Consider the following 54606-nt stretch of genomic DNA (forward strand, 5'->3'; position numbering starts at 1 on the left):
TTGGCGCTGACGTGTTCTGACAGCATCCAACCTGCGATTTTGTCGACGGCGTTGTGGCGTCCGACGTCTTCCATATAGACGAGCGGTTGGTCGTCTTGGCACAGCACCGTGCCATGGATCGCACCGGCCTCTAGGTAGAGAGACGGGGTGCGGTTTATCTTAGCGGCAAGTGCGTAGAGGTCTGAGGTTTTGACAGTTGTATCAGGAAGCGCCACGTCGCTCAGCCCCTCCATCATGTCACCGAAAACAGTGCCGACGGCGCAACCACTGGTGCGGGTCTTTTTCTTTAGCTTGTCTTCGTAGGTCGTTTGCCCGTCCGTCCGAACAACAACTACTGACAACTCTTCGTCGTAATCGACGCCTTTAAGTGTTTCATCGTCGCGCAGCATACCCTGATTTTTCAAAAACCCGAGCGCCAAGTATTCAGGATAGTCCCCGATGGTCATGGCGGTCACGATTTCTTGGGAATTGAGGTAGATCGTCAGCGGTCGTTCTTCGACCACGTTAAGGTCAATCTGGTCGCCGTTTTGATCTGCGCCAGTCACACCACGTGTGAGGCCCGAGGCCGCTGGACGCGGCGCAATGATGTAGTCTGTCGTGTTATCAAGTCGCGCCAATTGTCATTCCCAGTTTGCAGGTCTAAGCCTGTCGTAACACATCAAAGCTAGGGGAAAGAGATGACGAGTTCCACCGTCAAAAAACCAGCGAAATCCGCCTATTGGGTTGGTGTCCGCGACGGGCTGCCATTTATCCTCATGGCGGCCCCATTTGCCCTATTGTTTGGGGTGGTTGCGATGGATGCGGGGCTAAGCATGGGGCAGGCGATGGGTTTTTCAGTCTTGGTCATTGCAGGCGCATCACAGTTCGCAGCGGTTCAAATGATTACAGAAAATGCGGGTATTGCCTTTGTTTTATTGGCGGCGTTGGCGGTAAATCTGCGGATGGCGATGTATTCCGCGTCGCTTGTACCCTACTTGGGGAACGCGCCGCTGTGGCAGCGGGCCTTGGTGTCGTATCTGAATTTTGACCAGACTTATATTACTGCGGTCGCCCGATACGAAACCCGTCCAGAGATGTCGGTTGCAGATCGGGTTGCTTATTTCTTTGGGGTCGCGACACCAATTACGCCACTTTGGATCGGAATGACGCTCGTTGGTATTTTGGCTGGTACAGCAATTCCTGATGCATGGGCCTTGGATTTTATTATGCCAATTATGTTTTTAGCGTTGGTTGCGCCGATGATGAAATCCGTTGCCCATGTCGCAGCCGCTGCCGCGTCGGTGATCGTCGCGCTTGCATTGGTTGATCTGCCTTCGGGAACCGGTCTGTTGATCGCTGCGGCAGTCGCCATGCTGACCGGGGCATTTGTTGAAACATGGAAAGAGAAGCGCGCCCAATGACTTATAGTTCCGCAGAAATATGGTTCATTATTGCTGTTTTGGGGATCGGGACCTTCTTGATCCGGTTTTCGTTTTTAGGATTGATAGGGAATCGGCCTATGCCGCCGTTCGTATTGCGGTTGCTTCGGTTTACGCCCGTTGCAGTGCTGCCGGGTATGGTGGCGCCTCTGGTGTTGTGGCCTGCCGCAACAGGTGGTCAGCCTGACTTAATCCGAATTCTTGCTGCATTGATGACTGTGGGTGTCGGGCTATGGACGCGCAACGTTCTTTGGGCGGTTTTTGCAGGGGTCGCGACGCTATACGGAGGAATGGGGCTTACTGGCCTTCTTGCAGGGCTGCATTGATTTGAGCGGCTGCAATCGATTTATCGTCGGCGTCTGTTTCGCGATATTCGCGGGTTGTGACGCCGGCAAGTTTCGCAAAATCTTCTGACACTCGGTTGGGGTCCCAGGTTTGGCGAAAATCCGAAAAGCCTGGTAGCTGACGTAATAGCCGTGACGTTGATCGTGCACAGTGTGCTTGTGGTTCTGGTCCGTTGGCCAATGCAAGCTGCATGGCCCGTTCCGCGACTTCTGCTGAAACTTGGACAGTCTGCGCCAGCACATAGTAGGTAATTCGGGCATGAAAGCTGACGTAATATGCTTCAAGCTCTGGGGAGACGCCGAATAATACGTCGTTGCGTTCAGGCATGCGCGTCTGTTTGAACGATCCAGCCGGATCAAAAATGATCCGCTGGCTGCCATTGATCAATAACGCGGTGTGGGCTCCTTTATCAGAGCCCGTGTTGCGCATTGTAAACAGCGTTAGATACGTGCCGCTGGTATCGCGATAGATTGCGCGCGATACAACATCGTCTGGTGCCCACACTTCTGCAGCAGAGCACGCAGAAAGAGCAAGCGGAAGCCCGACAAGAAACTGACGACGTTTCATCTATTGATTAGCCGTTAACCAGCGCAATAAAGATCAACAAGAAAATGCAGAAGATAGAGCCTTTTGTCACCATGCTGATAAAGCCGTTGAATGCTTTTTCTTGCGCTGTGATGTCCATTTCGCCGGGTTTGTAGTCAGACATGCTTAGATTCCTTAGTGGTCGATTTAGTATCGCATAGACGATAATTCCGAGGCTGTCACCCGGTCAGGTGGTCACATCTACATCGCGTTCAAGCGCCGCCGCCAGTTGAAAGCCGATCCGCTTTGGTTCTGGCTGATCAATGTTCTTTGGGCTGGCGATCAGTGTGACATTCATTTGGCTCACATGCTGAATAAGCTGCGTTTTCGCACCTGCCTCATTCGTCCCATAATAGGTTACGATATCGGGGTCGTAATACCCTAAACCTTCGATGCGGATCACCCCTGTCAGGCCGCCTGCCAAGCCAACGCCGACTTCGTGGTCGTTGTCCAACTGCTTTTCAAAGTTCTGGATATACATAATGATCCGCTCATAGGCCCATTGCGCGGGGCTTTTCTTTGTAATCGATTCGCCAAGCGCCTTGGGCAGCTTTGTCGACGACGGGCAGGGCACGTTTGGATCGGTGTGCACCTCTTGCGTTTTGGGCAGGATGTCGTTTTCCAACAGCTCGGCAGAGGTATCGATATTCATGTGGAGTGGCGTATCAGAGGTCATAAGGGCACCGCAGTTGTGTCTTTGATTTCCTCCATAACGAAACTTGCCGAAATGTCCGAGACAGAAATGCGTGAAGTCAGCCGTTTGTAGAAATTATCATAGGCAGGAACGTCTGCGACGCGCACGCGCAAGACGTAATCTAGATCCCCGGTCATGCGGTAAGCGCCGACAACTTCGGGTAAAGAGCGTAGCGTTGTTTGAAATTCTGCCATCCATTTGGCGTCATGCGCATTTGTGCGGATCAATACCATCGCGGTAAGCGGGGCGCCTACCTTGGCGGGGTCAACCAATGCGACGCGGCCTGTGATGACGCCTGATTGCTCCATCGCTTTTATACGTCGCCAACAGGCGTTCCGCGAAAGATGCACTTTTGCGCTAATATCATCAACGGATTGGGCTGCATCAATTTGTAAGGATCTTAGAATAGCGCGATCTGTTTCGTCTAATATATGTGTCATATTTGATATTTTGTCTCAAAAAGTGACGTATATCTAGTGAAAATTGGGATCGCTGCAAGGCGATGTTCCGCTAGGCTGTTTGAAACTACTTAGCAAAGGCTCGCCAATGTCTCATACCTCTCAAAACACGCCACGCCGCAATTCTATCGCGGCTGTATTTCTTGATCATCCGGCAACAGTGAATGAAACCTATTTGGGACATATGCGGTTTGCGCTTGGGTTTTGCTTTTGGATGGCAATCGCTGCTGGGGCGGCGTTGATCCATGCGTTTATACCCGCGTTGTGCGAAACAACGGCAAGCCGTATTTTGAAACGCTTGTATGGGCGGATCGAAAATCGTCACACGGCGTAGGGTGGATTTTAATCCACCTTACTTGGCTTGAAACACCCATGCGCCGTCGCTGCGCATTGTTCGTGTGACCTGTCCATTTTGATGCAGGTGATTCACATGGGCGACTGCCTCGACCAAGGCGAGCCCATACTCAGTAGGGCCGATACTGCGCTTGAATAACGGGGGAAAGCACTCCGCTGCCGACCGAGGTTCAGCAAGATGTTTGCGCAACCGCGATAGCGCGCTGTGGTGGTTGCCAATCATCTGATCTAATCGCAGCGGTAGCCCAGTAAATGGCAGCTTATGACCGCCCAAGACAAGCTGATCGTCCTTTGCAAATGGCGCAAGCTTTTCGCAAGATGCCAGCCAATCGCCAACAGGATCGGCTTCTGGTTCTGTTGGGTAAACACCTAAATTCGCGCTAATTGATGGAAGCAGTTGGTCGCCGCCAATGACTAGGTTGTCGTCGCGGCTCCAAAATGTTGCGTGTTCGGGCGCGTGTCCGTCACCCATGCGAATGTCCCATGTACGGCCACCCATTTGGATCGTTTCGCCATCTATCAAACGATGATAGCCAAGCGGGAGCGGCGTGACGCAGTCAAAAAAGTTGAATGGACGCTCCGTCGCACGTCGTTCAAACTCGGCCGGTTCCATGCCGGCACGCTTATAGAAGGCGAGCGTTTCGTCTGGTGTGACCTCTTGTACATCAAGCGTTAGCATGCGCGCCATCAACCATCCCGTGCGCGGCATGCTTAGGCTTGCTCCGTTGGCTATGAACCAACCGGCGAGCCCGACATGATCAGGGTGGTGGTGTGTTACGACAACCCGCCCAACGGGTTTGCCAGCTAGCGGGCCATCGAGCAAGTTTTGCCAAATTTTCCGACTGCTGTGACTGGCAAATCCTGTGTCAATCACCGTCCAGCTGTCGCCATCGTCAAGCGCGTAGACATTTACATGGTCCAGCGCCATCGGCAGCGGCAAGCGCATCCAAAGAACGCCAGGTGCCACAGTAATTGCTTCGCCTTGCTCAGGCGGGACGTCGAACGGATAACGGATGCCGCTGACGCCGTCCGCCATTACGCGACCAGATCTTCGGCTGTGATTGCCAGCAGATCATCCGCGCCTTCACGCACATGGGCAAGCAGACCAGCGTGTTCTGGCAGCAATCGTTTGATATAGAAGGTTGCCAATTTCACGCGTGACGCATCTCCGGCCATTGCAGAAGCAAGATGAACATGCCCACCTAATACACGTGCAAAGGCCCGAAGGTAAGGTACCGCACCTGCAAATCGCTGATTTAGGTCACTTTGCTCGACCAGCCATTCGGTTGCTTCGCGCAAGGATTCCGCAGATTGCCAAACGGCCTCTGCCAATTCGGGGTGCGTGGTTTTGGCAGCTTCTGCGCCTTGTTCAATTTCCTCAAGCAGGCGGAATGCAGCTTCGCCACCGTCCATGAGCTTGCGCGCAACAAGGTCCATCGCCTGAATGCCGTTGGTGCCTTCGTAGATCGCAGTCACGCGCACATCACGCGAAAACTGTGCCGCACCGGTTTCTTCGATAAAGCCCATGCCACCGTGGACCTGCACACCTGTGCTAGACACTTCCATGCCGACATCAGTGCCAAAGGCCTTGGTGATTGGGGTCAGGAATGCTGCGCGCGCTTTCCAGCCTGCGTCACCGGTTGCCGTTGTCATGTCAATCGCAACGGCGTTCATCAAAGAAATCGCACGGGCTGCATAAGTGTCGGCCTTCATGCTGGCCAGCATGCGGCGCACGTCAGCGTGTTCAATGATCGCGCCTGATCCGCCAGCTTTGCCTTGGGTGCGATCTTGGGCATAGGCCAATGCGTGTTGGTATGCCGCTTCGGCGATGCCAATACCCTGTACGCCCACGCCAAGGCGGGCGTTATTCATCATTGTGAACATTGCGGCCATGCCGCCATGCTCTGGGCCAACTAGCCAACCGGTCGCGCCGTCGTATTCCATGACGGCGGTTGGTGATCCGTGCAGGCCAAGCTTGTGCTCTAGGCTGACGACACGCAGGTTGTTGCGCTTGCCAGGGTTGCCGTCGGCGTCGGGAATAAACTTGGGGACCATGAACAGGCTGATTCCTTTGGTGCCGGGCACCCCATCAGGAAGACGTGCAAGAACCAGGTGGCAGACGTTTTCCGTAAAGTCGTTGTCGCCCCAAGTGATATAAATTTTCTGCCCTGAAATCGCGAACGATCCGTCGCCGTTTGGTTCAGCCTTTGAGCGCAACGCACCAACATCTGACCCCGCCTGCGGTTCAGTCAGGTTCATCGTGCCGCACCACTCACCCGAGATCATTTTCGGAACGTACAGGTTTTTGATCACGTCAGACGCGTGATGTTCCAGCGCTTCGATTTGACCTTGGGACATCAGTGGGTTGAGCTGCAAAGATAGGCAGGAACTGGACATCATGTCATTCACTGCGGTAGTCAACGTCATCGGAAGGCCCATGCCGCCAACGTCGGTTGACGCGGACATACCAATCCAACCGCCATCCGCGATCGCGCGGTACCCTTCGGCGAAGCCAGGGGATGTACGGACAACGCCGTTTTCCAGCTTTGCAGGGTGTAAATCACCAGCGCGGTTCAGTGGTGCGATGATTTCTTCACACATTTTGGCAGCTTCAGTAAGAATAGCATCAACCATATCCGGTGTGCTTTCCGCAAAACGGTCGGTGTTCGTCACGTCGCCAAAGCTGACAACATGATCCATCAGGAAACGAAAATCGCCGACAGGTGCGCGATAAGCCATTGGTATTCTCCACTCTATGCATCCGCTTGGCAAACAGAGGTGCCACGGCTATGCATCAATCATTCTTGTCTAACCTACCTGTGCTTGCAGACCCATCAACCGAAACGCCACGTCATGATTCACGCGCCTTTGCTAAAACTTGCACCAAATGCCCAAGGTTTCACCAAAGCCGCTGATATCTTGCGTGCCGGTGGGCTTGTCGCGTTCGGCACCGAGACAGTCTATGGGCTGGGCGCTGATGCCTGTAATGACACGGCTGTTGCTGGGATTTATGCGGCCAAAGGACGCCCCAGTTTTAATCCGCTGATCGTTCATCTTGATGGTGTGGAGGCAGCTGAAAAATATTGTGTGTTTAACGATGATGCGCGTGCGCTAGCAGCTGCATTTTGGCCGGGCGCGTTGACGTTGGTTCTGCCGCTGAAACCTGATGCCGGCGTGTCCAAACTGGTCACTGCCGGGCTAGATACGCTTGCTGTACGCGTGCCGGATCACGCGGTGGCCCAAGAATTTCTACAGACTTTCGGTGGCCCAGTTGCGGCCCCGTCTGCCAACCCATCGGGCCGAATCAGCCCCACAACGGCAGATCATGTTATTGCCGGGCTTGACGGAAAAATTGATGCCGTCATTGATGGTGGTCCTTGCAGCGTCGGCGTGGAGTCAACGATCGTAAGTTGCGTGGGTGAACCCGCACTTTTGCGGGCCGGCGGCATTCCATCCGAAGCGATAGCGGCATGTCTTGGACGACCTATCCTTATGCCCGACGATCCTGAAACTCCGATGTCACCGGGTCAGCTTGCGTCACATTATGCACCGCAAGGGCGGGTCCGGTTAAATGCGGATGCAGCCGACGATGGTGAGGTTGTATTGGGGTTTGGTGCTGTAGATGCCGATTTGAACCTGTCACCTGCGGGTGACCTAACCGAAGCGGCAGCACGATTGTTTGGCTGTCTTCACCAACTTGATGCAATGGGCGCGACACGGATTGCTGTATCGCCAATTCCCGATCATGGATTGGGGCGGGCGATCAACGATCGGCTAAACCGTGCCGCCGCGCCGCGCGATTAAGATCAGTTATTTTGGCGTTCCACATATGCGCGCAGTTCTTCTGCTTCGTGGCGCGCTTCGCGTAAACCGTCCATTGCAGCACGCAGTTCAGCCTCTGTCTGGGATAGCTGATTAGTCATCTCAGCCTCGCGCTGTTGCAGATAGGTGATCGCCTGATCACGCGTTTCTTCTGCTTCGTGCAAGGACTGCGCCATCTTATCTAATTCGCCGATTTCGGCCTTGGTGACGCGGGTGAAACGATTGACCAACCAGCTTGCAAACCAACCAAGGGCGAAAGCTACAAACAGGATGATCGCAGTGGCGATAATGAATTCGGTTCTGTTCAACGTCTTTGCCTTCTGGTTATTCTGTGGCCGCGTCTTCTGCGGGTTCTTCGGTCGGGGCTTCTTCTTCGTCTGTCGCGTCTTCGTCAGGCGTTGCGGTAGGCAGAGGGCTTTCCTCTGCAATCGCCTCTAATGTCGTTTCTTCCTCGGGGATTGGTTCCGGGACGATCAAACTAAACTCGATCCGGCGGTTTGCTTCACGTCCGTCTTCGGTGTCGTTATCCGCGATGGGGTTTTCTTCACCAAAACCAATCGATTCGAACGTTGAAACAGGGACGCGGCGGGCCCGCAGAGCAGTCAAAACAGCATCCGCGCGGCGTTGCGACAGTTGCTGGTTCATTTCTTCGCGGCCCTGACTGTCGGTGAAGCCCGCGACTTGAATGCGCAAGTCACCGCACTTTTTCAAAATATCCGCGATGTCATCAATCAACGGTACCGCCCCAGCGGAAATGTCAGCTGAACTTGGGTCGAACGTAATTTTACGATCAGCCGTAACCGAGGAAATTTGAGCAATGCATTCTTCCGGGGTTGGTAGGCTCGCGATAGGATCTAGCTGTTTGACGTAAGTCACGTCGATATCGAAATCGGCAGTCTGCCCCAGCTTTTCGATCAGTAAACGCGAAATATCTGCACTGGCCACTTCGTTTCCGGTGTTTCCGCGAATTTCTAGCGTATCAGGTTCCACAACGATTGAACCGTTTGAAAGTTCGGAAAGCGCTTCGATACCCGCAAGGACCCGCACAGACCAGCCAGATGGCAGACCATCGACAACACGTGTGCCCATGGTGATGTTACCTTGGCCAAATTTTGCGATGGCAAAGTTTTCTGCGACAGTGTTTGTCAGCTCGTCTGGAATACGACCCCGCAATTGCACTTCGCCTTCTGGGCTAAGCGTGGCGGTAAAGCGTGGTGGGCCACCGGGTATGGCTTCGGGCATAACGGGTAGCTCTGCGATGACCGCAAATGCGTCAGGCAGCGCATTTTCAAGCGCCCCAATGACATCGTCGAATTTTCGAGGGTCCGTGCCCATTGGGGCAAGATAGGTTATGTCTGTGTCTGCAATTGTGACTGTTCCGCCCTCAAGGTCGCCAACAGCTTTGATTGCAAGCGCGACGGCCTCGCCCCAGCGGCGCGATGGCGCGCCAAGCGCCAATGTGCAGTTCACCTGATCCGTATAGCCGGCATCAGATGCAGCGGCGATAATTGCGGCAACAGCTTCGCTTGTGTCCGCAGCACATGCGTCAAACATTGGACCGTCTTCGTCTATCCCGAACCGAACAGTGAACGGCGAAATAACGGGTCGCGGCGCGCTGATGTCGATTGATAGGGCAACGTCATCAGGTGTGTTGCGCGCCAGTGCCGTTTCAAGGCGGTGCTTTTCTTCGGGGCTGTCAGAAATTGCATTGACGATCACGCGGTCAGCATTCACCGAAATTTTTGAACGCGGTAGCATTTCAAGCGCGCGAAAACCGTAGTTCAATGCGCGGCGCCAATTGTCTGGCGTTGGGTAATCGGCGACTTCAAGAAGGTCGGTAACGGGCTGGCCGTCAGCAATATCGCGAATTTGGTCGGCCAAATCCTCACGATCTGTTGAAGCCGGAATAAGCCCGATCAGTGACACGCCGCTATCGTTGCGCAGAATTTCGATGGCGAATTCGGGTGCCGCGATCTTTTCCGAATCAGCAACAGACATGTTGTCGATCACGCGGCTTGCATCCACGATCCCCCCCGCAGCAGAGATCGCACGGAACCGAACGGCTTCTGTTGGGGCTTGCCCTTCGATGATGACCTGCAGACCGTCACCCAATACGTTGGCCCATAAATAACCCTGATTGATAAGGGTTTCTTGCACGCCTTGCACCGAGCGCTCTTCAACGACAGATACTGTGGTGCGTGCCGCGCCGACGGAAACTAAGCCCGCGACGGAAAAGGCGACGAGACGAATGAAAACTGCTGAAAGGCGCATGCGTATCCGCTTTGTTGATTGGCGTCCTGAATAGGACTAGCTGCGTCGTTGTTCAATCACACGAACATGGCAACAGCGAAAAATGGCAGAACAATTAGTCCAGCGTTTCGGTTTGACCTGAAAAGGCGCAGCAGAATGTCATTGTTGTCAGGATCGAAACGCCCAAGCTGCCATGTCAGATGCCATCCAAGCGCCCAAGGGCCACCAAGTGCGATCACCAATGATAATATGCTGCGATCAATGCAGGCCAAAACCACGGCAGCGCCAAACAGCAAAATGGTGACTGTTAAAAACAGCCGTAGCCATTGCCTAGATTTATCTCCGAATAGGCGGGCGGTGGATTTTACGCCGATAAGCGCATCATCTTCTGTGTCTTGGTGGGCGTAGATTGTATCGTAGAACAACGTCCATGCGATGCCCGCCAAGTATAATATGACGGGCACTGGCCCAATGCTGCCCGTGTGCGCAGCCCAAGCAAGCAATGCACCCCAGTTAAACGCAAGCCCCAAGAATACCTGTGGCCACCATGTAAACCGTTTTGCAAACGGATAAATTGCAACAGGCAAAAGCGCGAGCACCCCAAGAATAATCGCCACCCAATAGAAGGTTAACAAAATTACGAAAGCAATAAGCGCTTGCGCAATCATCCAGATGACAGCGCCACGCACGGTGACTTGGCCCGATGGAATGGGTCGTGACCGGGTGCGTGCGACTTTGTCATCGATGTGCCGATCCGTGATGTCATTCCAAGTACAGCCAGCACCGCGCATCAGGAATGCGCCGATACCACACGCAACGGCAATCCAAAGATCATGCATGCTTGCGCTTTTCGTCGCCAGCATCGCCAGCCCCAACGCCCACAGGCAGGGCATATACAACAGCCATGTTCCAATAGGACGGTCCGCGCGCGATAGCCGCAGATAGGGGCGGGTAAAGGCTGGGGCGATGGTATCGACCCAATTCCCCGTTACGGCATCAGAAACTGTGCCTGTCGGCTCTGGTGTTGGCGCGTTCTCGGTCATATGGTCCGCCTATGGCTTCCAAGGTTCGACTTTATGTAGATCACCCGCTGGGTGAAGGGCAATCAGTTCCGCTTGATCGTGATCAGGCGCATTACCTGTTTGGGGTGATGCGAATTGCCGAGGGCACGGTGCTATCTTTGATCAACAGCCGCGACGGCGAATGGGACGCAGAGGTTGTGAAAGCAGGCAAAAAAGGCGGTATCCTGCTGTGTCAGACACTGACGCGTCCGCTACAAATGCCGCCTGACCTGTGGCTGATATTCGCCCCGATCCGCAAAGAACGCACCGCGTTCATCGTTGAAAAAGCTGTCGAAATGGGGGCCGCACGGATTATCCCTGCGCAAACAGAATATACCCAAAGCGCGAATCGCATTCGCCAAGACAAGCTACAGGCCCACGCGGTCGAGGCCGCCGAGCAATGCGGTGGTACCTTTGTGCCCCAAGTGGAAGAATTGAAAAAGCTGGACCGCCTGCTGGCCGACTGGCCCGCAGACCGTCAGTTGATGTTCTGCGATGAAGCAAAAATCGGGGACCCTATCGGCCTGCCAGACGCACCCGGCCCATGGGCGATCCTAATCGGCCCCGAAGGCGGGTTTTCCCCGGCCGAGCGCGAAAAGCTCCACGCACTCCCCTTCAGCCACCCCGTAAGCCTAGGCCCACGCATCTTGCGTGCAGACACCGCAGCAGTCGCCGCACTAACAGTTTGGCAACAGGCTCTGGGGGACTGGGGGTGATCCGCGCGACCGAGGCTGACCGCCTCGCGATTGAGGCATTCCTGACCAACCACATCGCCACGTCGATGTTTCCGCTTTCGAACTTACGCAGCTACGGCATGTCGGGTGGTCACCCGCGTGCTGTGACGTTTTGGGCGCGTTGGCTGGATGGGCAAATCACCGATGTGCTGACTGTGACGGACGAGGGCTTCTTGTTCCCGCAATGCCCGACTGGCCCGTGGGGTGATATCAGGGCTGTCTTAGCAGGGCAGGCGTATCGTGGGATTTTGGGCGATGCGCGGCAAGTGGCGGCTCTGCGGCAGGCGTTGAGCTGGCAAGTTGAGCCCGGAATCGATGACGTTGAACCGCTTTACCATTTATCGCTGTCGGATCTGCAGTTGCCTGATTGCGAAGGGTTTGAACTGTATCCACTGGCGGATGCGCCCAAAGAAACTGTGCTGGGCTGGCGGACTGCTTATCTGACCGAAGTCATGCCCGTGCCGGGAGAAGAGCCCGATGTAACAGCGGCCAAAGATATTGCCGCATATCTTGATGCGAATAGCCACCGGGCGCTTTATCGCGATGGAACGCCTGTTGCGATGACAGGGTTTAATGCGCAGTTGCCGCAGGTCGTTCAGATTGGTGGTGTTTACACACAGCCTGAATTCCGGGGGCAAGGGGTTGCGCGACGGGCTGTTGGGCTCCACCTAAAAGAGGCACACAATAACGGTGTGAAAGACGCAATCCTATTTGCGGCAAGTGACAACGCTGCGCGTGCATATGAGGCGATTGGTTTCAACAAGATCGGCGCGTTTTCTATTCTGCTTTATGAGGAACCACAGGTGGTCCATGTCTGATTTTCTTCGCCCCGAGGTTCGCGCGTTTCTATGGCGCTGGCGCGATACGTTGATTGGTATCGGGCTGATCGTTCTGGGGCTGTGGTGGGGGTTGCGGGCCTTTGGTGCGGTGCAATGGCTGGGATACCTCGTGGTATTGATCGGGGTTGTGCTTGCGGCTGCTGGTGTGCAGCGCGCGCGATTTCGTCAAGATGGGGTGGGGGCCGGTGTTGTGCAAATCAACGAACGTAGATTGTCCTATTATGGGCCACTAGACGGGGGCGTCATTGATGTTGCAGACTTGACCAAGCTTGAGCTTGACCCAAGCGCGCACCCAAACCCCAACTGGGTGCTGACCGGTGTTGGCGGGCAAAACTTATCAATTCCAATCAATGCGACCGGGGCCGAAGCATTGTTCGACGTTTTCGCCGGATTGCCGGGGATTAAGACGGGCGATATGCTTGACGTGCTTTCACGCACACCAGATGCGCGCGTCACCGTTTGGGCAAGGGTTCGTCCGGTCTTGCATTGACATGCGCCTTGCGGCACGTCACCGATAGAAATTCTGAAACGCAGCAAGCACGGAGCGCGCGCCATGTCTATTCCTCAGTCCGGTGGTGGCCCAATCGAACATCACGATCAACTGGCCGAGATGCTCTCTAAGGGGTGCAAACCCAAGGACCAATGGCGCATCGGCACCGAGCACGAGAAGTTCGGCTATTGCGAGGACTCCTTGCGTCCGCTTCCCTACGAGGGCGAGCGTTCGATCAAAGCCGTGCTTGAGGGGCTGGAAGGCCGTTTTGGCTGGTCGCGTGTTGAGGAAGAAGGCAAGATCATCGGCCTGACCAAAGACGGCGCGAATGTCAGCTTGGAACCCGGTGGTGCGCTTGAATTGTCCGGTGCCCCGCTCGAGACGATCCACCAGACTTGCGACGAAGTGAATACGCACTTAGCCGAGGTAAAATCAGTCTCGGACGAGATCGGAGTGAAATTCATCGGTGTTGGCGCAGCCCCCAAATGGACCCACGAAGAAATGCCACTGATGCCCAAAGGCCGTTACAAATTGATGGACGCCTACATGAAAAAGGTGGGTACAATGGGCACGGCGATGATGCGTCGGACGTGCACCGTGCAAGTGAACCTTGATTTCGGGTCAGAGGCCGACATGGTCCAAAAGATGCGTGTCGCCGTGGCGCTACAGCCGGTTGCCGCCGCCTTGTTCGCAAGTTCGCCGTTCTTTGAAGGCAAAGTAAACGGTCACAAATCGTGGCGTTCACGTATTTGGCGTGACCTTGACGCGTCGCGTACAGGCATGATCCCATTCGTGTTCGACGAAGGTTTCGGGTTCGAAGCCTGGGTTCAGTGGGTTCTTGATGTGCCGATGTACTTTGTTTACCGCGATGGCAAATACATCGATGCGCTGGGCATGTCGTTCCGCGACTTCCTTAAGGGTGAATTGCCTGCATTGCCGGGTGAAAAACCGCTTTTGTCAGATTGGGCCGACCACCTGACAACCGTATTCCCCGAAGCGCGTATGAAGCAGTTTATTGAAATGCGCGGCGCAGATGGTGGGCCTTGGCGTCGTCTATGCGCTTTGCCTGCGTTCTGGACTGGGCTGACCTATGACCAAACAGCGCTCGATGCTGCTTGGGATATTTGTAAAGACTGGACAGCAGAACAGCGCGAAGCCCTGCGTGTGGCTGCCTCTGTTGATGGGCTTCAGGCACAGGTCGGTGGGATCAATATGCATGAACTCGCCCGCGAGGTCGTTGCTATTTCTGAAGCTGGCCTAAAGAACCGCGCACGCCCCGGTGCTGGTGGCCTGATCCCGGACGAAACCCATTTCCTAAACGCGCTGAAAGAAAGCATTGAGTCAGGCAAGACCTTGGCCGATGAATTGCTGGATCATTACAATGGCGATTGGAATGGTGATCTGAAACGGATCTACAGCGAATACAGCTATTAATCCGTTTCAGAGGCTTTCGTTATTCAGTGGCGGCGCTTACCCGTGCCGCTGCTTGTGCAACGATGTCACGCAGCGTTGCAACAGCTTGCGTAAACCCAAGCCCAAGGCAAAGCACGGCAAGGCCAAGCGCAGTCAAAACGCCAGCTGGTGCCATGTGTGGCAAAACTGCTAGCACACCTGCCGCGATCAAAATGACACCGCCTGCACCGATGGCGACAAACCCAGCGACAATCGTCATTGATCCGGCTTTCGCGGCACGCCCAGTGTCTGGGCAATCGGCAAGTGCGCTCCCGATCTTAAAGATCATGAATGACAGCCCCGCCAACGCGCCGGCGGCTAGTCCGAAGTAAAGCATCAAATAACTAAGCATAGTGTTTTGTCCTTCTAGATTTGTAGGATGCGTCTGTTTGGATAGAGATTTGCGTAAATGACGCCAAAAGCGCCTGCGTAAAGAGCACCGAAAAGTAGGCCGTATGCGAATATGAAAACTAGCTGCTCGCTCTGGCTGCTTAGGCTGAGAGCATGCGCCGCGAGGCTGGCAAGCAAGCAAACCAAATTCACAGCAAAGCCAAGTGTGGCGTAGCTCCAGAGTTCGGGTTCGATCCGTGTCACTGCCCATAGCAACACTGGAGTGCCCAGCAGCAAGTACGGAATTGCCCCAAACGGGAGAGCAAAAAGGCCGATGATGGTCCAACACGTCAGTAAAGTTACGCTGATGGGTGCGAGAATTAGCGCAGCAACGAATGCCGTTGGGTTAACGGAGTAGCGGATGGTCCGCTTCGGATTATTTGGGGCAAGTAGAGTTGCGGCAGACATTTGAACCTCACCGATTCTGATTAACTTAATTTCTGTATTAACAGAAATAGCAGTACGTACAGGTAAGTCAAGGATTTACCGTGGGCGTGGTGAGCCAACAGAAAAAGGCGCAGCTGAATGAACAACTACGCCTCGTATCCGTGTCGCTAATGCGATGATTGTTTGGTTAACCCTTAGCCCCGATCTTGGTCTCGGTGTTGGCTTTCAGGCGTTTAATATTGTCCCAATGCCGAAAATAAATCAGCAGACAAAGAAGCGCGGCCAAAAAGAAACTATGCCCATATCCGGTGAACGCCATTACGATGGGCGTCCAACCTGCAGCGACCAGCGCAGCAAGCGATGAATACCGCGTGACTGCCGCCATCACGAGCCAGATCAAACAGGCAACCAATCCCATCGGCCATGCCAGTGCCAGCAAGATGCCGATGTAAGTCGCAACACCCTTACCACCCTTGAAATTCAACCATACTGGAAAGCAGTGCCCAACAAAGGCAGCAAGCGCACCAATTTGCGCGGCGTCTTCGCCCGCAAAGGCGCGGGCAAGCAATACGACGATCGCCCCTTTGGCGGCGTCAAACAGCAGGGTAAGCGCAGCCGCCTTTTTGTTGCCTGTCCGTAGCACATTGGTCGCGCCGATATTGCCTGAACCGATTTCGCGCAGGTTCCCAAGGTTCATCACACGCGCCATGAGCATACCGCCGGACAACGACCCGAAAAGATAACCAATCACAGCCCATAAGGCTAAAACTGCAAAGCCACTTTCAATTGCAGGCATTATGCTTTCTCCCAAACGCGTTCGCCATCGACCCAAGTTCCCAGCACCTTGCCCTGCATACGCGCACCGTCAAAGGGGGTATTTTTCGATTTCGACAAAAGCTTAGTCCGATCCAATTGGAACGGGGCATCAGGGTCGAACAAGATGAGGTCAGCTGGCGCACCCGCAAGTAACCGACCGGCGTCAAGCCGTAGCAACCGTGCCGGGTTTAACGACAACGCCCGGAACAGTCGCGGCAGGTCGATCATTTCCGCGTGGTACAGGCGTAAGGCGGCGGGCAGCAGCGTTTCAAGTGCTACGGCACCGCTGGCTGCTTCCTCATAGGGCAGACGTTTGCTTTCTTCGTCTTGCGGCGTGTGCATCGAACAGATGATGTCGATCAGCCCGTCAGCGACAGCTTGGACAACGGCGACACGGTCTTCTTCGCTGCGCAGGGGTGGCTTGACCTTAAAGAATGTACGGTAGTCAGCGACATCCATTTCATTCAGCGTCAGGTGATGAACGCTTACGCCTGCGGTAATATCAAGCCCGTTGCGCTTGGCACGTTCTAGCGCGGGCAGGGCGCGGGCTGTCGTGATTTGGCTCGCGTGATAACGCGCACCAGTCATTTCTAGCAGCGCGATATCGCGGTCCAGCGCCATGCGTTCAGCCATGGGCGAGACGCCGGGCAGACCGCGCAGGGACGCGAACTTGCCAGAGGTTACAGCCGCACCTTTAGAAAGACCTGGATCTTGGGTGTGACCGATCACCAATGCATCGAGACTGCGGGCATAGGTCAGCGCGCGGCTGAATACTTTGGTATCAGTAACCACCCGGTCAGCGTCAGAAAACGCAACTGCGCCCGCGTCCTGCAGAAACCCGATCTCGGTCATTTCGCGACCCTCGCGGCCTTTGGTTAGGGCGGCCATGGGCAACACGTGAACAGGCGCATCCGCTTGAGCACGGCGTTCGACAAACTCTAGAATTTCGGGCGTGTCGATAGATGGGATCGTATCGGGACGGGTGACAATCGTGGTCACACCACCCGCGGCTGCCGCACGGCCAGCAGAGCGAAAGGATTCCTTGTGCCGTTCACCCGGTTCCGACACCTTAACGCCGATGTCGATAATACCGGGGGCAAGACATTTACCGCCGCAGTCGATCACCGTCGCGCCATTCGCGTCGGGGGCGGTTTCAAAGACATCTACGATCTTGCCGTCACGCACCAACAACGCGCCAAGGCTATCTGTCAGGGCCACCGGATCAATCAGGCGCGCGTTAGTAAAAAGCATATCGGTCATGCGATGGGTCCTGTCTCAAATTCTAGCGGGCAGCGTGGCGTCATCCGGCGATCCAAATCATCATAGCAACGATCAAAAACATTACGACAAGGGCAACAGTCGCGACCATCCCACCCATACGTGCATCCGATTTTGGGGCTTTGGTAGGCTTGGGGGTAACGACGCCTTCGGCACCTTCAGAGGGCAGTTCAGTTGGCGGTGTCATGCGAATGGTTGGGCTGTATGTCGTGACATGTCGCAGACCGGGTGCAAGGTTCAAAGTAACCTCTTGTCCGGTAGTCGCGCGTGAAAGCAGCAAAATCGCGTAACCCGTGATCGCATCGACCGCCGCCTTGTCGACGGCGTCGGGCTGCATGTCATAACCCGATGCGATATAATCGCTCAGGCTCATATCGCCCAAATCATCAATGCAAACGACATCAACGTAGGTTACATCAACGTTAATTCCGAACAGCCCCGTAATAGCGTCGGGTGACTTGCCCGTCACTTCTGGCGGCAGTGGCAGATCGGTCGCAAAAACCCGAATTTGTCCGTGATCGTTGGCGGGGATATTAAGCTGCATCAATTGTCACACCATTTGCCCTTGCGGCGTACGGCTCGCGCGAAGGTTTTGTGCCAACAGGTCCATGGCAGCCATCCGCACGGCGACGCCCATTTCGACCTGTTCTTGAATCACAGAGCGGTTGATGTCGTCGGCGATATTACCGTCGATCTCGACACCGCGGTTCATTGGGCCGGGGTGCATGACGATGGCGTCAGGTTTGGCGTGGGCCAGTTTGTCTGCGTCCAGCCCGTAACGGTGGAAATATTCACGCTCTGACGGGATGAACCCGCCATCCATACGTTCCTTTTGTAGCCGAAGCATCATGACAACATCGACGTCTTTTAGCCCCTCTTCCATGTTCTCGAACACTTCGCAGCCAAACTCATTCATCCCCGAAGGCATCAAGGTTGGCGGAGCGATCAGGCGAATACGGTTTTCCATCTTGCCCAGCAGCATGATGTTTGACCGTGCCACGCGGCTATGCGCGACATCGCCGCAAATCGCGATGGACAGACGGTGAAGCCGACCTTTGGCCCGGCGAATAGTCAGCGCATCCAGCAATGCTTGCGTTGGGTGTTCGTGTTTCCCGTCGCCTGCATTCAGCACTGCACAGTTTACCTTTTGCGCAAGCAGATCGACCGCACCGGAATGTGGGTGCCGTACAACCAGCAAATCAGGGTGCATTGCATTCAGCGTCAGCGCCGTATCAATCAGCGTTTCGCCCTTTTTGATCGAAGACGCTTGCATCCCCATGTTCATCACATCGGCACCCAAACGTTTGCCCGCAATCTCAAAGCTCGCCTGTGTTCGGGTCGAATTTTCAAAGAACATGTTAATCTGGGTCATACCCGCCAACACATCACGATGCGCGACACCACGGCGGTTATGTTCGGCATAGCTATCGGCTAAATCCAGCAGAGTGGTAATTTCCGTTGGGTGCAGATGCTCAATGCCCAAAAGATGTTTTGCGCGGAATGTCATGATCGGCCCCTTGTCACGGTTTATAGTGCTTATAGCAGTCCGCGAAGGGGCATCAATGGTTTGCTGGGCATTGAAGTGTTGGTTCGGGGGTATGCAAATCCCATGGCATCATGAATTGGCGCTGATGGTATGACCAGTTGCCGTATCGCACGGTATCGCCAGACCCAATGATCAAGACGGCATGAGCAGTCCAGTCACCCTTATCGAAAGTTAAAAAGGTAAGGTCTTGCGAGTTACTGGTAAACCGCTTGCTTTGATTGAGATAGATGCAGAACGGTTCACCGTTCGCAGTGGCGCGGGCTGATGAAAGAATGCTCGCTGGGTAGGTCGCACTGAGCAGGGCAAGCATTATTCCACCAACCGCAACGCCTCCGAAATAGATGGCTGGCACGCCACTGTAGAGAAGAAAGAATAACGGCGTGATGGACAACACAACTAGAACGACGTGGATGGTGATCGCCCCAGCCCCGCTGATCAGTGCAGCACTGATCAAAGCTGCGCCAATACCGAGAGTAATACCATTTCCTAAGTGTAGGAGGAAAAAAATTGGGTGATCAAACTGCATAGTCATGTCGTCTTCGCGCATCGCGTGAAATACCACGCGTAGAACAGCTGCGATGCAAAGCAATATCACTATCCATAGCAGTAAGGCGAAAGCCAGTGTGTCGGAAGTGCTACCGCGACCCGTAAGGGTGCTACTAGTGGCCAGCAACGGGTAGCTAAAGGCCAGTGCAATGAGGTTGAACCAAGCCCAAACCCAGCGCCAAGGCAGCAGCAAGGCGGGGCCAAGAATAACGGCGTGAAAGATAATAAGTGGTGTCATGAACTGACCATCGCATTGTCTTCGCTTAGCCACCGTGCGGCCTTTGTGCAGATTTTGCACAAGCCACTGCACATCCTCTGCATTCCCGCGTAGTCTATGCCACATGGATTCGGGCAACACATATTGGGATGACCGCGCGCTGCTGGAATGGCAGGTGGAACTGGGGGCGACTGACGCCATTCAGGACACACCTGTCGACCGCTATACGCTAGAGGCGTCCAAGCCGAAACCAAAAGTGGAAACTCCTTCAGGTCCCCCGGCGATCCCTGAACCGGTCGAGGTTGATACGGTTGCTGTTGCAAAGATGGCTGCGAAAAATGCCGCCGACCTGCCAGCACTGTCAGCCGCAATGCAAGCGTTTGAACATTGCGAAATCAAACGCGGGGCTCGGTCCTTTGTGTTTAGTGACGGAAACCCTGACGCACGCGTGATGATCGTGGGCGAGGCGCCGGGCCGTGAAGAGGATCGTGCTGGTAAGCCGTTCGTTGGGCGTGCTGGGCAATTGCTTGATCGGATGTTGGGCGCGATCAATTTGGGGCGCGCGGAACGGGATGCTGCCCGCAGCGTTTATATCACCAACGTGCTGCCGTGGCGGCCGCCATCGAACAGAACGCCTAGCAATGATGAAATCGCGATGATGCTGCCGTTTTTGCAGCGGCACATTGCACTGGCTGATCCAGATGTTGTGATCTTGATGGGAAATACGCCCTGTCAGGCATTGCTTGGGCGGACGGGGATTACACGAATACGCGGAACATGGACCGAAGTATTGGGCAAACCTTGCCTGCCGATGTTCCACCCTGCCTATCTGTTACGCAACACTGCGGCCAAGCGCGAGGCTTGGGCCGATTTGCTAGAAGTTAACGCGAGATTAAAGACATGAGCCGGATTGACGAGGCGCTTGATTTTGTACCTGTCCGCATTGCTGTATTGACCGTAAGCGATACACGTCAGTTGGAAGATGACAAATCAGGTCAGACGCTTGTTGATCGGATCGCCGCCGACGGACATATCTTGGCGGATCGCAAGATCATCGCCGATGAAAGGGCGCAGATTGCGGATCAACTGCGCGCATGGTGCGCTGATGACGGGATCGATGCGGTTATCTCGACCGGGGGGACTGGGCTTACGGGGCGCGACGTGACGGTCGAGGCACACCGCGACGTGTATGAGAAAGAAATCGACGCCTTTGGCACGGTCTTTACCATCGTTAGCATGCAAAAAATCGGGACAAGTGCTGTGCAAAGCCGCGCAACGGCTGGCGTGGCAAAAGGTACATATCTGTTCGCTTTGCCGGGCAGTCCGGGTGCTTGCAAAGACGCGTGGGATGAAATTTTGTGCAAACAGCTCGATTATCGGCACCGTCCCTGTAACTTTGTCGAGATAATGCCAAGATTAGATGAACATCTGCGACGGAAATAGTTTTGTATTCCGTATAATCTTGCAGAAATGCATTTGCGTCTAGCTCAAGGAATTAAATATGCGGTTTTTGCGACGTAGCCTGACTGGCGTCTTTCTGTTGGCGGTGACCTTTGTCCTACTGGCTTGGGCGGGCAGTTTGGTACGTGGTGCGGTGGTCGCGAAGATGAACCAAGAACCGCGCAGCTTTCCACAGCGCGAACGGGTTCTATCCGTGAATGTCGCCATGTTAGACCCGCAAACTATTGTTCCAGAGCTAACTGCCTTTGGTGAACTTCGCAGTCAGCGGACGCTTGATTTGCGCAGCGCGACTGGTGGCATCGTCGAAGAGGTAAGTGACGCATTGGTCGACGGCGGGACTGTAACCAAAGGTGATCTTCTTTTACGGATTGATGCTGCTGTCGCGACCGCCGCATTGGACCGCGTGCGTGCTGACCTACAAGATGCAGAGGCCGAATTACGCGACGCCGAACGTGCATTTGTGTTGGCTGAGGATGAATTAACCGCGGCACGTGCCCAATCTGCACTACGTGATCAGGCGTTGGCCCGTGCCCAGGATTTGGCTGGGCGCGGCGTGGGAACGACGGCTGCGGTTGAAACCGCTGAACTTGCTTCGTCATCTGCGCAGGCATCTGTTCTGACGCAGCGCCAGTCTGTCGCATCCGCCCAAGCGCGCATTGATCAAGCCACCACAAGCCTTGCGCGGCAGCGTATCAATCTGTCCGAAGCAGAAAGGGATGTCTCTGATACCGAAGTATACGCCGCATTCGACGGTCAGTTGTCTGATGTCACCCTTAGCGCGGGTGGTCGTGTCTCGGCGAATGAATCCTTTGCGCAGCTGGTGGACCCAACACAGCTAGAGGTGTCATTTCGGGTGTCTACATCCCAATATGCACGACTGTTGGACGAACGTGGTCAGCTTGTCCAAGCACCCGTAACCGTGACACTGGATGTGTCGGGGTTGGACCTTGCAGGTACAGGCAAAATTACTCGTGAAAGCGCGTCGGTGGCAAGCGGCCAAACAGGGCGTTTGTTGTTCGCGACATTAGATACTGCGCTGGGCTTTCGGCCTGGTGACTTTGTGACTGTTCGCATTGATGAACCAGCATTGGAAAACGTCGCATTGGTGCCCTCTACGGCCATCGCGGCTGATGAAACCGTTTTGTTGATTGGTGACGACGAAAGGCTTCGCGTTGGGGAGGTCAGTTTGCTGCGACGGCAAGGTGACAACGTCATTGTCAGTGTGGGTGATTATGCCGGTCGTGCGATTGTGGCCGAACGTTCGCCGCTTTTGGGTGCCGGAATTAAGGTCAGCCCGATCATGCCCAAAGGCCAAGAAATCGCTGTGTTAGAGCCTGAAATGCTAAGGTTAGACCCTGATCGGCGCGCAAAGCTTATTGCGTTTGTTACCGACGGTCCCATGCCCGATGACGTAAAAGCCCGCATTCTTGCACAGTTAGAACAAGACGAAGTTTCAAGCGAAACAGTAGAGCGGCTGGAAAGCCGGATGGGAAGCTGATGGCGACCGGGGGCGCACATCTCGCGAGCGGCGCAAGCGGATTGCTATCGTATTTCACGCGGCACCGAACCGCGGCGAACCTGCTGCTTGTCTTGATGCTGGCAGCGGGGCTTTTGGCGCTACCAAAGATGCGCGCGCAGTATTTTCCAGACGTTGTGGTCGATGATCTGACGGTATCAGTAACATGGTCTGGGGCGGGGGCAGAAGATGTCGATACGGCGATCGTACAAGTCCTAGAACCCGCGCTGCTTGCCGTCGAAGGTGTCATGTCGTCAGAGGCAACTTCAGTCGAAGGTCGCGCGTCGATCAAGCTTGAGTTCGAGCCGGGCTATGACATCGAGCGCGCCACCGAAGACGTGCAGCTTGCGGTCGACAGTACAAGTAACCTGCCATCTGACGCCGAAGACCCTAACGTTCGGCGCGGTGGCTGGTCAGACACGGTTACCGATGTGGTCATCGCTGGGCCTGTGGGTGTTGATCAACTGGCGCGATTTGCCGACGAATTGGCAACCCGATTATTCGCCGAAGGCGTGACGCAAGTGTCTGTACAAGGGGTTGCGGCCCCTTCGACCATCGTCGAAGTGCCGGCGCTTTCCATCATTGAACATGACATCGGCCTAAGCGATATTGCGTCCCGCATCGCAGAAGAAGCCGCCGCAGACCCTGCAGGTGATGTGTCTGGCAATGCGCGTGTGCGCACTGGCGTGGCTAAACGCAGCGCTGAAGATATCGGCGCGATTGTTTTACGGTCCAACGCTGACGGATCGCAGCTTACCATTGCCGATGTTGCGACAATTCGAGTCGAAGGGACCGACCGGGAACGCGCCTATTACGTGGACGAACACCCTGCGATCAAGCTCAAGGTGACGCGTTCGGCACAGGGCGACGCGATCAAACTACAGCATACCGTCCAAGATGTAGCAGAAGAATTGACAGCGTCATTGCCTGAAGGCGTGACTATTCAGCTTACCAACGGTCGTGCAGAACTGATTACCGCGCGGCTTGAAATCTTGATGGAAAACGGCGCGACAGGGCTGTTGCTTGTCGTTGTCCTTCTGTTCCTATTCTTGAATGCACGCACTGCATTTTGGGTCGCTGCGGGTATTCCGGTCGCGATGCTGGCGGCAATCGCGTTGATGTATGTTTCTGGCATTACGTTCAACATGATCTCTATTTTCGCGTTGATTATCACGCTTGGGATCGTCGTGGATGACGCCATTGTGGTGGGGGAACACGCGGATTATCGGGTGCGCCATTTGGGTGAACATCCTGTCATCGCATCCGAAAACGCGGCGAAACGTATGTTTAGTCCCGTTTTGTCCGCCACGATCACCACCGTTATCGCGTTTTATGGCCTCGTGCTTATTGGCGGGCGGTTCGGTGATATGATCGCGGACATCCCATTCACTGTCATTGTCGTGTTGATCGCAAGCTTGGCTGAATGTTTCCTAATCTTGCCCAATCACCTGTCCCACACCATCGGGCATTCTGCAAAAGACCACTGGTACGATGCGCCGTCGCGGTTCGTAAACAAAGGCTTTGTGTGGTTCAGAGAGACCCTATTCCGCCCATTTATGGGGTTTGTTGTCTGGGCGCGCTATCCGGTTTTTGCTTTGGCACTGCTCACGCTTGCATCGCAGCTTGCGCTGTTCATCCGTGGCGATGTCAGTTGGCGGTTCTTTAACGCGCCAGAGCAAAGCCAAGTCACCGGCAATTTTGCCATGCTGCCGGGCGCTACACGCGAAGACACAGTGGAAATGATGCGCGAAATGCAACGTGCAGCCGACGATCTGGGTGCGAAATACGAAGCGGAATATGGAAATAACCCGCTGAAATTCGTCGTTGCTGAGATCGGTGGGAATTCGGGCCGCGCTATTGCTGGGTCCGATACCAAAGACGCTGACCAACTGGGTGCGATCACGATTGAACTGATCGACCGCGATAGCCGCCCCTATAGCAGTGCGGCCTTCGTAAGCGCGCTTCAAGATAGTATTCAACAACACCCACTGGCCGAAACTGTTAGCTTCCGCCGGTTCCGCGGTGGTGCAGGCGGCGATAGCCTATCGGTTCAAATGTTTGGCGCCGACAGCGACACGCTCAAAGGCGCTTCCGAAGCGTTGAAAAACGAACTCGCCCAATTCGGAGAGATTTCCGGGCTCGAAGATTCACTGTCCTACGACAAAGAAGAAATGATCCTTGAACTCACTCCGCAAGGGGAACGTCTGGGGCTGAGCATTGATGGCTTGGGTAGCGTGCTGCGCAACCGCTTAGGTGGGATCGAGGCCGCGACCTACCCCGATGGGACCCGTTCGGCGTCCATTCAAGTCGAAATGCCCGAAACAGAGCTATCGGCCGACTTTCTTGACCGCATGCAAATCCGCACGTCGGACGGTATCTATGTGCCGCTGGCCGATGTGGTCACGGTGCAAACGCGCACGGGGTTTTCGACGGTACGGCGCGAAAACGGTATCCAATTAATCGAAGTGTCTGGCGATTTAGATAGCGACGATGCGGCCCGTGCGACCGAAATTCAGACTCTTATTAATGACGATATTTTGCCGCGTATCGAAAGCAACTTTGGTATCGAAACGCAACTATCGGGGCAAAGCGAACAAGAACGCGAGTTTTTATCTGATGCGCGCACCGGGCTAATCCTTGCTTTGCTGGGTATCTATCTAACCCTTTCGTGGATTTTCAGCAGTTGGACCCGGCCCATTGTGGTGATGTCGATCATTCCATTTGCGCTGGTCGGCACCATTTACGGCCACAACGCATGGGGTATTCCCATGAGCATGTTCACCGTCATTGGCCTGATCGGGATGGTCGGGATTATCATTAACGACAGTATTGTTCTGGTCACGACCATTGATGAATACGCCGAAGAACGCGGGCTGATCCCGGCGATTATTGACGGCACGGTTGATCGGCTTCGGCCTGTGATGCTGACGACGTTGACGACAGTGCTTGGGCTTGCTCCGCTGCTTTACGAAGGCTCTACACAGGCTGAATTCCTAAAGCCAACAGTGATTACGCTTGTATTCGGTTTGGCGTTTGGGTTTGTCTTGGTGCTGCTTGTGGTGCCATCTGTCATGGCGATGCAGGCGGATTTCAGGCACCAAATCACATCTGCAAAGCGCGCGCTCAGGGCGCGCCGTGCTGCGATGTTTGTGCCTGCAGCAATTGCTGGTATCTGCGCAACTGCACTGTTTGCTGCGTTGATCTTACCCCTGCTAGTTACTGGTGCCGCATGGGCGCCTGCGGTTACGATCATGCCAGTCTTAGGGCAGGGCGGGTTTATTGCCGCCTTCGGAATCTATGTAGTCTCTTTGTTGGCTGTCGTGGGCAGTATCTATCTTGCTGTTTTGCTAGGCACTGGTGCGAAACGCAGCGGTGCTTAGCGACCCGCGCAGCCTTGTATTTCGATCGCTTGGTCCCCGCCAAAAACGGATATTTTCACGCGTGATCGATCCAGTGCGAATGCTGATCCGCTATGATGCACCATATCAACCGTTGCGCTTATCTGATCGCCATATCGCTGTGTTTGTGCTTCTGAGACCCAGACGTTCGCGTCACCCGATTCCACGACGACAACCTCGTCGGTGCCTAGAGGGGCAAGGTCAAACCTTGTTGTAACACGCAGTCCGTCACGAATGGGGTCTATGCTGCAAGACACCGGGCCAATGCCTGCCTCTGACTGGGTCATCGGACGATCAACAAGTGCGGCAGTGATTGCACTGTCGCGGCCGCCATCAATCGGTAGCGCCGCATCAAAGCTTAGGCTGACGGGAATACAGATTTCTTCGCATACACCAATGTCGATTTGCCCGCTGATTTGCATCGGCTGATCGGGTGCATCGGTGAACACAGTCAATGGAAACACGACACCGTCATGATAGCCAATCGTCTGCATGCCATTGCTGTTAAACACTTCGGGGACAGGCCAGTGAGGGGCAACTGCACGAATATTTTCCGACCCGGAAAAAGAAAAACTGGGGGGAATCCCCGCGTCACCGGGCGCGCGCCAATAGGTTTTCCAACCCGGCGCCAATGTGATCCGCAACCCTGCGATGTGATCACCGTTGGCGTTACGCCATCCAGGAATGACTTCGACCTGCGCGAGCTTATCATAAGGAGAAGCCCAGGCTGGTGAAGAAATGGCCAACATGGCCAATGGAATCAAAGAAATCATACGCATACGGGATTAATTATGCATTCGGCCTGCAATAGGAAGTCACTTTCAGGCGATCCACTGCAACGTTATTGCTTGCATATAGAGTCAATGATGAACAATTTACGGCGCATGAAAGCTCAGGAACCTAGTTTGACAGGTAAATTGCTGATCGCCATGCCTGCCATGGATGATCCAAGATTTGCCCACAGTGTGATCTATATGTGCGCCCATTCCGAAGATGGGGGCATGGGGTTAATCGTGAACAAGCCTCAAACCGAGGTGCAGTTTTCTGATTTGCTTGATCAGTTGGATATCGAAAAGGCATCCGGGGTGCGCGATATTCGCGTGCATTTTGGGGGGCCGGTCGATCAATCGCGCGGGTTTGTCCTGCATTCTAGCGATTATGAAGCTGCGGTGGGTACGCTAAATGTTGCGCAAGACATTTCAATGAGCGCGACATTAGACGTGATCGAAGACATCGCCAAAGGTACTGGCCCTGACACGTCATTGCTTGCGCTTGGTTATGCAGGGTGGGGACCAGGTCAGCTAGAGTCTGAAATCGCGCATAATGGTTGGCTGACCTGCGAAGCGCGCAGCGATATTGTCTTTGGTCGTGCAAACGAACACAAATGGACTGCCGCGCTAAAGCATATGGGAATTGATCCCATATTGCTTTCTGATATCGCTGGCCGGGCCTAGCTACCGTTAGTGATAAGTGCCTGCACAATGGCAATCGCGCTGTCACTTGACCAGTCTGCCTCGCCCTGCATGCGCGCAATTTCGTTTCCTTGGCGATCCAGTAAAATGGTAACAGGTAACCCAAGCACACCCATGCTACGCGCAAGCCCTTGGCGAGGGTCGGTATGTTTTGGCAAATTGTCGACTTCAATTTCAGCGAGAAACCGATCAATGGCTGGTGCAGGGTTACGGCCTGTCGCGATCGTGACGACTTGCATGTCATCGCCGCCCATCTGTTCTTGGAGCGCAGAAAGATGCGGCATCTCTAATCGGCATGGCGCGCACCAAGTGGCCCAGAAGTTCAAGACAACATATTGCCCTTCATACGCAGCAAGCGTCATTTCGCTACCGTCCTCTGCTAGAAATGAACTGTCAGGCGCAGCGATTGCGGCTTCATGAAACGTTAACTTGCGCATGTCACCTTCGCGCAGGGCTTCAATCGCTGTGGTGTCGGCTATGGCAGTATTTGCAACAACAGCAAGGGCCGTATAAAGCAGGGCTGACATTAACTTTCGCATAGGCTTTTCCTCATGACCAAGACCGCAAACACGATGTGGGGCGGACGCTTCGCCGCCGGACCAGACGCGATTATGGAGGCGATTAACGCTTCAATCGGGTATGACCGCCGCCTTGCGCCGCAAGACATCACAGGTTCGCTTGCCCATGCAACCATGTTGGCTGCCAAAGGCATCATCAGTGATACCGATGCCGCGGCCATTAAGGAAGGTCTGGTCACCGTATTGTCAGAGATTGAAACAGGAAAGTTTGAATTCTCTGCAGCGCTAGAAGACATCCATATGAATGTGGAATCGCGTTTGAAAGAATTGGTTGGCGAACCCGCAGGTCGCTTGCACACGGCACGGTCACGTAACGATCAGGTTGCCGTCGATTTCCGCCTTTGGGTGCGTGATCAATGTGACCAAGCGGACGAAGCATTAGCCGCGCTACAAAATGCGCTGCTTGGTCAGGCCGAGGCTGGCGCAGATTGGGTCATGCCCGGCTTTACGCACCTGCAAACCGCGCAGCCTGTGACATGGGGCCATCACATGTTGGCCTACGTGGAAATGTTCGCACGTGACCGTTCGCGGTTTGCGGATGCGCGCAAGCGCATGAATACATCACCCTTGGGTGCTGCGGCGCTGGCCGGTACGTCGTTCCCGATTGATCGCGAAATGACGGCAAAGGAATTGGGCTTTGATCGTCCGATGTCCAACTCTCTGGACGCCGTATCTGATCGTGACTTTGCGCTTGAATTCCTTGCCGCCAGCAGCATTTGCGCGATGCATCTGTCGCGCATGGCCGAAGAACTGGTGATCTGGTCGTCTGCACAATTCCGCTTTGTGAAGATGTCCGACAAATGGTCAACTGGGTCGTCGATCATGCCGCAAAAACGCAACCCCGACGCCGCAGAACTGATCCGCGCTAAGATCGGCCGCATCTTTGGTGCCAACGTGGCCTTGATGACAGTGATGAAAGGGCTTCCGCTGACCTATTCCAAGGATATGCAGGAAGACAAAGAGCAAACATTTGATGCCGCAGACAACCTGATGCTGGCGCTGGCCGCGATGACAGGCATGGTTTCTGATATGACCGCGAACCGCGCAAGCCTCAAAGCGGCGGCTTCCAGCGGATTTTCGACGGCAACTGATCTGGCGGATTGGCTGGTGCGCGAACTTGGGCTACCGTTCCGTGACGCGCACCATGTGACCGGATCGCTTGTTGCTATGGCCGAAGGCAAGGACTGTGACCTGCCAGACCTGACGCTTGAGGACATGCAGTCGGTTCACGCTGGCATTCGCGCTGACGTATTTGATGTGCTTGGGGTTGAAAACTCCGTCGCCTCGCGGATGAGCTTTGGCGGCACAGCCCCAGAGCAGGTACGCGCGCAGGTCGCGCATTGGAAAGAGGTACTTGGATGAAACGCATTGCTTTGATTTTGTCGGTTGGCGCGCTTGCCAGTTGTGGCGCCGATGGCGCGCCATGGCGACCCGCTGCAAACGTTGGGCTTAGCGTTGGTACTGGGGGCGTAAGTACCAGCACCAGCGTCGGCGCAACTAATGGTGCCGTCAGTGTTGGGGCTAGTTTCTAATGCGTCCTGTTTATCTCGTGTTGGCCCTTTGGGGCGCGGTACATCCGATGTACTTTTTCATTCAGTGGTTTTTGATCGAAGGCTGGAGCCTTACCGGGTTGGTCGATGGTTGGCGCGCGAACCTCGCGTCAACTGGTCTGACGTGGGATGTAACGATTGCTGCGATCGTTTTGATTATTTGGATTTTATCCGAGGTCGCAAAGACACGTAATTTAAGAAGTCTGTGGGCGATCGCCGCTACGATTTGTATCGGGGTAAGCTGTGGCTTGCCGCTTTATCTCTATCTGCGCGACCGGGTCGTTTATTCACGCGACACCCATACAGTTCGCACGCTGTAACCGCGAAACAAGGGTTGGTCTTTGCCCTTGATCTGATATGTCCAAGATTGATTTTGGACAAGGAAGACAGGTTTGGATCACTTTCTGTATCGTGATGGCGCGCTATTCGCCGAAGACGTACCCGTAGCTGATATCGCAGCTGCGGTTGGCACCCCGTTTTACGTCTATTCTACGGCGACGCTGAAACGTCACTTTACGCTTTTTGACGAAGCGCTCTCATGGGGTGACCATCTGGTATGCTTCGCGATGAAGTCCCTGTCGAATCAAGCCGTTCTTAAGGTCCTTGCTGACCTTGGAGCTGGCATGGATGTTGTGTCTATCGGTGAATACATGCGCGCCAAAGCTGCTGGCGTTCCCGGCGACCGCATCGTGTTTTCGGGTGTCGGGAAAACCGCAGGCGAAATGCGCGTGGCGCTCGAAGGCGGGATTCGCCAGTTCAACGTCGAAAGCGAACCAGAGATGGCGATGCTTGACTCTGTTGCGCAGTCGCTAGGAAAAGTTGCACCAATCACGGTACGGGTGAACCCAGACGTCGACGCCAAAACGCACGCTAAAATCGCGACAGGAAAATCCGAGAATAAATTTGGCATCCCTATTTCGCGCGCGCGCGAGGTCTATGCAATGGCGGCTAAAATGCCGGGCCTTAAGGTGATTGGGATCGATGTGCACATTGGATCGCAGCTAACTGAACTTGCCCCATTTGAAGCGGCCTATAAAAAAGTCGCTGAACTGACGGAACAGCTGCGTGCCGATGGTCACGAAATTACGCGCCTCGATTTGGGGGGCGGTCTTGGTATTCCTTATACCCGCTCAAACGAGGCACCGCCGCTACCCACAGAATACGGTGCAATGGTTCAGCGCACTGTTGGTCACTTGGGCTGCGAGATCGAGATCGAACCGGGGCGTCTGATTTCTGGCAATGCTGGGATTTTGGTTTCCAAAGTCATTTACGTGAAATCCGGCGAAGATCGCGAATTCCTGATCATCGATGGCGCGATGAATGACCTGATCCGCCCGGCAATGTACGAGGCATGGCACGATATCATCCCCGTAGTTGAACCTGCACCGGGTGAAGAGCCCGCGAAATACGATATCGTTGGCCCAATCTGCGAAAGCGGCGATACCTTTGCCAAAGCGCGCGAAATGCCCGCTGTCGGCCCTGATGATCTGATCGCGTTCCGCTCTGCTGGTGCCTATGGTGCCGTGATGGCGTCCGAATATAACTCGCGGCCCCTAATCCCAGAGGTTTTGGTCGATGGGGATCAATTTGCGGTTATCCGCCCGCGTCCGACCTATGAAGAAATGATTGCGCGCGATACACTACCCCCATGGCTAAAGTAGCCAAAGTAACAGGAGAGGCCCGCTGAAGGATCAGTCAGACCAATTGCGTCACCTGCGCTGGCCTATCACGCTCACGCGTTTGGGCATGATCGCAGAACAAACCGTGCGGGCATTTTGGCCGCTTTGGACGGTGCTGTTGTTGATTCTGACCCCTTTGATGATGGGGTGGCACGAACAGCTCCCGCTTGAGGCATTCTGGGCTGGTGTCGTCGTTGCTGCGATTACAACCTTTGCTGCGCTGTTTTGGGGGCTGCGCTGGTTTCGTATTCCCAAACGGTCAGAGGCCGTCGCGCGTGTTGACGCCGCGATGCCGGGCCGCCCCATTGCGGCCATTGCTGATACGCAGGCCATTGGCGCAAGTGATCCAGCTTCACAAGCTGTTTGGAATGCGCATATCGCGCGTATGGCTGAACGTACCAATTCAGCCCATGCGATTGAACCGAACCTGCGGCTGACGGATCGTGACCCATTTGGTTTGCGGTTTATCGCTTTGCTGTTCTTCGTGGTTGCTTTGTTGTTTGGGTCGCTTTTGCGGGTCACGACGGTTGGCGATATGGTGGCAGGCAGCGACCCAAGCCTTGTCACCGGTCCGGTCTGGGAAGGCTGGGTTGAACCCCCTGCGTACACTGGCAAGCCTGCGATTTATCTGAATGATATCCCAGCCGGGGATTTGGCCGTACCCGAAGGTAGCCAAGTCACACTGCGCCTATATGGCGAAGTCGGTGCGCTGATGGTTGCTGAAACCATTTCAGGGCGTACAGGCGAATTTGGCGCCGCATCTGACGCGCAACAGCAGTTTGATGTGACGCAATCGGGCGCGCTCTCGATCGAGGGTGAAAATGGCGCCTCTTGGAATATTAACGCAATCAAGGACAAACCGCCCGAGGTTGAACTGACTGGCCCGATTGAAACCGATGCGATGGGCGAATTTTCTCAACCGTTTATGGCGCTGGACGATTACGGCGTCGAAAGAGGCACGGCGACGATTGCCTTGGACCTGACTGCGGTAACCCGCGAATATGGTCTGACCATCGACCCTGACCCGATCGAACCCTTGGTGTTGGATCTGCCGATGCCATTCACTGGCGACCGGACGGATTTCGAAGAATTCCTGATTGAGAACCTAAGCGAGCATCCTTTGGCCAACTTGCCAGTGACGATGCAATTGCAGGTGGTTGATGCTGCTGGGCTAAGCACGGAAGCCCCGGCGGAACCCATGATCCTACCCGGGCGGCGATTCTTTCAGCCGTTTGCCAAAGCAGTGATCGAACAGCGCCGTGATCTGATGTGGTCCAAGGCGAACGTGCGCCGCGTGGACCAAGTGTTGCGCGCGCTGTCCAATCGGCCAGAAGACCTATCCATGGACGAAGCCCCTTATCTGCGGCTTCGCACGATCATCCGCCAATTGGATCGGATGGCCGAATTCGGCATGAACGACGAAGGTCAGGCAGAGATTGTGGATGCGCTTTGGGAACTTGCCGTGCAGCTCGAAGATGGCCGTCTTGCCGATGCACGCAAGCGGCTTGAGCGTGCCCAAGAGCGTCTTGCAGAGGCGATGCGCAACGGCGCGTCCGACGAAGAAATCGCCGAGTTGATGCAAGAATTGCGTGAAGCTACGGATGACTACATGCGGATGTTGGCCGAAGAAATGGAGCCCAATGATGGCACCGATCAGGCTGACAACAGCGAAAACACGACTGAACTGTCGATGGATGAAATTCAGGCGCTGATGGATCGTATCGAAGAGCTGATGCAAGAAGGCCGCATGGCCGAAGCGCAAGAGCTGATGGAACAGCTGAACCAGATGATGGAAAACTTGCGCATCACGCAAGGCGAAGGGGGCAACGGACCGCAGATGCCCGGGCAGCAGTCCATGCAGGATCTTGCTGAAACGCTGCGTGAGCAACAAGACCTGTCTGATGACGCATTCCGTGACCTGCAAGAACAGTTCAATCCCGGCCAGCAAGGCGAACAATCAGATCAACCCGGCGATCAAGGTGAACAAGGTCAAGAAAACGGACAATCTGGCGAAGAGCCGGGCGATCAAGGTCAAAACGGTGAACAGCCTGGCCCTGAGGGGCAGCAGGGCCAGGGCGACAATCCTGGTGAGGGTGGCCAAGGCGGACAGCAAGGCGAAGATGGTTCAGGTGGCGCGGGCGAACGCAGTCTTGCCGAACGTCAACAGGCTCTGCGCGACGAACTTCAGCGACAGCGTGACGGCCTGCCTAACCCTGATGGCAGCGCTGGCGACGTTGCCCGCCAGTCACTTGACCGCGCCGATGGTGCAATGGAAGGCGCAGAAGATGCTTTGCGTAACGGCGACCTAGCCGAAGCAATTGACCGCCAAGCCGAAGCAATGGATGCGTTGCGGAACGGGATGCGTGAACTTGAACAGGCGCTGGCCGAAAACGGTAACACCGACCCGGGGCAAGGCACTGAACAGGGCGATGCGGGTGGGCGTCCGGTACCCGGCGCGCGTGATCCGCTTGGCCGTCAGGTTGGAAACGCTGGACCTTCTGGCACTGACCAAGAACTGCTTGGTGGCGTAGATGTCAATCGCCGTGCCGAAGAGCTACTTGACGAAATTCGCCGCAGATCAGGCGACCAAGACCGTCCAGAGATCGAGCGCGACTATCTTCGCCGCTTACTCGATCAGTTTTAACTAAGATTTATTCCGATGGTGCGCTGGGTGCCGACGGCGGCGCTGTATCAACCGATGGCGCTTCTGATGCAGTGGCATCTTCGGCACCTGTAAACCCTTCGATAAGCCCGCGTGCGTTCTGGAACTGATCGTTCAGCCAAAGGCGGGTATTATCGACGATTTCCACATAAGATTCCATCGGGTCAGCCAGCTGCGGCAGCTGGTCGACAATTTTGTCTGCGAAAAAGTACGGTGCGATCAAAATGGCCAGCAGCAGTAGCATTAAGGTAAATCCACGGCGGAACCCGCGACGTTGTGCAACCTCTTGTTGCTCGGTCTCGGTCAGGTTTGGGCCGTCACCGTTCTGCGATCTGGCACGTAGCTGCTCGTTGATTTCATCGATGCTGGGCACAGATCGCATATTTGCACCTGCCGCAACAGCACCGGTTGCAGCAGCGGCGACTGTGGCCGGAGTGGTCGTATCTTCAGCGGCCATCATCGAAATGCGGCGGCGGGTTTCATCCGTGTTGATAGTTTCAGCTGGGCGGGTAAGCGCAGGCTCGCGTGCATCTTCTTGAACAGGAGTGTCCGGCGTTGCTTTTTGAGCAAGCCCGCCGGTGTTTTCGCGCGCGGCCTCTTGGCGCAAAATATCTGCGATGGATGAATCCAGCGGCTTGCGCTTTGTGATTGCTGCTTCAACACCTGATGCCGCGCTTGAAACAGGGGCCGGGGGCGGTGTTGGTACAACTGTGCTGGCTGCTGGCGGTGTTTCTTCAGTCTGGAACCACGTGTGAGAGCAGCTTGAACATTGAACGTCACGTCCGCCTTCAGGAATCGCATCGCTAGCGATATCATACTGAGCGTTACATTTAGGGCAAATCAGCCGCATTTTTATGTTGTCCTTCTGCCCGACACAAAATTATTAAAAATCACTAAACCTGCATCAATCTACCAACCATAGCATCAAACGCAAAGCTTTTGCATGATTGTGATTTCAGCGGTCATTGTAACCGTGCGCTGATTTAGGCAATACATGCGCGTGACGCAAAGGAAAAACCGTGATTGAATTGGATAACGTGTCATACGGCCACAACGGCACGGCACTTTTTTCTCAACTATCTCTGACACTTGCGCCCGGATCGTTCCAGTTTTTAACCGGACCGTCGGGGGCAGGAAAGACGACATTGTTGCGCTTGTGCTACGCTGATTTGCGCGCGCAAAAGGGTAAGGCGCGGTTGTTTGGGCAGGATGCTGCAACCCTAGATCGTGACGGGGTGGCAATGTCCCGCCGACGGATTGGTGTGGTCCATCAAGACTGCCAGTTCATCGATCATCTGAGCGTAGCCGAAAACATCGCACTGCCGCTGACCGTTGCGGGGCGTGTGTCAGAGGCTGCGGGGAATTTGAAAGAATTACTTTCGTGGGTGGGCCTTGGTCCGCAATCTGGGCGGCTCCCGCCGGAACTTTCGGGCGGAGAGCGTCAACGCGCGGCCCTTGCTCGGGCGGTTATCATGTCGCCTGACGTCATCATCGCGGATGAGCCAACGGGGAACGTTGATTGGGAAATGTCGCAGCGCTTACTTTCGTTGCTGGTTGAACTGAACCGAATGGGCAAAACAGTGCTGATAGCGACCCATGATCTGAACATCATCAGATCACTAAAGTCAGATGTTGATGCACGCGTTTTGCGACTAAAGGACGGGCAGCTGACCACGGCGGGGTCAGTGTTATGAAAGGTTTGCTTGACCTGATCGTCGGTGATCCGCAGGCCGACCGCGTTGTTCCCCCAACAGGTGTCACGGCAAGGCTAACCATTTTTGTGTCTGCTGTGATGGCGTTCTTGGCGATTGTTGCGCTTGCGTTGTCGCTGTCGACTGGGCGCGTCGCTGACCGCTGGGCAGACGAATTGGCGCAAGCGGCGACCCTTCGTCTGCCGGCTGACCCTGAACAGGCCGATGCGCACTTGGCTAAGACGTTGGAAATTCTTGAAACAACACCCGGTGTGGCCAGTGCCCGCGCGCTGACGAATGAAGAACAGCAAGCGTTGTTAGAACCTTGGTTCGGTTCAGACCTGCCGTTTGATACGCTTCCTATTCCGCAACTGGTCGAGATTATCGCAGATGAACCTGCCTATGATCCCGAAGGATTGCAGGCGCGTTTGACGGCTGAAGTTCCCGGTGCTGTTCTTGATGACCATGCAAATTGGCGTGATCCGCTGTTGGCTGCGGCCGGGCGCGTCCGTCTTATTGGCTGGGCGGTTATCCTACTTATTGGTGCCAGCGTTGCCGCGATGATCACGCTTGCGGCGCATGCGTCGCTTGCTGCGAATGCGCAGGTGATCCGTGTGCTGCGGCTTGTCGGCGCGCGGGATGTCTACATCGCGCGTGCTTTTGTACGGCGCTATACGCTGCGTGCTGGATTGGGTGCGATTGCAGGCGTTGTGTTGGCGCTGATTGTGTTGCAAATTTTGCCAGACGGTGGCGGTTTCTTTGCCGAGGTCGGATTTGATGGCGCAGGCTGGATCTGGCCGTTAGTGATACCACTGTTGGCAGCGATCGTCGCATTTTTCGCGACACGCGCGGCGGCAATGGCAAGGTTGAGGGAACAAACATGAGTTATGCAATCCAGTGGCTGCGGTCGCTGATTTTCGTGGGCCAAATGTATGTCGCGATGTTGGTCGTGGGCGTTCTATATTTACCTGCAGCGATTGTATCGCGGCGTGGTGCAATTGCTGCATGTCACGCATACGTCCGATATATACGTTGGTCTTCTGCGTGGATGATCGGGCTCAAGTGGGAAATCCGTGGTGAACCACCAACCGACGAGGTCATGGTTGCCGCAAAACACCAATCATTTATGGATGTTTTGGCGATTTATGGGGCGATCCCGCGCGGCAAATTCATCATGAAGGCAATTCTTAAATATGCGCCTATCATTGGCCAGTTTGGTTTGCGTATCGGATGCATCCCGGTGAATCGTGGCAAACGTGGTGCAGCAATCAGAACAATGCTGGCTGACGTAAAGGCGGGGCGGGCATTGCCCGGCCAGCTTATCATTTACCCTCAAGGTACGCGCATCGCGCCGGGGGTAAAAGCAAAGTATAAAATTGGAACGGGTTTGTTGTATCGCGAATTGGGTCAGCCAGTTGTACCCGTTGCAACAAATGCGGGTCTATACTGGCCGAAACGTGGCATCTATCGCACTCCGGGAACCGTGATTTTTGAATTTCTTCCGCGGATCGAAACTGGCATGGAGGTACCCGAATTCATGCATCAGCTAGAAACTGATATCGAAGCTGCATGTGATCGGCTGAACGCCGAGGCCGGGTTTCATGGATAGTTATACAGTCACAGATGTTGCTGCTCTTGAAGGAATTTACGGCAAGCCCGGCAATGCGTCGTTGATCAAGGTCGCCGATCACCTTACCCCGCTTTATCGTAAATGGATTATGGCATCGCGGTTTTGCATCATGTCGACCGTCGGGCCAGAAGGTACAGATGGCAGTCCGCGCGGTGATGATGGTCCCGTCGTGCAGGAACTTGACCCGAAAACACTGCTGTTGCCTGATTGGCGCGGCAACAACCGCATGGATACCCTGCGTAACATCGTTCAAGACGGGCGGACCAGCTTGATGTTTTTTGTACCCGGTTCAAACAATGTGATCCGGGTGAATGGCACTGCAATTGTCACACTTGACCCCGAACTGTTAGGACGGTTTGATCAACGCGGCAAACAACCCCGCAGCGTCACAGTCATCACCATTGATGAGGTATACAGCCAATGTGCGCGTGCACTTATGCGTGCAGGTGTCTGGACGTCCGACGACGAAAGCGGGGCCCTACCGACGGTCGGCGAAATGCTTGCTGAGCAAGAAGCAGGGTTTGACGGCGCTGAATATGACGCAACTTGGGGTGCGCGCGCCCAAAATACTATGTGGTAGATTGCGACCAAGGCAGGGGTAAGTTGCTATGCTTGCCCAGCCCATAACGCAGGCAAAGCCCGATGACGGCGATACTAATCACCAACCAAATCACACCCCACATCATCGTTGTGCCGCCGAATTCTTCGGCCAGCATACGGGCATCTGAGCGAAGCTGTGATCGCAGAATTGTGTCGCTGATAATGTCGTATGGTACATAAAACATACTGCTCAGGCCGATAACGCGCAGCGCCAAATCGTTCACCGCGTGTCCGAACTTCCACGCAAGCAGCAGCATGCTACTGCCCACCGCAACCGTGAACAAAACTGCGAACGGGGTACGGATGTACAGCAAAGTGATAAGCAACATGGCACAGCCTAGTCCGGCCATGATCAGGCGATCGGCGTTTGTGCGCATTGCGGCGATCAGTAGGCCGACACCAATCAAAAGCGACCCCAAATAGCCAGCCGTCAGTGAGGCAAAGCGATTTCCTCCGCGGCTCCAAACGGCACCACCTTGGTTTTGGTCGATGGAGAAATCCAAAATGTCGCCACCCGTCAAAAGGATAGCGATTGCATGGGACATCTCATGCAAGAAAACAATCAGGATTTTGAGAGGGATGAGGGCGGGTGTCCGCCATAGCGCGAAAACTATGACGGTCAGAATGATCAGTTGCCAGTGCCCTTGAACAAAGGCGCGCATCGGCGATTAGGCAGCCAAACCTTTTGAGCCTAGTTTGAGGTATTTGCTGCGGCGATCCGCACGTAACTTTTCCGGGCTTTTACCATCCAGCTCGGCCAAAAGTGTTTTTAGCTTTGCGCCGACAGATTCAATTGCCTTTTGCGCGTCGCGGTGTGCACCACCCTTGGGTTCAGGGATGATCGTGTCACAAACACCCAATTCGTTCAGGTCTTTGGACGTAAGGCGCAGGGCCTCTGCTGCTTCACGCATCTTTCCGCCGTCTTTCCACAGGATTGACGCGCAACCTTCGGGACTGATCACTGAATAGATCGAATTTTCGAGCATCACGACACGGTTTGCCGTCGCAAATGCCACCGCACCGCCAGAACCGCCTTCACCGATCACAACGCTGATTAGCGGAACGCCAAGCTCAAGACATTTTTCTGTCGAACGCGCGATCGCCTCAGACTGGCCGCGTTCTTCGGCCCCTTTTCCGGGGTAGGCACCGGGGGTGTCGACCAACGTGATCACTGGAATGCCAAACCGATCAGCAAGGTTCATCAGGCGGATTGCCTTACGGTACCCTTCTGGGCGGGCCATGCCAAAGTTACGTTCAATCCGCGATTTAGTATCGTTACCCTTTTCATGGCCGATCACCATGACAGGTTTACCGTCCAAACGTGCGATTCCGCCCATGATGGCGTGGTCGTCAGCAAAGTTACGATCACCTGCCAGTGGCGTATATTCCGTGAAAAGCGCGTCGATGTAGTCTTTGCAATGCGGGCGTTCAGGGTGGCGGGCCACCAGACATTTACGCCAAGGGCTAAGGTCCGCATAAAGTGACACAAGAAGATCAGCCGCTTTTTTATCAAGTGCTTTTGCTTCTTTTTCGACGTCCATTTCTGGATTATCCCGGGCCATGGCGCGCAGTTCTTCTGCTTTGCCTTCAATTTCGGCCAGAGGTTTTTCGAAATCGAGATACTGTGTCATGGGTTGTGCGAACCTTGTTACGAAAGCTGTGTGATATATGGCGTAACGTCAGGCTGATGGCAACGGATGCCGTAAGTTGTTTGCAATTGTGAATGATGTCGGCGAAATAACACAAAGATATTCAATCTCTAGGAGCATATTATGCGAATCATTCTTCTTCTCAGCACCATCGCAGCATTTGCGGCATCTAACGCTTCGGCACAGTCTATCAATTTTGGTGATGACAGCAGCGAATGGGCGAATGACGGCGAATGTGACGACGGCCGCTTTACTGGGCCGGGTCTGACCTCGACACCATTGTTGCAAGAAGACGTTCTTGCCGATGCGACCGATTGTAAGCGTGCGTTTGAAGCCGGGCGGCTGACGCTGGCGGGTGTGGCTGCCGATGGCACAATTGATTTTGGTAACGATAGCGGCGAATGGTCGAACGATCAGGAATGTGACGACATGCGTTTCGCAGGTCCAGGTATGACGTCGACCCCTTTGCTACAAGACGACATCATGCGGGATGCAACAGACTGCAGAGCCGCATTTAACGCAGGCATGCTGACCCTCGCGGGCCAGTAAACCTGTTGCGTCAGCCCGCGATCATCTCGGACTGACGCACAATGACTTCGGCTTGCTTGATCGACGCGATGTCGACCAAGCGGCCTTTGTACACTGTGGCTCCTTCACCACGTGCTTTGGCGTCTTCCATAGCAGCAAGGATTTCGCGCGCCTCGGCAACAGCTTCCTCTGATGGGGTGAATACTTCGTTAGCCAGTGCGATTTGCTTTGGGTGGATCGCCCATTTACCAACCATTCCCAGCGTTGCCGACCGGCGGGATTGCGCACGGTAACCCTCATCGTCTGAAAAATCACCAAACGGCCCGTCGACTGGCAAAACGCCATGCGTGCGACATGCCGCAACAATCGCCGTCTGCGCCCAATGCCATGGATCGGAATAGTGACGCGTGTCACCATGCAGCATGTAGTAGTTTTCTTGCGTCCCGCCGATCCCAGTTGTTTGCATACCCATTGATGCAGCGAAATCGGCAGCGCCCAGTGACATCGCAGCAAGACGAGGTGAGCTCGCAGCGATTTCTTCGACATGCGCGATACCTGCCGCAGATTCGATGATCACCTCAAAGCTGATTGGCTTGGTCCGGCCCTTGGCAGTCTCAATCGCGGTGACCAGCGCATCGACAGCGTAAACATCAGCCGCACAACCGACCTTTGGGATCATGATCTGATCCAAGCGATCACCCGCTTGTTCCAGCAAATCGACAACATCGCGGTACCAATACGGCGTGTCCAACCCATTGATCCGCACGCTCAGGTATTTTGTGTTCCAATCGATTGTGTTGATCGCCTCGATGATATTGGCGCGGGCGGTATCCTTGTCTGATGGGGATACGCTGTCTTCCAGATCAAGGTTGATCACATCCGCAGCGCTCGCCGCCATCTTTGGGAACAACTTAGTGTTCGAACCCGGACCAAACAGCTGGCAGCGGTTAGGACGGGCAGGAGGCGTTGGTTGAAGACGGAATGACATGGCGTTTTCCTTCGTGCATCAAAATTACGAATTTATCACAATTCGAGGTATAATGTTGCGCGATGGATCGCAAGGTAATTGTGCAGGTGCAGCAAACGGACGCGACGGTGTGACGTCGCGTCTTGGTCTTATTCGCGGATATGTTGGGCTTCGCGGGCGATGGACCATTCGATCAGCTGCGACCAAATCGTCTCGGCAAGTTCGGGATCAAGCCCACCTGCAGACGCCGTGCCGCGTACGTTTTCGATGACTTCGTCTACTCGACTGTCGATCCGCGCTGGCAGATCGACATCTTTTTTTAACGCGACCGCCCGGTCAATATAGCCGGCCCGTTCGATTAAAAGCGCAACCAAATCGGAATCAAGCGCATCAATCTGCCGGCGCAACTCTGCCATTGAATGACAAGATGCCGGAGGCGTGCGTGTCATGGATTATATCCCGGCGTCGACAATCGCTTTTGCAAGAACTGGAACCGTTTGCGCGTTTAGACCCGCGATGTTCATGCGGCTGTCGCCAACCATATAGATGCCGTGCTCTGCGCGAAGCTGCTCGACTTTTTCAGGTGACGTACCCAAGCGGCTGAACATCCCACGGTGATCAGCAAGGAAATTGAAGCGGTCACTGTTTGTGAGACGTTTCAGTTCATCCGCAAGCTGTTGACGTAGCGCGAGCATGCCGTTGCGGGTCTCTTCCAGCTCGGCTTCCCAGTCTGCTCGCAGTTTTGGGTCGGTCAGAATTTCGGTCACGACGCGTGCGCCGTGATCTGGCGGGAAGGAATAGTTCTGGCGATTCAGATATGCCAGCGTCTGCTGTGCAAGCGCCTTTTGGTCGGCATCTTTTGCGACGGCCATCAGAATACCAGTACGCTCGCGGTAAACCCCAAAGTTCTTGGAACAGCTTGCCGCGATAAGTACGTTGTCAAAGCTGCTTGCAATACGGCGGGTGGCCACTGCGTCAGCATCCAAACCATCGCCGAAACCTTGGTAGGCAATATCAACAAGTGGAACCGCGCCTTTGGCTTGAAGCTTGGCAATCGCCTGATCCATCTGATCAAGCGTCAGGTTCGCACCAGTCGGGTTGTGGCAGCAGCCGTGAAGCAGAACAACGTCACCAGCAGCGATGCCATCGAGGTCCGCCATCAAGCCGTCAAAATCAACGCCACGGGTTTCTTCGTCAAAATACCGATATTCGGCCATTTTCATGCCAAGGTATTTGATGATCGACGGATGGTTCGGCCATGTTGGGTTGGAAAGCCAAACAGTCGCGTCAGGTGCAGCCATTTTGATCAGCTCAAGCGCTTGACGTATGGCGCCTGTACCGCCCGGTGTTGCAACGGCTGCAACGCGTTCGGCTGGAACGCTGTCAGCCAGAACCAATTCACGCATCGCGGCGCCAAATGCAGGATCACCAGCAAGACCAGTGTAAGCTTTGCTGGTCTGGTCTGCCAAAATCCGACGCTCGGCCTCTTTGACCGCACGCATAACGGGGGTGTTGCCGCTGGCATCTTTGTAAACGCCGACACCCAGATCGACCTTATCGGTGCGCGGATCTTCTTTGTACTTGGCCATAAGGGCAAGAATTTTGTCGGCAGGTAGGGCTGTGAGATTTTCCAGCATTAAGCGGCTCCGGTAGCGATTGGAAGGTCGGCGTACATGCCCCATTCGGACCATGAGCCATCGTAAAGTGAGTGGTCGGTTTTGCCGATCCTCTCGAGGGCGAGCGATAGGATCGCGGCAGTCACGCCCGACCCGCAGGTGGTGATAATTGGCTTTTGCATATCAACGCCTGCATCCGTGAAAATCGTGCGTAGGGCGTTTGCTTGCTTCATCGTTCCGTCGGCGTTCAACAGATCTTGGTAAAACACGTTCCGCGATCCCGGAATGTGGCCTGAACGCAGCCCTTCGCGTGGTTCTTCGGTTTCACCACGGAACCTAGCAGGGGCGCGGGCGTCAACAATGTTATGGTCCCGCAGCTTTGCGGCGCGCGCGACTTCGGTCACGTCCTTCACAAGATCGGTGCGCTGCTTAACGGTCATATGACGGTCGCGGATCGTCGCAGGAGCCTTTGTCGTCTTATGACCTTCGGCGACCCATTTCGGCAGCCCACCATCCAAAACGGCGATATTGGTTTGCCCCATCAGGCGGAACAGCCACCAAACACGGGCAGCTGAAAACAACCCGCTGCCGTCGTAGACAACAACCTGATGCCCGTCGCCTACGCCCATCGCGCGCATGCGCGACATGAATTTTTCAACGGGTGGTACTGTGTGCGGCAGCTCTGACCGGAGATCGCTGATTTCGTCTATATCAAAAAATCGCGCGCCGGGGATGTGACCTTTTTCGAACTCGGCCTGTGCATTGCGGCCTGCATCGGGCAAATACCAAGATGCGTCGAAAATGCGTAGGTCAGGATCTTTTATATGTTCGGCAAGCCAGTCTGTGCTGACCAAAGTTTTGGGGTCATCGGGCGCAGATTTTGTCATGGCATTCACCTTTCGTGGCAATTGCCGAAGGGGTAGCCTGCGCTGTGTATTATGACAAGTCCGACTGCGGCTATAGGTCAGGTAGAACGCGATTTTATTGATCGAATGGCATGTAAAGGACACGAAGGCGCTGCCAAAACGCATTGCGCCCCCGCCAAATGGCGGAGGCGCAAGCAAGCTGTCGTGGCGTATTAGCTGGACATCTTGTTTTTGATCATGCCAGCAATCGCTGTCAGGATAGCACCGCCGCCAGCGCCGCCAGCGATTTGGGTGACCATACCCATGATGTCGCCGCTGCCGCCCGCCATCGCTGCACCGCTACCCAGCATTGCAACCAGTTGACCACCGCCGGCACCGCCAATAAGGCCTGCGATTGTGTTACCGATTGTGCCCAGTGACAGGTCCTTCATCGCGGTACCTGCGGCGTTTCCGCCAACAGCACCCGAGATGAGCTGAATAATCATCTGTTCCATAGTTCGTCCCTTCCAAGTGGATCGTTGTTTTTAGTGCGTCGGTCTGATCCGTTACCGCGCTTGGAAGGAAGGTTAACCAATGATTCGGATTCAGCAAAGGTTTTCCTGCGGCAATTAGTCCCCGTGGCGAAGTAGGCGTTGTTTCTGGCGGCCCCAGTCACGTTTTGCTTCGGTCGCGCGCTTGTCGTGGTTTTTCTTACCCTTAGCGATCCCGATCTTCAGTTTCACTAATCCGCGGTCGTTAAAATACATCACCAACGGGACCAAAGTCATGCCTTCGCGCTTGGTCGCGTTCCAAAGCTTCGATAGCTCTTTGCGGCTGACAAGCAACTTGCGTTTGCGGCGCTCTTCGTGGCTAAACATCGCGCGATCGTATGGCGCGATATAGGCGTTCGTTAGCCAAAGTTCACCGTCATCAACCGATGCATAGCTGTCAGCAATGTTCGACTGGCCGATGCGCAGCGATTTTACCTCGGAGCCATGCAAAATGATCCCGACCTCAAGGTCGCTATCAATCGCATAATCATACCGGGCACGCCGATTTTCCGCGATGACTTTGTAATTCTTATTTTCAGGTTTCTTTGCCATAGTAGGGCGGAGATAGGGCATGTTGCGGTGCGGAACAAGGGATTGCCGCTTTGCATTATACGCTTGGCGGTTATGGTGTGGGTTCAAAACCCCACGAGGCACGTCGTCATGTTCATCCAACTTGCTCTTGGCACCGCTCTTTTGCTGGTCTCCATTTTCGTTGCGGGGCTTAGCTTTTGGGTGATGGAGGTGATGACTATGCGTCTCCATCCATGGTTAACCCGGGAACCGCACCGGCCAAAGCTGATGTTGGTCCTTTGCATTGCCGCGATTTGGGTGATGGTTCAAATGACCATTGGTGTTTGGATTTGGGCGTTTGCGCTGCGTGGGCTCGGTATTTTTGAAGCAATGGAACCCGCAGTCTATTTCTCACTGGTCGCTTTCACAACGCTTGGCTTCGGGGATATTCTACTGCCGATGGAGTGGCGTTTGCTGGGCGGATTGGCCGCTGCAAACGGGTTGCTAAACATTGGCATGGTCACGGCATTATTGGTCGAGGCATTGCGCCAAGTACGCCTTCAACAACTGGCGACCAGAAAGCACTCTGAATGAACGTTCCAATTCTGACAAACACACGTGCCCGGCATGTTTTCCTAGGACGACATGGGCTGACATCCCGTCCGTCAGGTGCGGGCAAGGGCGCGGATTTGGCCGCCGCTATTGATGATCTTGGTTTTGTGCAGCTCGACAGCGTGAACACATTTGCCCGTGCGCACGACCTGATTTTGTGGTCGCGTCGGCAACAGTATCGTCCCTCTGCTCTGCAAAACCTGCTGCACCGGGATCGCAAAGTGTTCGAACATTGGACGCACGATGCGGCTGCGATCCCAATTTCCAGCTTTCCGCATTGGCGTCTGCGATTTCAGCGCGATGAAACCCGGCTTGCGAACAGGTGGAAAGACGACAGACGCGATGACTTTATGTCCAAAACAGAAGAGGTCCTGCGCCGCATATCAGACGATGGCCCTTGTACATCAGGGCAGGTTGGCAAAGACGAAAGCCGTGGTTCCGGTGGTTGGTGGGATTGGCACCCGTCAAAGACAGCGCTCGAATTTTTGTGGCGCTCCGGGCAGTTGTCTGTCCTACGCCGCGATGGGTTTACCAAGGTGTACGACCTAACTGAACGGGTCATTCCTGATGCATTCCGCAGTCATCACCCTGATACCAAAGACACAATCGAATGGTGCTGTGCTGGCGCGTTGGATCGGCTGGGGTTCGCCACAAGCGGTGAACTAGCCGCGTTTTGGGATAACGTTACACCATCAGAGGCAAAAGCATGGTGCACTACCGCGCTGGCCGACAACCGAATTATTGAAGTGGACGTTGAAGGCGTCGATGGCAAGCTACGCCGGTCCTTTGCATGGCCCGATGTGATGGATCGGCCTATCGTGGCGCCAGCGCCTCGCCTGCGCATCCTGTCACCCTTTGATCCGGCCCTTCGCGACCGCAAACGGGCAGAGAGGTTATTCGGTTTTCACTACCGGATCGAAATTTTCGTACCCGCCCCGCAGCGCAACTACGGCTACTATGTGTTTCCCGTGATGGAAGGAGACCGGCTAATCGGTCGGATCGACATGAAACGCGATAATGGCGTCTTGGCCATAACTGCTTTTTGGCCCGAAAACGGGGTGCGCATGGGGGCAGGGCGACAAAGCGCTTTGCACGCAGAGCTAGAGCGGGCCGCGCGATTTGGCGGGTGTAATGACATTTCGTACGATCCAGATTGGCTTCGTGAACGTTGATCAAATAAATTATTGAACGACGTTCATGTTTGTGCTAAGCCGTGATTAAGGAAACGCGGAGGCATGAATGTATTACGTTGCTGAAACAGGAAAACTGGTTGCCGACGGGGTGATTAACCCCGCGCAGGCGGTCGAAATTAAACATCGGGCGCGGGCTGCCATGATTGGACTTTGCGTCAATACGCTATTGATTGCCGGGATTTTGGCTGCGACGTTGGGGCTGGTGTTCTATCTAGCAAACGCACTAAGCGTCGCAATCTGTGGCGGGCTATTCCTTGGGGCCGGGTTGGTGATCCTGCGGTATGGGACACTGGTCTACCGGATGTTCGGCAACGCGAGCGCAATGATCGGTGCGGGGATGCTGATCAGCGGTTCTGGCATTGAATTGGTGGACAAATACCAAGACCAAGCGGGCGCGGTTATGTTTGCAATGGGCGGTATCATTGCCGGGCTTTGCGCATGGCGGTTCGCCAAAGCGCTACCGCACTTGCGCTTTTCGTATGGGGCAGTCCTGTTGATGGGGGCGGCCATGCATTTGTGCGGGGCATATGTTTTTGTCGATGAATACGCCGTTAACTACCCCGAGGGGGTCTATTCAATTCTGCATTTCTATGCATTCGCTGTGATCGCCGCTTGCGGAATGCTTCTTGATATTCGGTTCGTGACCGCACTTGCGATCATTCCGTTCGCCCAGATGCTGGATACAGGCACCGGGTATTTTCACGCGGCATATGTCTTCTACTCACCCGAGCCGACGTTTAGCATCATACAAATGGCTGCGCTGATCGGTCTATGCGTGTGGGCCGCACGCCGTTGGACTGGGCGCATTGCGCGCAATGCGGGTATTCTTGCTATCATGGCCTTCATCGTCGCAAACCTTGCGTTTCTGGTTGGTAGCCTGTGGGGCGATGTCATTGGTGAAACGCTTTGGGGGCCGAATGTCTACTACAGTTACAACGGTAGCTACGAAGACTGGAAACAAGCGCATGACGCATTCATAAAGAACACGCTTGTGATCAGCGAACATGTATTCAGTGTTGTCTGGGCCGTGATCTTGGTCGGGTTGATCGCTTGGGCTGCCATGACGAACCGCCGTGGGCTGTTTAATACCGGGATGACCTTTGCCGGTATCCACGCCTACACCCAAATGTTCGAAAGCTTTTATGACCAGCCTCTGGCGTATGTAATTGCTGGCTTGGCCGCTATTCCGCTTGCGTTTGGACTATGGAGACTGAACCACGTTTGGTTTGCAACCGCAGACTAAAGCGATGAAACCGTAGGGTGGGTTTTAACCCACCCTGCTTTTGTCGCTTAGTTCAGTAGGCCCGCGTGCACCATTGCGGCGCGCATTTTTTCTTTGGTGCCGTCAGACAGCCCCGTCAGAGGCGAGCGAACGTCTTCGTTGCATAGCCCCAGCAGCGACATGCCGTATTTCGCACCTGCTACGCCGGGCTCTGTAAAGATCGCCTCGTGCAATGGCATCAAACGGTCCAGTTGGGTCAGCGCTTTGTCGTATTCGCCAGCAAGCGTGCTTTCTTGGAATTCCGCACACAGCTTGGGCGCCACGTTCGCAGTAACCGAAATGCAGCCGCAACCACCGTGGGCGTTAAAGCCCAGCGCAGTCGCGTCTTCGCCTGACAACTGCAGGAAATCAGTACCGCAGGTCATGCGTTGCTTTGGCACGCGGGACAGGTCGCCAGTCGCGTCTTTGACGCCGACGATCATGTCTAGCTTTGCTAATTCACCCATCGTTTCAGGCGTCATATCAACAGCGGAACGACCAGGAATGTTGTAAATGATGATCGGAAGACCACAGTCAGCAGCCGCGCTAAAATGTGCAATCAGCCCAGCCTGTGTTGGCTTGTTGTAGTATGGCGTCACCACAAGCGCGGCGTCAGCACCAGCAGCTTTTGCTGCTTTGACCAAGCGGACAGTTTCAATTGTGTTATTCGAACCCGCGCCTGCGATCACAGGAATGCGACCAGCGGCTGCTTCGACCACGCAAGCAACGACAGCGTCGTGTTCCGTATGTGTCAGGGTTGGGCTTTCGCCTGTTGTGCCTACAGGAACCAAACCATGTGAGCCCTGAGCCACATGCCAGTTCACCAGCTTTTTCAACGCATCAGTGTCCACTTGGCCGTCTTTAAACGGCGTGACGAGGGCGGGGAGTGACCCTTTGAACATGACACGCATCCTTGTTGCTGTGGGCATTGAATCGCCCGGTAAAATCGCGCGGACACTAGACGGGTTTCTGCCGATTGCCAAGTTTGTGAGTTGTTATTACCAGCCGCAAAGCTACTTTATTTGAAAACAGACGGTGCGGTGACTTTGATGCGAAATATAACCTTTGCGATGGCCGTGGCATTTCTGTCTGCGCCACTAACGGCCCAAGAGGTCGATCCAAAGGCGGTTGCCGCATTAACTGCAGCAAATGTTGACTGGGATGCCGCGTATAGCTTGGCGGCCCAAGCGGATCCTGTGACTGCTGAAGTTCTGACTTGGCTACGTCTGCGCAGTGGCGATGCTGAATTTCAGGACTACCGCCGCTTTGTAACCGCGCACCCGGATTGGCCCGGTTTAGATCGGTTGCGTGCCAAGGCCGAGCCGTTGATCGAAAAAGGGCATTCATCCGATGAGGTCATCGCATGGTTTGCAGATAATCCACCCCAGACTGGCGAAGGTGCGACCCGCTTTGCCGAAGCGTTGATGACAAGCGGGCAGGTTGACAAAGCGCATGACTATCTACGGACGGCTTGGCTTGAACTTGGGTTAAGTGACGATGGCCAAGACGCGTTGATGTCTGCCTTTTCAGATGTGCTGGCACCCTATCATGTGGCACGTGCGGACGCGATGCTGTGGCGATCCCGGCGGACCGATGCGACACGCATGTTGTCTTTGTTAGAGTCTGATCAGCGCGCGCTAGCTGAAGCGCGGATCGGCTATATCGCGGGTAAACGGGACATGCTGTCGCTTTACGAAGCCGTCCCTGCGTCCCTGCGTGAAGACCCTGGATTCGCTTATGATCGCTATAATTGGCGCGCGCAGCGTGGTGATTGGACCGATGCGGTTGCGATGCTTCGCGAGCGATCAACTAGCCGGGCGGCGCTGGGCGCCCCATTCCGCTGGGCAGGTTGGCGCCGTGTGCTTGCCCGTTGGGAAATGCGCGAAGGTCGGGCCGAGCAAGCATACCTTATCGCTTCACGCCATTATCTGGATGAAGGTGCGTTTTATGCCGATTTAGAGTGGCTTTCTGGCTATATCGCGCTGACATATCTTGGCGACCCGACGCGCGCGTTGACGCATTTTGAAAAAGCGTCGGCTGCCGTGTCTGGCCCGATCTCTAGCAGTCGCATGCAATATTGGATGGGACGGACGCACGAGGTCATGGAGAACGCGGATTTGGCGACCCTTGCCTATGGCGCAGCGGCAGCGCATCAGACAGCGTTTTACGGTCTGCTGGCCGCAGAAAAGCTGGGCCGTCCGCTTGACCCGTTTCTCGTTGGGACGACCGTCGAGTGGGAAGGTGCGCTCGTCTTTGAACGGGAGCTAACCAAGGTCGCGTTCATGCTGTTGGCTGGCGGTGAACGTGGCGCAGCGGTGACGTTCTTTGCAGAGCTGGGCAAGACCCTATCGCCCGTCGAGCTGGCACAGGTTGGTGCCTATCTCGACCACTTGAACGAGCAATATTATACTCTGTTATTGGGAAAAACGGCCGTAACGCGAGGGATCGTCATCCCATCGCTTTATTATCCGATCCATGATCTGGCAGAGATGGACCTGCCGGTTGAACCGGCGCTTGCCTTATCGATCGCCCGGCGCGAAAGCGAATTCAACACAACGATCGGCAGCCCTGTCGGTGCTCTTGGGTTGATGCAACTCATGCCCGGCACAGCAGAGGAAGTCGCCGGACTGCTGGATATGCCCTATTCGCGTGGTCGGCTGACGAATGATTGGCGCTACAACGCCACATTAGGGTCGCAATATTTGGCTGGTCTGCAGGAACAGTTTGGGCCGACACCGGTAATGATTGCCGCTGGATATAACGCAGGGCCGGGCCGTCCACGTACGTGGATGGAAGAACGTGGTGATCCGCGTTTACGTGAAATGGATGTAATCGACTGGATCGAACACATCCCATTTCGCGAGACTCGGAACTACGTCATGCGAGTAACCGAGAGCTTGCCAATATACGAGGCACGGTTAACCGGTAAAACGGGCCCGACCGCGTTCACTGATCTGCTCATCGGTGAAAAGCCATTGCTGCGGCCAAGGGCCCGACCAGAGCGCCAGCCGCAAGAAGAAACACCGACGCAGCAGCGGCCAGTTGCTCGCCCCGAAGACGGCTAAGACTTTTGTCGTGCCCGCCACAGGGTGAACAGCCCCGCTGCAATAACGATCGCGCCGCCCAGTGCCACGTTAGGCCGTATAGTTTCTCCCATTAAGAAGACGCCAATTGCGCTCGCAAAAACCAGTTGTAGATATGCAAACGGTTGCACGGCGCTGGCTTCGGCGACCTCGTAGGTTTTGATCAACAGCCAGTGGCCAGTGGCGCCGGTAACGCACAGCGTCGCCATCCATGCCCAATCTTGGCTAGTCATTGGTTCCCATGACCACGCGCCGACAATGGTCATGACGACAGCACCCGCGACGCCCGTCCAAAAGAACGAGGTCACCGTTGTATCTTTGCGTGACGCGTATCGGGTCAAAAGGCCGTATAGCGCGAACATTAATGCCGCGATCAAAGGGATCACCGCAGCGGGCGCAAAGACGGCATAGCCCGGCTGCAAAATGACCAGTACGCCGACAAAGCCAATGCCGATGGCAGTCCAACGCCGCCATCCGACTTGTTCGCCTAACACCGGTCCGGAAAGTGCAGCGATCAATAGCGGGTAGCATGCGAAAACAGCGTGGCTTTCGACCAGTCCAAGTGCCACGAACCCCGTGACCATCACGCAAATCTCAAGCGATAGCAAAATGCCGCGCGTGATTTGCAGGATCGGCTGCTGTGTGGCCGCGGCCTTTTTAATCGATCCTGATTGCTTTTTCGCGATGGTGATGACGAAGGCGGCAAAGAACCAGTACCGGATCATCACGATCATCAGGACGTTGTAGTTCCCTGCCAAGTGGCGCGAGATTCCGTCTTGGATCGCAAACACAAAAGTAGTGGCGATCATGAACATGATGCCAAGGCGCGCGTTATTCTGCATCTTCGATCCGTGCGCGTGTCATGTGGCGTTTGCGCCCATATCCGGGTGTGCGGGTCACGGTGAACCCTGCGGTGGTCAGGCTTTGGCGGACGTGGCCAGCCGCACTATAGGTCGCGGCCGTGCCACCGAAGTTGGTGTGTTCACCGACAGCACGTAAAAGGTCTGTTCCCCACAGTTCAGGGTTCTTGGCGGGTGAAAACCCATCTAAAAACCATGCGTCTGCACTGGCGTTCCATGTGGGAACAGTTTCGCGAGCATCCCCAACGATCACATCAAGCAATGGACCGTCCGGTAATTGTGTTGCCCCGTCGCCCGGTGACCAATGGTCTAGCAGGACGCCTGCGTATTCGGCGACCTCTGGAAAATGCGCTAGTGCGGCCCGCATGTCTTCCTTTGCCATCGGAAAGGCCTCGAAGGACGTAAACCGCAATTGGCCGGGACGCCCTGCCTGATCCCACAGCGCCCAAGTCACCAATAGGTTTAGGCCTGTACCAAAGCCAAGCTCGGCGATCTGAAAGGTGACGCCAAAACGGGCGGGCAGGTCGTTACCATCCAAAAACACATGCCGTGTTTCAGCCAGCCCATTATCGAGCGAATAGTAAGGATCATCGAATTGGGTCGAGATCGGCACACGGCCGTCCCGCCAGTCAAGTTTTGCGGTCTGGTTTGTCATGAGGTCATGCCTTAGGAGTCAGCCCATCTTTGGGCGGAAGGAACCGGAATGGCAACGGCTGATGTGACAGTAATGGGCGCTGGCGTTTTTGGACTATCGGTCGCCTATGCCTGTGCGCGGCGCGGCGCGAAGGTCCAAGTGATCGACCCAAATGGGGTTGCTGCAGGTTCAAGCGGCGGTGTCGTCGGCGCACTTGCCCCACATGTTCCCGAGAATTGGAATGAAAAGAAAGCGTTCCAATTCGAAAGCCTGATCATGGCTGAACAGTTTTGGGCCGAAGTAGAGTCTATTTCAGAGTCTAGCGTTGGCTATTCACGGTCAGGGAGGCTTCAGCCCTTGGCCGATGACCGGGCAGTTGCGCTGGCACGTGATCGGGCGATCACTGCCGCAAAGCTATGGGAAGGCAAAGCGATTTGGGAGGTCGTCCCCGCAGGTCAAGGCGATTGGATGCCACCATCGCCCACCGGCCTGTTGGTTCGCGATACACTGTCCGCATTGATCCACCCACGCCGCGCGACCCGCGCTTTGGCTGACGCGGTGATTGCGCTTGGCGGTTCTGTCGACACTAAAGGCACCGCTTCCGGGCAGGTCGTTTGGGCGACGGGGTGGAAAGGCGTCGCAGAACTGGGCGGCGGCGGCGTTAAAGGGCAGGCTGCAGTGCTGGAATTCAATGCGTCAGGCAAGCCGCAGCTATTTGCAGACGCACTACACATCATTCCACACAGCGACGGCACGGTTGCAATTGGGTCGACGTCTGAACGGGAATTCGGTGATCCAACGACCACTGATGAACAGTTGGACGACGTGCTAACCCGCGCAATCGCGGCGTTTCCGGTTCTAAAGGGCGCGCCCGTGATCGAACGCTGGGCAGGCGTGCGGCCACGCAGCCGTAGCCGATCACCGATTCTTGGGCGGCACCCAAATCGCGACGGCGAATTTGTCGCAAACGGTGGCTTTAAAATTGGCTTTGGCATGGCACCAAAAGCAGGCGAGGTAATGGCCGATCTGCTGCTTGATGGCAGGAACACGATTCCCGCAGGCTTTCACCCCTAGTCGGGCTATTTTCCAAGGCGATCCTTGGATTTTCGGTACAGTCGTTTATTCATTTCCATAAACTGCTGGATCAACTTCGCCATCAAGCCAGAGTCGTTCCCGCGCAAAAAAATAAAGCCTGACAGCGCTGCAAACAACGCGCCTATTCCATCCACAATGAGGTCCCCCATTGTGTCGCGAATGCCGGATTTTTGCATATTCAATCCAAACGTCTGATCCATGAGGAATTCAAAAATCTCCCATGTGGCACCGACAGTCATCGCGACGCAAAATGCTATAAATGCGATTGCGATGGGCGGCGCGGCGTAACGGTCGCCTTCGAACAGCATGAAGACGAACAAGAACCCAATTAGACCAAAGCCCACAGCGGACCCGCCGTGCAGCGCGATATCCCACCACCAGTACCTTTCGTAGAAATCAAACGCTTCGCCCATAAAAACCGTCGCAAATGTGAATAAGGTCGTGGCAACAAGAAACGGCAGGGGGAGCTTTAGGTGAAAACGGGATGCCAAAAATACCGGGGCAATCGCAAGGATTAAGGTGCTGAATGCCACAAAGGCAAGCGACCAACGTGCCGTGACCAGCGCAAGAAGGGCAGCCAACAGCAACAGCCCCCAAAGCACCAGCATCACGCGGCTTTGTTGCAGAACCTTATCAACAAACATGGTCGGGCCTTTTCATTTGCACGTGGCGTCCCCACTTCTATTAGCATGTCTTTATTTAATAAGGGCCTTCGGGTCGCGAGTTACAACATAAGAAAAGCCAAAGGATTGGATCGCAGGCGCGATCCGATGCGCATTGTGCAGGTGTTGAACGGCCTAGAGGCCGACGTGATTGCCCTGCAAGAGGCGGATTTACGACTGGGTGCGCGCCCCGGTGCACTGGCCCGAAACGTGATCGAGGCGGAAACAGATTTCGAAATCGTCCCTGTCGCACGTAATGCCGTCAGCTTAGGTTGGCACGGAAATGCGATTTTGGTCCGAAAGGGCATGAAAATTGGGGCGGTCACGCATATCGACCTGCCGGGGCTAGAACCGCGTGGCGCTGTCCGCGTTGATCTGCCCGCCTTCAGTTTCGTCGCCGCCCATCTTGGGCTCATGCGGCGTCACCGTGTGCGGCAGCTTCATGCGATCGCCAAAGCCGTCGAAGGGGCCGAACGGGTTATTGTTGCAGGCGATTTCAACGAATGGTCTCCGCACAAAGGGTTAGAAGCGCTGGGTCAACTCAACGTCCACGCCCCCGGCCACAGCTTCCACGCGGCACGGCCAATCGCGGCCCTGGACAGGATTGCAATGTCATCAGGA

Annotated in this window: 61 protein-coding genes (2 of these 61 only partly in view); 29 read left to right on the forward strand and 32 right to left on the reverse strand. The window is 55.1% G+C overall.

Annotated elements, in window-relative coordinates:
• On the reverse strand, positions 1-617 hold the 5' portion of the coding sequence (locus CYQ09_RS15710; protein ID WP_106746331.1) for a formate dehydrogenase accessory sulfurtransferase FdhD. The gene continues 265 nt to the left of window position 1, outside the view; only the first 617 of its 882 coding nucleotides appear in the window; its start codon is at positions 615-617; its stop codon lies off the left edge, out of view.
• Between the two features lie 60 nt (positions 618-677).
• Here CYQ09_RS15710 and CYQ09_RS15715 point away from each other — a divergent pair, with 60 nt between their 5' ends.
• Together CYQ09_RS15715 and CYQ09_RS15720 are read left to right on the forward strand one after the other, a co-directional pair.
• A complete protein-coding gene (locus tag CYQ09_RS15715; protein WP_106746332.1) occupies positions 678-1400 on the forward strand; it encodes an AzlC family ABC transporter permease in 723 nt (240 codons plus the stop codon).
• On the forward strand, positions 1397-1744 hold the full coding sequence (locus CYQ09_RS15720; RefSeq protein ID WP_106746333.1) for an AzlD domain-containing protein: 348 nt from the start codon (positions 1397-1399) through the stop codon (positions 1742-1744). The genes CYQ09_RS15715 and CYQ09_RS15720 overlap by 4 nt, the downstream gene beginning before the upstream one ends.
• Here CYQ09_RS15720 and CYQ09_RS15725 read toward each other — a convergent pair.
• From CYQ09_RS15725 to CYQ09_RS15740, 4 genes are all read right to left on the reverse strand, one after another.
• Positions 1716-2330 carry a hypothetical protein gene (locus CYQ09_RS15725; protein WP_106746334.1) on the reverse strand — a complete coding sequence of 205 codons (615 nt, stop codon included), beginning with the start codon at positions 2328-2330 and terminating at the stop codon, positions 1716-1718. The genes CYQ09_RS15720 and CYQ09_RS15725 overlap by 29 nt on opposite strands.
• Positions 2331-2337: 7 nt before the next feature.
• Positions 2338-2472: an aa3-type cytochrome c oxidase subunit IV gene (locus tag CYQ09_RS15730; protein WP_106359167.1), complete on the reverse strand. Its 135-nt coding sequence runs from the start codon at positions 2470-2472 to the stop codon at positions 2338-2340.
• 63 nt (positions 2473-2535) lie between these two features.
• The gene (locus CYQ09_RS15735; RefSeq protein WP_239495975.1) at positions 2536-3000 is read right to left on the reverse strand and encodes a DUF6173 family protein; all 465 of its coding nucleotides are present in this window, start codon (positions 2998-3000) and stop codon (positions 2536-2538) included.
• Positions 3001-3020: 20 nt separating this feature from the next.
• On the reverse strand, positions 3021-3482 hold the full coding sequence (locus tag CYQ09_RS15740) for an Lrp/AsnC family transcriptional regulator (protein ID WP_106746336.1): 462 nt from the start codon (positions 3480-3482) through the stop codon (positions 3021-3023).
• Positions 3483-3588: 106 nt separating this feature from the next.
• On the opposite strand from CYQ09_RS15740, the gene CYQ09_RS15745 reads away from it, so the two are divergent.
• Positions 3589-3834, forward strand: a complete 246-nt coding sequence (locus CYQ09_RS15745; RefSeq protein ID WP_106746416.1) for a DUF6356 family protein — start codon at positions 3589-3591, stop codon at positions 3832-3834.
• 18 nt (positions 3835-3852) lie between these two features.
• Here CYQ09_RS15745 and CYQ09_RS15750 read toward each other — a convergent pair whose 3' ends face one another.
• Both CYQ09_RS15750 and CYQ09_RS15755 read right to left on the reverse strand, forming a co-directional pair.
• Entirely contained in the window at positions 3853-4890 is a 1038-nt protein-coding gene (locus tag CYQ09_RS15750) for an MBL fold metallo-hydrolase (protein ID WP_106746337.1), read from the reverse strand.
• The gene (locus CYQ09_RS15755; protein WP_106746338.1) at positions 4890-6593 is read right to left on the reverse strand and encodes an acyl-CoA dehydrogenase; all 1704 of its coding nucleotides are present in this window, start codon (positions 6591-6593) and stop codon (positions 4890-4892) included. The genes CYQ09_RS15750 and CYQ09_RS15755 overlap by 1 nt, the downstream gene beginning before the upstream one ends.
• A gap of 114 nt (positions 6594-6707) precedes the next feature.
• Here CYQ09_RS15755 and CYQ09_RS15760 point away from each other — a divergent pair, with 114 nt between their 5' ends.
• Entirely contained in the window at positions 6708-7658 is a 951-nt protein-coding gene (locus CYQ09_RS15760) for an L-threonylcarbamoyladenylate synthase (RefSeq protein WP_106746339.1), read from the forward strand.
• Positions 7659-7660: 2 nt separating this feature from the next.
• Here CYQ09_RS15760 and CYQ09_RS15765 read toward each other — a convergent pair whose 3' ends face one another.
• From CYQ09_RS15765 to ubiA, 3 genes are read right to left on the reverse strand one after another with little or no spacing between them, the layout of a single operon-like run.
• Complete coding sequence (locus CYQ09_RS15765; protein WP_106359160.1) at positions 7661-7984, reverse strand: hypothetical protein; 324 nt, start codon at positions 7982-7984, stop codon at positions 7661-7663.
• Between the two features lie 16 nt (positions 7985-8000).
• Positions 8001-9947, reverse strand: coding sequence for an OmpA family protein (locus CYQ09_RS15770; protein WP_106746340.1), 1947 nt, complete (start codon positions 9945-9947; stop codon positions 8001-8003).
• Positions 9948-10003: 56 nt separating this feature from the next.
• On the reverse strand, positions 10004-10969 hold the full coding sequence (ubiA, locus tag CYQ09_RS15775) for a 4-hydroxybenzoate octaprenyltransferase (RefSeq protein ID WP_106746341.1): 966 nt from the start codon (positions 10967-10969) through the stop codon (positions 10004-10006).
• Between the two features lie 11 nt (positions 10970-10980).
• Here ubiA and CYQ09_RS15780 point away from each other — a divergent pair, with 11 nt between their 5' ends.
• The 4 genes from CYQ09_RS15780 (at position 10981) to CYQ09_RS15795 (ending at position 14484) form a co-directional block, all read left to right on the forward strand.
• On the forward strand, positions 10981-11703 hold the full coding sequence (locus CYQ09_RS15780; protein WP_106746342.1) for a 16S rRNA (uracil(1498)-N(3))-methyltransferase: 723 nt from the start codon (positions 10981-10983) through the stop codon (positions 11701-11703).
• Positions 11700-12539 (forward strand): GNAT family N-acetyltransferase, encoded by an 840-nt coding sequence (locus CYQ09_RS15785; protein ID WP_106746343.1) that lies wholly within the window; start codon positions 11700-11702, stop codon positions 12537-12539. Before CYQ09_RS15780 ends, CYQ09_RS15785 begins: the two co-directional genes overlap by 4 nt.
• A complete protein-coding gene (locus CYQ09_RS15790) occupies positions 12532-13050 on the forward strand; it encodes a hypothetical protein (RefSeq protein ID WP_106746344.1) in 519 nt (172 codons plus the stop codon). Before CYQ09_RS15785 ends, CYQ09_RS15790 begins: the two co-directional genes overlap by 8 nt.
• Positions 13051-13113: 63 nt before the next feature.
• The gene (locus CYQ09_RS15795) at positions 13114-14484 is read left to right on the forward strand and encodes a glutamate--cysteine ligase (protein WP_106746345.1); all 1371 of its coding nucleotides are present in this window, start codon (positions 13114-13116) and stop codon (positions 14482-14484) included.
• Positions 14485-14503: 19 nt separating this feature from the next.
• On the opposite strand, the gene CYQ09_RS15800 is transcribed toward CYQ09_RS15795, so the two are convergent.
• The 7 genes from CYQ09_RS15800 to CYQ09_RS15830 all read right to left on the reverse strand — a co-directional run bounded on the left by CYQ09_RS15800 (position 14504) and on the right by CYQ09_RS15830 (position 19703).
• Positions 14504-14854: a hypothetical protein gene (locus CYQ09_RS15800; protein ID WP_106359153.1), complete on the reverse strand. Its 351-nt coding sequence runs from the start codon at positions 14852-14854 to the stop codon at positions 14504-14506.
• Positions 14855-14868: 14 nt separating this feature from the next.
• Positions 14869-15300 carry a hypothetical protein gene (locus tag CYQ09_RS15805; RefSeq protein ID WP_106746347.1) on the reverse strand — a complete coding sequence of 144 codons (432 nt, stop codon included), beginning with the start codon at positions 15298-15300 and terminating at the stop codon, positions 14869-14871.
• Between the two features lie 166 nt (positions 15301-15466).
• Positions 15467-16075 (reverse strand): glycerol-3-phosphate 1-O-acyltransferase PlsY, encoded by a 609-nt coding sequence (gene plsY / locus CYQ09_RS15810; RefSeq protein WP_106746348.1) that lies wholly within the window; start codon positions 16073-16075, stop codon positions 15467-15469.
• On the reverse strand, positions 16075-17355 hold the full coding sequence (gene pyrC, locus CYQ09_RS15815; protein WP_106746349.1) for a dihydroorotase: 1281 nt from the start codon (positions 17353-17355) through the stop codon (positions 16075-16077). The genes plsY and pyrC overlap by 1 nt, the downstream gene beginning before the upstream one ends.
• A gap of 40 nt (positions 17356-17395) precedes the next feature.
• Entirely contained in the window at positions 17396-17917 is a 522-nt protein-coding gene (locus CYQ09_RS15820) for a hypothetical protein (protein WP_106746350.1), read from the reverse strand.
• Between the two features lie 6 nt (positions 17918-17923).
• Positions 17924-18880, reverse strand: coding sequence for an aspartate carbamoyltransferase catalytic subunit (locus CYQ09_RS15825; RefSeq protein ID WP_106746351.1), 957 nt, complete (start codon positions 18878-18880; stop codon positions 17924-17926).
• A gap of 52 nt (positions 18881-18932) precedes the next feature.
• Positions 18933-19703 (reverse strand): hypothetical protein, encoded by a 771-nt coding sequence (locus tag CYQ09_RS15830; protein ID WP_162617699.1) that lies wholly within the window; start codon positions 19701-19703, stop codon positions 18933-18935.
• A gap of 103 nt (positions 19704-19806) precedes the next feature.
• Between CYQ09_RS15830 and CYQ09_RS15835 the strand changes: the two genes are divergently transcribed.
• From CYQ09_RS15835 to CYQ09_RS15850, 4 genes are read left to right on the forward strand one after another with little or no spacing between them, the layout of a single operon-like run.
• Complete coding sequence (locus CYQ09_RS15835; RefSeq protein ID WP_106746353.1) at positions 19807-20586, forward strand: uracil-DNA glycosylase; 780 nt, start codon at positions 19807-19809, stop codon at positions 20584-20586.
• The gene (gene moaB, locus CYQ09_RS15840; protein ID WP_106746354.1) at positions 20583-21125 is read left to right on the forward strand and encodes a molybdenum cofactor biosynthesis protein B; all 543 of its coding nucleotides are present in this window, start codon (positions 20583-20585) and stop codon (positions 21123-21125) included. The genes CYQ09_RS15835 and moaB overlap by 4 nt, the downstream gene beginning before the upstream one ends.
• Positions 21126-21183: 58 nt before the next feature.
• Positions 21184-22641 carry an efflux RND transporter periplasmic adaptor subunit gene (locus tag CYQ09_RS15845; protein WP_106746355.1) on the forward strand — a complete coding sequence of 486 codons (1458 nt, stop codon included), beginning with the start codon at positions 21184-21186 and terminating at the stop codon, positions 22639-22641.
• Complete coding sequence (locus tag CYQ09_RS15850) at positions 22641-26039, forward strand: efflux RND transporter permease subunit (RefSeq protein ID WP_106746356.1); 3399 nt, start codon at positions 22641-22643, stop codon at positions 26037-26039. The genes CYQ09_RS15845 and CYQ09_RS15850 overlap by 1 nt, the downstream gene beginning before the upstream one ends.
• Here CYQ09_RS15850 and CYQ09_RS15855 read toward each other — a convergent pair.
• Complete coding sequence (locus CYQ09_RS15855; protein ID WP_343229865.1) at positions 26036-26830, reverse strand: protein-disulfide reductase DsbD domain-containing protein; 795 nt, start codon at positions 26828-26830, stop codon at positions 26036-26038. The two genes, CYQ09_RS15850 and CYQ09_RS15855, sit on opposite strands and share 4 nt — an antisense overlap.
• Positions 26831-26923: 93 nt before the next feature.
• Between CYQ09_RS15855 and CYQ09_RS15860 the strand changes: the two genes are divergently transcribed.
• The gene (locus CYQ09_RS15860) at positions 26924-27511 is read left to right on the forward strand and encodes a YqgE/AlgH family protein (RefSeq protein WP_430383354.1); all 588 of its coding nucleotides are present in this window, start codon (positions 26924-26926) and stop codon (positions 27509-27511) included.
• On the opposite strand, the gene CYQ09_RS15865 is transcribed toward CYQ09_RS15860, so the two are convergent.
• Positions 27508-28068, reverse strand: a complete 561-nt coding sequence (locus tag CYQ09_RS15865; protein WP_106746358.1) for a TlpA family protein disulfide reductase — start codon at positions 28066-28068, stop codon at positions 27508-27510. The two genes, CYQ09_RS15860 and CYQ09_RS15865, sit on opposite strands and share 4 nt — an antisense overlap.
• 12 nt (positions 28069-28080) lie before the next feature.
• On the opposite strand from CYQ09_RS15865, the gene argH reads away from it, so the two are divergent.
• The 5 genes from argH to CYQ09_RS15885 all read left to right on the forward strand — a co-directional run bounded on the left by argH (position 28081) and on the right by CYQ09_RS15885 (position 33980).
• On the forward strand, positions 28081-29469 hold the full coding sequence (argH, locus tag CYQ09_RS15870) for an argininosuccinate lyase (RefSeq protein WP_106746359.1): 1389 nt from the start codon (positions 28081-28083) through the stop codon (positions 29467-29469).
• Complete coding sequence (locus CYQ09_RS18435; protein ID WP_165793412.1) at positions 29466-29639, forward strand: hypothetical protein; 174 nt, start codon at positions 29466-29468, stop codon at positions 29637-29639. The genes argH and CYQ09_RS18435 overlap by 4 nt, the downstream gene beginning before the upstream one ends.
• Positions 29639-29977, forward strand: a complete 339-nt coding sequence (locus tag CYQ09_RS15875; RefSeq protein ID WP_106746360.1) for a DUF2834 domain-containing protein — start codon at positions 29639-29641, stop codon at positions 29975-29977. The genes CYQ09_RS18435 and CYQ09_RS15875 overlap by 1 nt, the downstream gene beginning before the upstream one ends.
• A 72-nt stretch (positions 29978-30049) precedes the next feature.
• Positions 30050-31318 (forward strand): diaminopimelate decarboxylase, encoded by a 1269-nt coding sequence (gene lysA / locus CYQ09_RS15880; protein WP_106746361.1) that lies wholly within the window; start codon positions 30050-30052, stop codon positions 31316-31318.
• Between the two features lie 43 nt (positions 31319-31361).
• Entirely contained in the window at positions 31362-33980 is a 2619-nt protein-coding gene (locus CYQ09_RS15885; RefSeq protein ID WP_343229866.1) for a TIGR02302 family protein, read from the forward strand.
• 7 nt (positions 33981-33987) lie between these two features.
• Here the strand turns inward: CYQ09_RS15885 and CYQ09_RS15890 are convergent, their stop codons facing one another.
• Positions 33988-34848 (reverse strand): zinc-ribbon domain-containing protein, encoded by an 861-nt coding sequence (locus CYQ09_RS15890; protein ID WP_106746363.1) that lies wholly within the window; start codon positions 34846-34848, stop codon positions 33988-33990.
• Positions 34849-35017: 169 nt separating this feature from the next.
• Here CYQ09_RS15890 and CYQ09_RS15895 point away from each other — a divergent pair, with 169 nt between their 5' ends.
• The 4 genes from CYQ09_RS15895 to CYQ09_RS15910 are packed head-to-tail and all read left to right on the forward strand — an operon-like array spanning position 35018 to position 37899.
• Positions 35018-35692, forward strand: coding sequence for a cell division ATP-binding protein FtsE (locus CYQ09_RS15895; protein ID WP_106746364.1), 675 nt, complete (start codon positions 35018-35020; stop codon positions 35690-35692).
• Positions 35689-36573: a cell division protein FtsX gene (locus CYQ09_RS15900; protein ID WP_106746365.1), complete on the forward strand. Its 885-nt coding sequence runs from the start codon at positions 35689-35691 to the stop codon at positions 36571-36573. The genes CYQ09_RS15895 and CYQ09_RS15900 overlap by 4 nt, the downstream gene beginning before the upstream one ends.
• Entirely contained in the window at positions 36570-37298 is a 729-nt protein-coding gene (locus CYQ09_RS15905; RefSeq protein WP_106746366.1) for a lysophospholipid acyltransferase family protein, read from the forward strand. The genes CYQ09_RS15900 and CYQ09_RS15905 overlap by 4 nt, the downstream gene beginning before the upstream one ends.
• Positions 37291-37899 carry a pyridoxamine 5'-phosphate oxidase family protein gene (locus CYQ09_RS15910; RefSeq protein ID WP_106746367.1) on the forward strand — a complete coding sequence of 203 codons (609 nt, stop codon included), beginning with the start codon at positions 37291-37293 and terminating at the stop codon, positions 37897-37899. Before CYQ09_RS15905 ends, CYQ09_RS15910 begins: the two co-directional genes overlap by 8 nt.
• On the opposite strand, the gene CYQ09_RS15915 is transcribed toward CYQ09_RS15910, so the two are convergent.
• Positions 37889-38581, reverse strand: a complete 693-nt coding sequence (locus CYQ09_RS15915) for a M50 family metallopeptidase (RefSeq protein ID WP_106746368.1) — start codon at positions 38579-38581, stop codon at positions 37889-37891. The two genes, CYQ09_RS15910 and CYQ09_RS15915, sit on opposite strands and share 11 nt — an antisense overlap.
• Before the next feature lie 6 nt (positions 38582-38587).
• Positions 38588-39550 (reverse strand): acetyl-CoA carboxylase carboxyltransferase subunit alpha, encoded by a 963-nt coding sequence (locus tag CYQ09_RS15920; protein WP_106746369.1) that lies wholly within the window; start codon positions 39548-39550, stop codon positions 38588-38590.
• A gap of 141 nt (positions 39551-39691) precedes the next feature.
• On the opposite strand from CYQ09_RS15920, the gene CYQ09_RS15925 reads away from it, so the two are divergent.
• On the forward strand, positions 39692-40117 hold the full coding sequence (locus CYQ09_RS15925) for a hypothetical protein (protein WP_106746370.1): 426 nt from the start codon (positions 39692-39694) through the stop codon (positions 40115-40117).
• Positions 40118-40127: 10 nt separating this feature from the next.
• Here CYQ09_RS15925 and CYQ09_RS15930 read toward each other — a convergent pair whose 3' ends face one another.
• From CYQ09_RS15930 to smpB, 6 genes are all read right to left on the reverse strand, one after another.
• Positions 40128-41084: an L-malyl-CoA/beta-methylmalyl-CoA lyase gene (locus CYQ09_RS15930; protein ID WP_106746371.1), complete on the reverse strand. Its 957-nt coding sequence runs from the start codon at positions 41082-41084 to the stop codon at positions 40128-40130.
• A gap of 128 nt (positions 41085-41212) precedes the next feature.
• On the reverse strand, positions 41213-41512 hold the full coding sequence (locus CYQ09_RS15935; RefSeq protein ID WP_106746372.1) for a chorismate mutase: 300 nt from the start codon (positions 41510-41512) through the stop codon (positions 41213-41215).
• A gap of 3 nt (positions 41513-41515) precedes the next feature.
• Positions 41516-42700: an aromatic amino acid transaminase gene (locus CYQ09_RS15940; RefSeq protein WP_106746373.1), complete on the reverse strand. Its 1185-nt coding sequence runs from the start codon at positions 42698-42700 to the stop codon at positions 41516-41518.
• Positions 42700-43566, reverse strand: coding sequence for a 3-mercaptopyruvate sulfurtransferase (gene sseA, locus CYQ09_RS15945; protein ID WP_106746374.1), 867 nt, complete (start codon positions 43564-43566; stop codon positions 42700-42702). Before sseA ends, CYQ09_RS15940 begins: the two co-directional genes overlap by 1 nt.
• 191 nt (positions 43567-43757) lie before the next feature.
• Positions 43758-44039 carry a hypothetical protein gene (locus CYQ09_RS15950; protein ID WP_106746375.1) on the reverse strand — a complete coding sequence of 94 codons (282 nt, stop codon included), beginning with the start codon at positions 44037-44039 and terminating at the stop codon, positions 43758-43760.
• Between the two features lie 114 nt (positions 44040-44153).
• Positions 44154-44627: an SsrA-binding protein SmpB gene (gene smpB, locus CYQ09_RS15955; RefSeq protein WP_106746376.1), complete on the reverse strand. Its 474-nt coding sequence runs from the start codon at positions 44625-44627 to the stop codon at positions 44154-44156.
• A gap of 108 nt (positions 44628-44735) precedes the next feature.
• Between smpB and CYQ09_RS15960 the strand changes: the two genes are divergently transcribed.
• The 3 genes from CYQ09_RS15960 to CYQ09_RS15970 all read left to right on the forward strand — a co-directional run bounded on the left by CYQ09_RS15960 (position 44736) and on the right by CYQ09_RS15970 (position 47633).
• Positions 44736-45179: an ion channel gene (locus tag CYQ09_RS15960; protein ID WP_106746377.1), complete on the forward strand. Its 444-nt coding sequence runs from the start codon at positions 44736-44738 to the stop codon at positions 45177-45179.
• Positions 45176-46369, forward strand: coding sequence for a winged helix-turn-helix domain-containing protein (locus CYQ09_RS15965; protein WP_106746378.1), 1194 nt, complete (start codon positions 45176-45178; stop codon positions 46367-46369). Before CYQ09_RS15960 ends, CYQ09_RS15965 begins: the two co-directional genes overlap by 4 nt.
• Before the next feature lie 67 nt (positions 46370-46436).
• The gene (locus tag CYQ09_RS15970; protein WP_106746379.1) at positions 46437-47633 is read left to right on the forward strand and encodes a hypothetical protein; all 1197 of its coding nucleotides are present in this window, start codon (positions 46437-46439) and stop codon (positions 47631-47633) included.
• A 47-nt stretch (positions 47634-47680) separates the two neighbouring features.
• Here CYQ09_RS15970 and dapA read toward each other — a convergent pair whose 3' ends face one another.
• On the reverse strand, positions 47681-48553 hold the full coding sequence (gene dapA, locus CYQ09_RS15975; protein ID WP_106746418.1) for a 4-hydroxy-tetrahydrodipicolinate synthase: 873 nt from the start codon (positions 48551-48553) through the stop codon (positions 47681-47683).
• 147 nt (positions 48554-48700) lie between these two features.
• On the opposite strand from dapA, the gene CYQ09_RS15980 reads away from it, so the two are divergent.
• Positions 48701-50716 carry a lytic transglycosylase domain-containing protein gene (locus CYQ09_RS15980; protein WP_239495976.1) on the forward strand — a complete coding sequence of 672 codons (2016 nt, stop codon included), beginning with the start codon at positions 48701-48703 and terminating at the stop codon, positions 50714-50716.
• Here the strand turns inward: CYQ09_RS15980 and CYQ09_RS15985 are convergent.
• Both CYQ09_RS15985 and mnmD read right to left on the reverse strand, forming a co-directional pair.
• Entirely contained in the window at positions 50713-51576 is an 864-nt protein-coding gene (locus tag CYQ09_RS15985) for a DMT family transporter (RefSeq protein WP_106746380.1), read from the reverse strand. The two genes, CYQ09_RS15980 and CYQ09_RS15985, sit on opposite strands and share 4 nt — an antisense overlap.
• Positions 51566-52249 carry a tRNA (5-methylaminomethyl-2-thiouridine)(34)-methyltransferase MnmD gene (mnmD, locus tag CYQ09_RS15990; protein WP_106746381.1) on the reverse strand — a complete coding sequence of 228 codons (684 nt, stop codon included), beginning with the start codon at positions 52247-52249 and terminating at the stop codon, positions 51566-51568. Before mnmD ends, CYQ09_RS15985 begins: the two co-directional genes overlap by 11 nt.
• Before the next feature lie 48 nt (positions 52250-52297).
• On the opposite strand from mnmD, the gene CYQ09_RS15995 reads away from it, so the two are divergent.
• Positions 52298-53302: an NAD(P)/FAD-dependent oxidoreductase gene (locus CYQ09_RS15995; RefSeq protein ID WP_106746382.1), complete on the forward strand. Its 1005-nt coding sequence runs from the start codon at positions 52298-52300 to the stop codon at positions 53300-53302.
• Positions 53303-53307: 5 nt separating this feature from the next.
• Here the strand turns inward: CYQ09_RS15995 and CYQ09_RS16000 are convergent, their stop codons facing one another.
• The gene (locus CYQ09_RS16000) at positions 53308-53967 is read right to left on the reverse strand and encodes a hypothetical protein (RefSeq protein ID WP_106746383.1); all 660 of its coding nucleotides are present in this window, start codon (positions 53965-53967) and stop codon (positions 53308-53310) included.
• Between the two features lie 45 nt (positions 53968-54012).
• Between CYQ09_RS16000 and CYQ09_RS16005 the strand changes: the two genes are divergently transcribed.
• Positions 54013-54606 carry the 5' portion of an endonuclease/exonuclease/phosphatase family protein gene (locus CYQ09_RS16005; protein ID WP_106746384.1) on the forward strand. Its footprint extends 87 nt past the window's final position, so 594 of the gene's 681 nt are visible here — the first part of the coding sequence; it begins with the start codon at positions 54013-54015; its stop codon lies off the right edge, out of view.

The sequence above is a fragment of the Yoonia maritima genome, from assembly GCF_002933395.1.
Classification (GTDB): Bacteria; Pseudomonadota; Alphaproteobacteria; order Rhodobacterales; family Rhodobacteraceae; genus Yoonia; species Yoonia maritima_A.

Bases quoted from the DNA above. Each gene is read 5' to 3' on its own strand.
- CYQ09_RS15795 (WP_106746345.1), top strand. From the start codon at position 13,114: ATGTCTATTCCTCAGTCCGGTGGTGGCCCAATCGAACATCACGATCAA.
- CYQ09_RS15745 (WP_106746416.1), top strand. From the start codon at position 3,589: ATGTCTCATACCTCTCAAAACACGCCACGCCGCAATTCTATCGCGGCT.
- CYQ09_RS15760 (WP_106746339.1), top strand. From the start codon at position 6,708: ATGATTCACGCGCCTTTGCTAAAACTTGCACCAAATGCCCAAGGTTTC.
- argH (WP_106746359.1), top strand. From the start codon at position 28,081: ATGACCAAGACCGCAAACACGATGTGGGGCGGACGCTTCGCCGCCGGA.
- CYQ09_RS15820 (WP_106746350.1), bottom strand. From the start codon at position 17,917: ATGCAGCTTAATATCCCCGCCAACGATCACGGACAAATTCGGGTTTTT.
- CYQ09_RS15825 (WP_106746351.1), bottom strand. From the start codon at position 18,880: ATGACATTCCGCGCAAAACATCTTTTGGGCATTGAGCATCTGCACCCA.
- CYQ09_RS15835 (WP_106746353.1), top strand. From the start codon at position 19,807: ATGGATTCGGGCAACACATATTGGGATGACCGCGCGCTGCTGGAATGG.
- ubiA (WP_106746341.1), bottom strand. From the start codon at position 10,969: ATGACCGAGAACGCGCCAACACCAGAGCCGACAGGCACAGTTTCTGAT.
- CYQ09_RS15925 (WP_106746370.1), top strand. From the start codon at position 39,692: ATGCGAATCATTCTTCTTCTCAGCACCATCGCAGCATTTGCGGCATCT.
- CYQ09_RS15950 (WP_106746375.1), bottom strand. From the start codon at position 44,039: ATGGAACAGATGATTATTCAGCTCATCTCGGGTGCTGTTGGCGGAAAC.
- smpB (WP_106746376.1), bottom strand. From the start codon at position 44,627: ATGGCAAAGAAACCTGAAAATAAGAATTACAAAGTCATCGCGGAAAAT.
- sseA (WP_106746374.1), bottom strand. From the start codon at position 43,566: ATGACAAAATCTGCGCCCGATGACCCCAAAACTTTGGTCAGCACAGAC.
- plsY (WP_106746348.1), bottom strand. From the start codon at position 16,075: ATGCCTGCAATTGAAAGTGGCTTTGCAGTTTTAGCCTTATGGGCTGTG.
- CYQ09_RS15845 (WP_106746355.1), top strand. From the start codon at position 21,184: ATGCGGTTTTTGCGACGTAGCCTGACTGGCGTCTTTCTGTTGGCGGTG.
- CYQ09_RS15725 (WP_106746334.1), bottom strand. From the start codon at position 2,330: ATGAAACGTCGTCAGTTTCTTGTCGGGCTTCCGCTTGCTCTTTCTGCG.
- CYQ09_RS15830 (WP_162617699.1), bottom strand. From the start codon at position 19,703: ATGACACCACTTATTATCTTTCACGCCGTTATTCTTGGCCCCGCCTTG.
- CYQ09_RS15900 (WP_106746365.1), top strand. From the start codon at position 35,689: ATGAAAGGTTTGCTTGACCTGATCGTCGGTGATCCGCAGGCCGACCGC.
- CYQ09_RS15800 (WP_106359153.1), bottom strand. From the start codon at position 14,854: ATGCTTAGTTATTTGATGCTTTACTTCGGACTAGCCGCCGGCGCGTTG.
- CYQ09_RS15980 (WP_239495976.1), top strand. From the start codon at position 48,701: ATGCGAAATATAACCTTTGCGATGGCCGTGGCATTTCTGTCTGCGCCA.
- CYQ09_RS18435 (WP_165793412.1), top strand. From the start codon at position 29,466: ATGAAACGCATTGCTTTGATTTTGTCGGTTGGCGCGCTTGCCAGTTGT.
- CYQ09_RS15935 (WP_106746372.1), bottom strand. From the start codon at position 41,512: ATGACACGCACGCCTCCGGCATCTTGTCATTCAATGGCAGAGTTGCGC.
- pyrC (WP_106746349.1), bottom strand. From the start codon at position 17,355: ATGACCGATATGCTTTTTACTAACGCGCGCCTGATTGATCCGGTGGCC.
- CYQ09_RS15755 (WP_106746338.1), bottom strand. From the start codon at position 6,593: ATGGCTTATCGCGCACCTGTCGGCGATTTTCGTTTCCTGATGGATCAT.
- CYQ09_RS15720 (WP_106746333.1), top strand. From the start codon at position 1,397: ATGACTTATAGTTCCGCAGAAATATGGTTCATTATTGCTGTTTTGGGG.
- CYQ09_RS15875 (WP_106746360.1), top strand. From the start codon at position 29,639: ATGCGTCCTGTTTATCTCGTGTTGGCCCTTTGGGGCGCGGTACATCCG.
- CYQ09_RS15940 (WP_106746373.1), bottom strand. From the start codon at position 42,700: ATGCTGGAAAATCTCACAGCCCTACCTGCCGACAAAATTCTTGCCCTT.
- CYQ09_RS15780 (WP_106746342.1), top strand. From the start codon at position 10,981: ATGGCTTCCAAGGTTCGACTTTATGTAGATCACCCGCTGGGTGAAGGG.
- CYQ09_RS15730 (WP_106359167.1), bottom strand. From the start codon at position 2,472: ATGTCTGACTACAAACCCGGCGAAATGGACATCACAGCGCAAGAAAAA.
- CYQ09_RS15740 (WP_106746336.1), bottom strand. From the start codon at position 3,482: ATGACACATATATTAGACGAAACAGATCGCGCTATTCTAAGATCCTTA.
- CYQ09_RS15770 (WP_106746340.1), bottom strand. From the start codon at position 9,947: ATGCGCCTTTCAGCAGTTTTCATTCGTCTCGTCGCCTTTTCCGTCGCG.
- CYQ09_RS15995 (WP_106746382.1), top strand. From the start codon at position 52,298: ATGGCAACGGCTGATGTGACAGTAATGGGCGCTGGCGTTTTTGGACTA.
- CYQ09_RS15805 (WP_106746347.1), bottom strand. From the start codon at position 15,300: ATGTCTGCCGCAACTCTACTTGCCCCAAATAATCCGAAGCGGACCATC.
- CYQ09_RS16000 (WP_106746383.1), bottom strand. From the start codon at position 53,967: ATGTTTGTTGATAAGGTTCTGCAACAAAGCCGCGTGATGCTGGTGCTT.
- CYQ09_RS15965 (WP_106746378.1), top strand. From the start codon at position 45,176: ATGAACGTTCCAATTCTGACAAACACACGTGCCCGGCATGTTTTCCTA.
- CYQ09_RS15910 (WP_106746367.1), top strand. From the start codon at position 37,291: ATGGATAGTTATACAGTCACAGATGTTGCTGCTCTTGAAGGAATTTAC.
- CYQ09_RS15860 (WP_430383354.1), top strand. From the start codon at position 26,924: ATGAACAATTTACGGCGCATGAAAGCTCAGGAACCTAGTTTGACAGGT.
- CYQ09_RS15850 (WP_106746356.1), top strand. From the start codon at position 22,641: ATGGCGACCGGGGGCGCACATCTCGCGAGCGGCGCAAGCGGATTGCTA.
- CYQ09_RS15750 (WP_106746337.1), bottom strand. From the start codon at position 4,890: ATGGCGGACGGCGTCAGCGGCATCCGTTATCCGTTCGACGTCCCGCCT.
- CYQ09_RS15890 (WP_106746363.1), bottom strand. From the start codon at position 34,848: ATGCGGCTGATTTGCCCTAAATGTAACGCTCAGTATGATATCGCTAGC.
- CYQ09_RS15930 (WP_106746371.1), bottom strand. From the start codon at position 41,084: ATGTCATTCCGTCTTCAACCAACGCCTCCTGCCCGTCCTAACCGCTGC.
- CYQ09_RS15790 (WP_106746344.1), top strand. From the start codon at position 12,532: ATGTCTGATTTTCTTCGCCCCGAGGTTCGCGCGTTTCTATGGCGCTGG.
- CYQ09_RS15715 (WP_106746332.1), top strand. From the start codon at position 678: ATGACGAGTTCCACCGTCAAAAAACCAGCGAAATCCGCCTATTGGGTT.
- CYQ09_RS15920 (WP_106746369.1), bottom strand. From the start codon at position 39,550: ATGACACAGTATCTCGATTTCGAAAAACCTCTGGCCGAAATTGAAGGC.
- CYQ09_RS15970 (WP_106746379.1), top strand. From the start codon at position 46,437: ATGTATTACGTTGCTGAAACAGGAAAACTGGTTGCCGACGGGGTGATT.
- moaB (WP_106746354.1), top strand. From the start codon at position 20,583: ATGAGCCGGATTGACGAGGCGCTTGATTTTGTACCTGTCCGCATTGCT.
- CYQ09_RS15865 (WP_106746358.1), bottom strand. From the start codon at position 28,068: ATGCGAAAGTTAATGTCAGCCCTGCTTTATACGGCCCTTGCTGTTGTT.
- CYQ09_RS15855 (WP_343229865.1), bottom strand. From the start codon at position 26,830: ATGATTTCTTTGATTCCATTGGCCATGTTGGCCATTTCTTCACCAGCC.
- CYQ09_RS15915 (WP_106746368.1), bottom strand. From the start codon at position 38,581: ATGCGCGCCTTTGTTCAAGGGCACTGGCAACTGATCATTCTGACCGTC.
- CYQ09_RS15735 (WP_239495975.1), bottom strand. From the start codon at position 3,000: ATGAATATCGATACCTCTGCCGAGCTGTTGGAAAACGACATCCTGCCC.
- mnmD (WP_106746381.1), bottom strand. From the start codon at position 52,249: ATGACAAACCAGACCGCAAAACTTGACTGGCGGGACGGCCGTGTGCCG.
- CYQ09_RS15905 (WP_106746366.1), top strand. From the start codon at position 36,570: ATGAGTTATGCAATCCAGTGGCTGCGGTCGCTGATTTTCGTGGGCCAA.
- CYQ09_RS15985 (WP_106746380.1), bottom strand. From the start codon at position 51,576: ATGCAGAATAACGCGCGCCTTGGCATCATGTTCATGATCGCCACTACT.
- CYQ09_RS15960 (WP_106746377.1), top strand. From the start codon at position 44,736: ATGTTCATCCAACTTGCTCTTGGCACCGCTCTTTTGCTGGTCTCCATT.
- dapA (WP_106746418.1), bottom strand. From the start codon at position 48,553: ATGTTCAAAGGGTCACTCCCCGCCCTCGTCACGCCGTTTAAAGACGGC.